Raw genomic sequence first — 50,738 nt, 5'->3', positions numbered from 1 at the left:
GTCCGGTAGTTCAGTTGGTTAGAATGCCTGCCTGTCACGCAGGAGGTCGCGGGTTCGAGTCCCGTCCGGACCGCCATACATAAGATCATTCAAAAGCTTTAGGATTACTCCTAAAGCTTTTTTTATATGTGTATTTCCCAGCCAATCAGTGTTATGCTTTCCGCTGCACCGGCAGCTTGCGCATTACTTAGCAATGACTGGACGAAATGCGGCATGCTTTCGCTCTTGTTGAAAGCACGTTGCAAACTGGATGCGTTTTTATATGGAGAAACAGGGAAGCATTGCAGCCCTATTGTAGACAATAAGATGTGATTGCTTCCGATTGCCAGAGGTATTATGCCCATGTTATAAGCAGGTACCTTCTGATCAAAGGTATTATCAGCTCCGATTCGACTGGAGCGAGACTGTTGATTCAGCTGGATGGAGCTGGAATGATCCGAAATAGATGATAAATGAAAAAGCGCATTCTCACCGATGGAAAGCCAATATAAGTAGCCTGCTTTTCGTACGGTAATCAAACAAGAGCTATTACCATTCACCTTGGCTGCCGTTGAACGGAAACGCACACTGTTGAACATACTCATGAGAAAGCTGTCGATTTTTTTGATTGCACTGGAAACATCTTCATCTAGTGTTTCGATGATTTTCCTCTGTCTAAGGATAAGTGAGTCCGCGATGAAGGCAGCACTTTCCACTGTATGCTCTGCTCCCATGATGACTGCAAGTTCCCAGTCGGTTCCTGTAAAGATGAGGCAAGCATTCTCGTTCTTATAAGCGCCGTGCGCAATGCTTCCGCCGAAACGACCAATCCATATGTGTTGGTATCTATGCAGATCCGCTTGATCCAGATAGGATTTTATTTCACCATTCCAGCTATAGCTGTACATTTGCTCCAATGCTTCCATATGCATGCTCCTTTATTAGCTGATAGTATAACTATTCTCCAAAAATTCACGAAAGCCTTTTTGTTTCTGGTGCTTTTGCTTTTAGGTTATACTTTGCTATGATAAATAGATGAACAAAGAATGAAAGCGAGTCAGGTGATGGTAATGACCCATTTAATGAAGACGATGCATACAATAGAAGAAACCAATTCGTTTGGTAGGCAGCTTGCTGAACTGCTGCAGCCAGGAGATATCATTACGATGGAAGGCGATCTTGGTGCAGGTAAGACGACACTGACAAAAGCGATTGGTGCTGGTCTAGGTGTGAAACGGACGATCAACAGTCCCACCTTCACCATCATTAAAGAATATGAAGGACGTCTGCCGTTATATCATATGGATGTATATCGGCTGGAGGACAGTGATGAAGATATTGGTTTCGAAGAGTATTTTTCAGGTGAAGGTGTTTCCATTGTGGAATGGGCACAATTCATAGAAGATTACTTGCCGAAGGAGCGTTTGGAGCTTACGCTTAAGCATGATGGAGAAGGAAGAACGATTATGCTCAAGCCCATCGGTGAACGTTATGAAAAGCTTTGTGAGGAGTTAATGGAATGAATATATTAGCCATGGACACATCCAATCAGCTGCTGGGAGTAGCGATTGTGAAGGATGGTGTAACTTTAGGTGAACATGTCATGCATGGTCACAGAGATCATTCTGTTCGATTGCTGCCGGCAATCGAACAATTGATGAAGGAAACAAAGACGGCACCAGCCGATTTGGATCGGATTGTTGTAGGGCAGGGGCCAGGCTCCTACACAGGGGTAAGAATAAGTATGGCAACTGCCAAGACAATGGCATGGGCTCTTGGCATCGAGGTCATTGGTGTTTCCAGTCTTGAGGGGCTTGCTCATCAAGGAGAATTATTCTCAGGGTATGTCTGTCCTTTCTTTGATGCGCGCAGGGGGCAGGTGTATACAGCCCTTTACGCCAGCAATAATGGATCATTCGAGCAGGTGGAAGAAGCAGTTAATCCTCTTTTCTCGGATTGGCTTGAACAACTGCGAACAAGAGAGGAAAAAATTCTATTCCTAAGCCCGGATATCGAGATGTACCGCAGTATGATCACCGAAATGCTAGGTGAGCAAGCAGTTATTCCGGAAGGAGCTGTGCATTATGCGCGTCCTTCCGTACTAGCCCAAATCGGTGCTGTGAGGAAAACGGATGATATACATCAAATCGTACCGAACTATGTTCGTATGACGGAGGCGGAATCAAATTGGCTGAAGCAGCAGGAGCAGCACAAGTGAGTGCGCAAGTAAAAGTCCGTCCGATGCGATTAGCCGATGTGTCGGCTGTTTATGCAATCGAGACCGCATCATTTACTGTACCATGGTCCATTGATATTTTTGAACGTGAAATCACGGAGAATACCTTTGCAAACTATTTTGTCATCGAAAGCGATGGTGTGATTGCAGGTTATTGCGGAATGTGGCTTGTCATCGATGAGGCACAGATAACGAACATCGCCATTCTGCCAGAATACAGGGGACAAAAACTGGGTGAGAAGCTATTTGCGCATGTCGTGGAACAGGCAATCTTTGCAGGTGCTTACCGTTTATCTCTTGAAGTACGTGTGTCCAATCTCACAGCACAGCATTTATATCGAAAATTCGGGTTGGTGCCGGGTGGTATACGGAAAAACTATTATACAGACAATCAAGAAGATGCGATTGTAATGTGGGTGAATTTATGAAAACATCAGAACTTATCTTAGCAATTGAAACAAGCTGTGACGAAACAGCAGCTGCCGTTATTGAAGGAGGCCGGGTGATCAGATCCAATGTTGTTGCTTCCCAGATCGAAAGTCATAAGCGTTTTGGCGGTGTAGTACCGGAAATAGCATCCAGGCATCATGTGGAACAGATTACGCTCGTCATAGAAGAGGCAATTCAGCAAGCTGGCATTCAAAAAGAGGATTTGGACGCTATTGCTGTGACACAGGGACCTGGTCTTATCGGTGCATTGCTTGTCGGGGTGAATGCTGCCAAAGCGCTGGCTTTTTCCCTTGGTAAGCCTTTGATCGGTGTTCATCACATTGCTGGTCACATTTATGCCAATCGCCTGGAGCAGGAGTTTGCATTTCCTTTGCTTGCTTTAGTCGTTTCCGGCGGTCATACAGAGCTTGTCCTCATGAGAGAGCACGGTAGTTTCGAGGTTATCGGAGAAACACGGGATGATGCAGCTGGAGAGGCATACGACAAAGTAGCCAGGACATTGCAGCTTCCTTATCCCGGTGGTCCACGGATTGATAAGCTGGCCGCTGAAGGTGAACAGTCGATTGATTTCCCTAGAGCATGGCTGGAGCCCGGGAGCTACGACTTCAGTTTTTCGGGTTTGAAATCAGCAGTGATCAATACGCTGCATAATGCCAAGCAAAAAGGAGAAACGCTGCCGCCGGCCGATGTAGCGGCGAGCTTCCAAGCAAGCGTCGTGGATGTGCTGGTAGGCAAAACAATTCGTGCGGCAGAAGAATTCGGTGCGAAGCAAATCATCGTTGCCGGTGGTGTTGCTGCAAATAGAGGACTGCGTGCCTCACTTGAAGAAGCATTTGCGGACAAGCAGGCAGATCTGCTTATTCCGCCGTTGGCTTTATGTACAGATAATGCAGCAATGATTGGTGCTGCTGCTTCCATCCTTTATCAGCAAGAGAAATTTGCCGATATGTCAATGAATGCACGGGCTTCTATGCCGTTATAATAAAAAGCATCGTTTTCTTGGTTGAAAACGATGCTTTTTTATTCACAATATAAGTAGTTGATTGTGTATAACTTCTTAAAACCCGCTATTAGTACCTGGTATAGAAGTGGATAAATCAGACCGAAATCGATGTGAATATTGTGGATAATGTGCATAAAATTGTGCATATCCCATTATATCAACAATGTAACCCCATTCAGTCCTGTGTATAACTTTCCTGTTCTTCACTGAGTGTTTCCCATTCTTCCATCACTTCCAGTAATGTTGCCTGCAGCTGCTCATTCTTCTCGGTTATCTCCTGTGCTTTCTGATAATCCTGAAAGATATCCGGATCTGTGAGCAATGTTTCATTGCTTTCGATTTCTGTCTCCAGCTCGGCGATCTTCTCTTCCAGTTCGGCAATGCGTCTTTCCCGTTTTCGGATTTCTCGCTTCAGTACCTTATCTTGATGATAAGTGGATTTATTCTCCTGTCTGACAGCTTTCTGTTTCGTTTCTGCAGCAAGAGCCTCCAATTCTGCAATTTCCTGCTGCTCCTGTTTCTTCTCCAGAAAATAATCATAGTTCCCCAAATAGGATTTAATTTGTTTATCAGCCATTTCAAGCACCTGTGTGGCAACCTTATTCATGAAGTAACGGTCATGAGAGACAAATAGGATCGTGCCCGGGTAGTCGGCCAATGCACTCTCCAATACTTCCTTGCTATCTAAATCCAAATGGTTGGTAGGCTCATCCATGATCAAGAGGTTCGATTTTTGCATCATTAGCTTCGCTAGCGCAAGTCGAGCCTTTTCGCCGCCGCTCAATGTGTTGACTACCTTCAGTACGTCATCACCAGTGAACAGGAAATTACCGAGGATCGTTCGGATATCTTTCTCATCCATTAGCGGATAATCATCCCAAAGTTCGGCAAGAACGCTTTTTGAGGAGTGCAGTTCCGTTTGCTCCTGGTCGTAATAACCGATGCTGACGCCAGTACCCAGCTCTACTTGTCCAGAATTGGCTGGCAGCTTTCCGATGATCGTCTTAAGCAATGTTGTTTTTCCGGTTCCGTTTGGACCAGTAAGGGCGATGCGGTCCTGACGATTCATATGGAAGCTGACATGCTCAAAGACTGGGGTAGTGCTCGCAGGATATTGATAGGACAAGTCGCTCACTTTCAATACATCATTTCCACTGCGTCGATCGATATCGAATGAGAGTCTTGCAGACGATGCATCATGCAGCGGGCGGTCGATCCGTTCCATTTTTTCAAGCTGCTTGCGTCTGCTTTGTGCCCGTTTTGTCGTTGTGGCACGGGCAATATTCTTTTGGACGAATTCTTCCATCTTTTTGATTTCTGCTTGCTGCTTCTCGTATTGCTTCATCTCGCGTTCAAAATTGGCAGCTTTTTGTTCCAGATAACTGCTGTAATTTCCTTTGTAACGAACAGAGTGATTATGAGCTATTTCAATGACGGTATTGACTGTTTTGTCGAGAAAATAGCGGTCATGCGATACGACTACGACAGCCCCCTGGTAGCTGCTCAAGTAACCTTCCAGCCAGTCCAGTGTAGATATGTCCAGGTGGTTGGTCGGCTCATCCAGTATCAGTACGTCCGGTTTTTGCAGCAGCAGTTTCCCCAAGGCAAGCCGAGTCTTCTGCCCGCCGCTCAATGAACCGACAGGAGTGGATAAGTCTTTGTCCCCGAAATTAAGTCCGTTCAATACAGAATGGATATCTGCTTCATATTGATAGCCTCCATTCAAACGGAAAGCCTGCTGTTTTGTATCATAATTTGTTAAAAGCTGCTGGTAAGCCGATTCGTCAGAAATGAGATCGGGATCGCCCATTTTTGCTTCCAGACGGCGCAATTCATCTTCTTGCTGGATGAGATCGGCGAAGACGGTCTTCATTTCCTCCAAGATGCTCTTTTCCGACTCTAAGCCTGTGTGCTGTTCCAAATATCCTAGTGTGGCATCCTTCGACAGAAATACATTACCCTCGTCATAGCTCAATTCTCCTGCCAGGATCTTCAGCAAAGTCGATTTACCAGCACCGTTGCGTCCGACGATGGCCAAGCGATCCTGTGTTTGTACTTCCAGTTTTATATTTGATAAAATGACGTCTGCGCCAAATAGTTTTGTAATATTGTTCGCTTGCAATAAAATCATCTTGTTCACCTCATACTATCAGTGTATCCTATGTGACAAAATAGTAGCAAGCGCCGAATTCCCGCGCTTTTATGCTTTTATTCGGATGGACATCGTAAATGAATTTGTTAAAATGGAGATAAGGTACCCCACCCTCATTTTCTTTGTGAATCTGTACAAGACTTTCCTATTCATATCTGTTAGAATAAGGTGTTAACTATAATCGTACTTTGTGAAAGTATCATATCGTAACAATTCAAGGATGAAGCCGCAGCCAGCATCTGCAACTCCTTACAGATGCCGGAAGGGAACCTGTCTGCAACCCATTATTCCGTCTAGTCGGAGTAGAGCTGGCCATATTTGAGAAAAGGTAACAGAACCATACTGTTCTAGTCCGAGAGGCCTTTTTGACCAGCTGCATGGCTGCACGAAGTTCGCTTTTGGAAACTGCAGGCTTTAGGAGGATAAATGAGCATGTATATGGATCAAAATAAAATACCAAAAGCTACGGCAAAGCGGCTGCCCCTTTATTATCGATTCCTCAACAGCCTGCATCTGCAAGGCAAAACGAGAGTATCCTCGAAGGAACTCAGTGAATCGGTGAAAGTCGACTCAGCTACAATCCGTCGTGACTTTTCTTATTTCGGAGCACTTGGCAAAAAGGGCTATGGCTATAATGTAGAGTACTTGCTGAACTTCTTCCGGAAGACACTGGACCAAGACGAGATCACGAAAGTGGCACTTATCGGTGTCGGTAATCTTGGAACGGCATTCTTGCATTATAACTTCACGAAAAATAACAATACAAAAATCGAGATGGCATTCGATACCGACCCAGGGAAAGTGGATCATAATATTGGCGGCGTACCTGTCTATCATATCGATGATTTGGAGAAATATATCGGCAATGTAAGTGCGGCAATCCTGACGGTGCCAGCGCATGCTGCCCAAGCAATCACTGACCGCCTTGTCGAGTGCGGAATTGCTGGCATCCTGAATTTCACCCCAGCGCGTATTGCCGTGCCTAGCAATATTCGGGTGCACCATATCGATCTGGCAATCGAATTGCAGTCATTAGTTTATTTTCTGAAGCATTATTAATTCCAGCACCTCTTATCTAGAGGTGTTTTTTTCTTACATAAAGGAATGTAGTGAGTAAGTAAGAATGATGTTTTAAACATGGCTGAAATTCAGTCGGGAAGAGACACTAGGAAATAGAGGAGAAAGGGAAGTGGAGACATGGTGCAAGCAGCAATTTCGCTAAAGGAAGTTACATATGAAACGGATAAGGCACAAATCATCCAAGGTATAACCGGTATGTTCACAAAGGGGAAGATCACAGCAGTCATCGGTCCATCAGGTGCGGGAAAAACAACGCTTTTTCGGCTGTGTAATGGGTTACTGTCACCAACAGGCGGAAACATCCTGATCGATGGGAAGGAAATCATAACGTATGATCCGGTAAGCTTGCGCCGCCATGTCGGAATCGTCCTCCAGCAGGCAATCATGATGGAAGGTACTGTTCGGGATAATTTGCATTTGCCGCTTCAGCTAGCTGGCAAGGAGCTATCGGATGATAAAGCAGAACAGATTATACAGTTAGTAGGTTTGGAAACAAATATATTGAATCAAAACAGCAGAGATTTATCAGGCGGACAGAAGCAAAAAGTCTCCATTGCCAGAACATTGCTGAACCAACCCGAGATTCTGCTGCTGGATGAAATCACGTCATCTTTGGATCGGGTTTCCAAGCAGGATATTGAGAAGCTAATCAACCAAATCAATCGAAAGCATGGCACAACGATCATTTGGATAACACATAATTTGGAGCAGGCAAAGTCGGTTGCTGATGAGGTTTGGGTCATGATGAACGGTGGAATTGCGGAAGCGGGTCCAATTGCATTACTTGATTCTACGTCGAATGCTGCTGTCAGACGTTTTGTTATGGAGGAAGAAGTATGAGCTTAATCGCTTTGCTGCTCACTTTGATATTTGTCCTTATTCCGCTTATCCTATCCAAGACGCTGCGACTTGGTCTGGAAAAAGACACACTAATTGCCACCATTCGTTCCATCATCCAGCTGTTTGCAGTCGGATATGTATTGCAGTTCATCTTCGACGCAGCAAATATCATTTATATCATCTTGATGGTGGCGCTGATGATTGGGGCAGCAACGCAAAATGCCAGAAAGAAAGGGGCATCCATCAAAGGCATCACATGGAAGCTTGTGCTTACGTTCATTGTAATTGAAATACTGACTCAAGGGATTTTATTGGGGCTTGGAATCACACCGCCGACAGCACAGTACATCATCCCGTTGAGCGGGATGGTAATAGGAAACTCCATGGTACTGGGTATTTTGTTCCTGAATCGATTCACTGCGGAAGTGGAAGCCAGAAGAGAGGAGATGGAGCTCATCCTTTCTTTGGGCGGTACACCGAAACAAGCGATTCAGCGATCATTGCTAGCGTCCATCAAGGCGAGCACCATCCCCACTATCGAAAGCCAAAAAACGATTGGCCTTGTCCAGCTGCCTGGTATGATGAGCGGACAAATCATTGCCGGAGCAGATCCGCTCCAGGCCGTCATGTTCCAGCTGCTCATTCTATTTCTTTTGCTGACAACTGCCATTGTGACGAGCATCATGCTTGGTTTCTTATCTTATCCGACGAAGTTTAATGAGCGAATGCAAATAATGGATTAGAGGTACGCGCATTTTGTGTCCCTCCTAAAGATAACGATGCTTTGTGTTGAATTGCAATCCAGTATAAATAGTAAGTTTCTAGGGAAAAATGAGCCGACAGTACTGTCGGCTCATTTTTGTTTCATTAAGAGAGAGCGCAATAAATTCAGGTTCTCCAAATGGGTGATCCAGTCGGTGAAGAAAAAGGGGGCATCCCTTGCTGGTGCATTGTTCTAAGGTAAGCCCTTAATCTTCATAGTTACTCAATACTATGCTATAATAGTATTAAGTAACATGGATCAAGGAGAATGGCTAATGGAATGTGTAGAAGCCCTAAGAAGCATCGAGCAAATTAATTCTATGAAAAGATATTTAAAGGAACATTCAGAACGGGATTATCTTCTCTTTGTTTTCGGTATAAATACCGGCTTGAAGCTCAAAGAAATATTGGATATTAAAGTGGAGGATGTTTTGGAAAGAGAGGGTTCCATCAAGGATTTCTTTTTGCTCCCTCATGAAGAATCTGAAAACCCTAAAGAAATTTATCTCAACCCCAAGTTAAGACAGGATCTTTTGCATTATATCCGGAGTGAGCAATTAAAAAGCAGTGATTATTTGATCAAATCAGCTAAAACCCAAAAGCCAATTAGCCGACAACAAGCATACCGTATCATTCATCATGCTGCCGAAGCTGTAGGCATCGAAGGGAAAATAGGCACAAATTCCTTAAGGAAAACTTTTGGTTATCATGCTTTTAAACGCGGAGTGGCCATATCTTTGCTGCAGAAACATTTTAATCATGCGACACCTTCTGAAACACTTAAATATCTTGGGATTCCTAAAGGTGAAAAATTCAGGACAGAAATTGATGTAAACCTTTGAAAGGACCTGACCTTCATCCATTGTTAACAATTGTTTAAAGGAGGATTAATAATGAATATTCGAGAAAGTGAACTCCCTGGCATCGGGTATAAGGTGGAAATTGTCACAAAAAACCAGGATAAACTGGTTATTGTCGTCCATGATGACGGCCGCAGGGAAATCTATCATTTTGATGCGGATGATCATGAAGAGGTTATGAGCTGCGCAACCTTTAACGACGCGGAAGCCAGACAGATTGCAGGTATTTTAGGTGGAATGGTGTATAAGCCTAAAGCTTTGGAAACGATGGACTTTGCCTTTGACGATATCATAATCGAATGGTTTCAAATAGAAAGGAATGCGCCAGCTGTCAATAAAATGATCGGCGAGATTGACATTCGAAATAATTTTGGAGTAAATGTCATCGCAATCAAGAAAAAGAAAACGAACAAGTCAAATAATCCTGGTCCGGACACAGTTCTTGAAGCTGGTGACACCTTGGTTGTATCAGGGGAAAGACAGCAAATAAAGGAGTTAATCAAAAAACTACTATCAGCATGAAAGGGGAGAATAATTGATGGATCATTTAGTGTTTGAAGTCGGAACTGCACTTGTCCTTGTAGCGCTTGGAGCTATTATTGCAAATAAACTCAAATTTTCAATCATTCCCTTCCTTATCGTACTAGGAATGGTTGTCGGCCCTCACGCCCCTACATTCGGCATTATAGATTTGACCTTTATTGAGAGTAATGAGATCATCCAATTTTTAGGAAGGATCGGCGTCCTGTTTTTACTTTTCTACCTAGGTCTTGAATTTTCTGTAGGAAAACTAGTTAAATCCGGACGGAACATCGTCGTCGGCGGCAGTGTCTATGTAGCCATCAACTTTGTCCTTGGTTTGCTATATGGATTTCTTGCAGGCATGCCTTGGGCGGAGACACTTATCATCGCAGGACTTGTGAGCGTGTCTTCCAGTGCAATTGTGGCCAAGGTTCTGGTTGATTTAAGAAGAACAGCGAACCCGGAAACCGAGCTTATCCTTGGTATTATATTGTTTGACGATATTTTTCTAGCTTTATTTTTAACCACAATGTCAGGTGTCCTCCTTGCAGGATCTACTTCTTTCCTCGGCATCCTCACTTCAGTACTCATTTCGATCGGCTACATGTTGCTATTTTTTATTATTGCAAGAAAAGGCGCTCCATTATTGAACAAATGGTTGAATATTAAATCCGATGAGATTTTCATCATTGTCATATTTGCTATTCTATTTTTTGTGGCTGGATTTTCCGAGACGCTTCATGTTGCAGAAGCAATAGGTGCTCTATTGCTGGGGCTGGTCTTTTCAGAAACAAAACATAGGGATCGCATCGAACATTTGGTTGTTCCATTTCGAGACTTCTTTGGAGCTATTTTCTTCTTCAGTTTTGGATTGACTATCGATCCATCCACATTGGCAGATGCAATTTGGCTGGCATTGGGAGCAGCTTTGCTGACTATCATAGCCAATTTTGTTGCGGGTATGATTGCCGGAAGGAATGCCGGTCTCTCCCATAAAGCATCCAGTAGTATCGGATTGACTATCATGGCCAGAGGGGAATTCTCCATTATAGTCGCTAACCTTGGTATCACGGCAGGATTAAGTCCCATTTTAACTCCCTTTACTGCTCTCTATGTTCTTATTCTGGCTATACTGGGTCCACTCATGGCGAAGGAAAGCAAGAATATTTACAAATATTTAAACAAAGTCTTCAAATGGAGTAAAGAAACAGAGCATAGAAGAAGTAAAACATCGTGACTTTGCAAGAACAAACAAAAAGTACAAGAGGTACGTCGTTTGGTTTCATGAGTATTGGAAAATCCGTCCTTTGATGGCGGGTTTTTCGTCTTATAAGGGAAATGATTCGAGGTTGCTGATAATGATCATTTCACCATATACGAAGCTGACCGCACCGCCTCCCTGCCATATGCCGACTTCATATTCGTTTTCATTCCCATAAAGAATAAGTGTAGCATCAAAACCTGCATAGGAAGCTGTTTCGTGCATTTTCTTACGTTCGCATTCATTGATGCATTCCAATATATCCTTCACCTGATTCTTGTCAGTGATTGTGACCGATGGTTCTGCCGCATTGGCATCGTATACCTCGATCCGACCTATCTTATCATCCATGATTGCCTCTTGATTAAAGGAAGCAAGTATCCAGACAACCAGCCCGGTGATCAAAAGGAAAATAATAATGAAACTGATGGGTTTGGCAAGCATGTATAATCCTCCGATTTTTTCTCCATTATCTCATACTTTTCCAAAAGGCTATTTAATGTTATTGTTAATTTTATACAGAAAAAAGTTTCGGGTGACGAAGTTTTTTTGCCTTTCCGTTTGTGCGGGTCATTTTAGGGGAAATGGCTACTATCATGGTTGAGGAGGCGCTATTATGTACCAAAAGATACTATTGGCTGTCGATGGCTCCGAGAACTCGATCCGGGCGACTGAAGAAGTAATAAAAATCTGCCAGGAGAGCAATCATCTAGTACAACTTGAAGTAGTCAATGCATTGCAAGAGGTAAGGAATAGTGAAATCGTTCTGCAGCAGGTGAAGCCTGATGATGTACATCGTGATGGGGAGCTGCGCATCCAGCCGAATGAAGAGAAGCTCCGGAATGCGAGTATCCCTTATACTCGTACGATAGAACGGGGCGATGCCGGAAAAATGATTGCCAATAAGGCGAATAATGATGCGTTCGACTTGGTCGTCATTGGTACGCGTGGCTTGAATGGTTTCCAGAAGCTTGTAGTGGGAAGTGTGAGTACAGAAGTGATTAAAAGAGCGAATTGCCCAGTTTTGGTCGTAAAATAGGAAGCGTTGCCAACTGGAGCAAAGCGTGAGAGCAGTTGGGAGCATGCATGTGAGTAAACTAGAGTCTAAATGGTTGGTCGTCGTTGCTGTCCTATTCGGGACATTCACTGTCATTTTGAATAATAGTATGCTTAATCCGGCGTTGCCATCGCTTATTTCAACCTTCGATGCCAATGCTGTCAGTGTCGGCTGGATCCTGACGATTTTCATGGTTGCAATGGGTATGACCATGCCCGTCACAGGTTATCTGGGAGATCGATTCGGTAAGAAGTCCATTTACCTGCTGGGTCTTGTCGTATTCCTGGTGGGCTCTGTCTTTGGGATTTTGTCCGGCAGTCTGCCACTGGTCATCGCGGCACGCTTCATCCAAGGAATCGGCGGCGGATTGATGATGCCAATTTCGATGGCACTTATTTTCCAAGCCTTCCCGAAGCAAGAACGCGGGCTTGCTGTTGGGGTTTATGGTGTAGCTGCGATGGTGGCACCTGCGGTTGGTCCGACAATCGGCGGTGTGCTGATTGCTTACTTGCCATGGCCTTTCCTGTTTGCCTTTAATCTACCGTTCGGTCTCCTTGGTTTAGTGCTTGCCAGCCGTTATCTGAAATCGACAGCAGCAGACCCACATCGCCGATTCGACAAAGGCGGCTTTGTATTTATTACGTTAGGAATCGGTTTGGTTCTGTATGCGCTGGGTCGCGGGCAGACACTGGATGTGCTGTTATCGGCTTCTAATCTGGCACTTATCATTGCAGGTATATCAGCAATAGCAGTTTTTGTTTATTATGAACGACGTAAGGAACAGCCATTATTGGAGTTGTCGGTATTCCGTAATCCAACCTATGCGGTTTCGATCGCGGTGACCGCGACAGCTTCCATAGGGCTATTCTCAGGAATTTTCCTGCTGCCATTATTGATTCAAAATGTCTATGGCCTGAGTGAAATCCAGACTGGCCTGCTCTTTCTCCCGGCAGCATTGCTTAGCGGCGCCATGATGTCATTGGGCGGCCGGCTTTTGGATAAGAAGGGACCGCGCTGGGTCGTCCCGCCCGGTCTTTTGATTTTGGCGATATCGACATTCCTGATCGGGAACTTGAGTTTATCGACTCCTTTCTGGCTGATTCTTGTCATCAATATGATCAGGGGCGCTGGTTTGGGTTTAAGCAATATGCCTGCCACGACAGCGGGGATGAATGATATTCCAGAGCACCTTGTCTCGCAAGGATCTGCTATGAATAATGTCTTGCGGCAAATATTTTCAGCATTCGGAATCGTGTTTTTCAGCATCTATTTCGAGGTTCGGCGAGCGCATCTGACGGCAGCAGGGGAAGCTGCCCAGCAGGCGAGTCTGCAAACGATCAATGAGGCGTTTGTCATTTCCGGTATCTTGATGCTGATCATGGTTCCGATATCTTTCATCATGCGGTACAAAACGGAAAAGCAGCAGGTGCAGAAAGCAAAAGGAGTTTCTACTGGCTGACTGGTAGAGGGATTGATAAAAGTAACACCTGGGGCATCGATGACCTCCAGGTGTTATTTTTGGTTTGGAAATCGCCCTTCAAACACCGCAACACACAACTGATCATGGATGGCAGCGAAAACCACCAGGAGAGAATGGGAAAAGGAAAAAATAATCCATCAACTAACGCTTAAGTTTGATTCTAATGGGGAAAGATTCTGTTGTAAGTGAATTATTTGCATAGTATTGTCTCATAATTTAAACTAGAGGTAATTTTATGATAATTAATATCAGTTAATATTAGTTATCATAAATGATACTTATTGTGGTTTGAAATGATATTTCTCAGGAAAGATAAGACTGAATTATTTTAAGGAGGTTTTTATTTTGGCAGAGAACAAAGATACGAATTCCTCAAATGAACAAGACGTAAAACGTGAAACCCTGACAACGCGCCAAGGGCACCCTGTCATGGATAACCAAAATATCCGTACAATAGGTGATCGTGGTCCAGCAACACTTGAAAATTACCACTTCATTGAAAAAATTTCCCACTTTGACCGGGAGGAAGTACCAGAGCGTGTAGTACATGCGCGAGGAGCGGGAGCATTTGGCTATTTCGAAACTTACGGAAAAGTAGGGGATGAACCGGTAGAAAAGTATACACGCGCAAAAGTATTTTCCGGTGCCGGTAAAAAAACACCATTAATGGTTCGCTTTTCTACCGTGGCGGGGTCGAAGGATTCACCTGAAACCGATCGAGACCCACGGGGCTTTGCTGTGAAAATGTATACAGAAGATGGAAACTGGGATCTGGTCGGGAACAATCTCAAGATTTTCTTTATCCGTGATGCTATGAAGTTCCCTGATATGATTCATGCGTTCAAAGCAGATCCAGCTTCAAATGTCCCAAATCCTGCACGGATGTTTGACTTTGTTTCCCGTTCACCTGAAGCAACTCATATGATTACCTTCCTGTTCTCCCCATGGGGTATTCCAGCCACATATCGCCATATGCAAGGTTCTGGTGTAAACACGTATAAATGGGTCAATGAAAAAGGCGAGGCTGTATTGGTTAAGTATCACTGGGAGCCGAAACAAGGTATTCGTAATTTAACAACAGATGAAGCAAGAACCATTCAAGCGAAAACCGTCGGGCATGCAACACAGGATCTGTATGAAGCAATTGAACGTGGAGAATACCCGGAATGGGAACTTTATGTGCAGATCATGGAGGACGATTACCATCCGGAATTGGATTTTGATCCGCTCGACGATACGAAACTATGGCCAGAGGATAAGTTCCCTTGGCTCCCAGTAGGGAAAATGGTTCTTGATCGCAATCCGGTTGATTACCACGCGGAAATTGAGCAAGCGGCCTTTGGTACAGGAGTTCTTGTGGATGGAATGGACTTCTCCGATGACAAAATGCTCCAAGGCCGTACTTTCTCTTATTCTGATACACAGCGCTACCGTGTAGGCGCGAACTATCTGAAATTGCCTGTGAACGCACCCAAAGTTCCTGTGCGCACGAATCAGCACCGCGGTCAAATGGATATTCGCGATCCGAAAGAGTCCGGCGAAGATCCGTCCATTAACTATGAGCCATCCATGGTCGGAGGATATAAGGAAGAAGGTAAAGGAAATCGTCAGCCGCATCAACCGACATATAATGCTGCAGCGATGACTGCACCAATTGATCGACCTAACAATTATGGCCAAGCTGGTCACACATACCGGAGCTTTGAAGATTGGGAGCGTGACGAATTGATCAAGAACCTATCCGATGCGCTTTCGATTTGTGACAAACGAATCCAGGATGCGATGGTTCATCACTTTACACAAGCCGATGAAGAATATGGCCGCCGTGTGAAGGAAGGCATCGAAAAAGTAATGAAAGAAATGCAAGAAGCAAAAATGGACAATCAAGTTCCAGGTCGTGAATCAGGAAAATCCAAATATGGTCAGGGCACCGGTCAAGGTACAATAGCAGCCAACGAAGCAACAGATGAAGCTGTGAAGAAAAGCCATGAAACGGATCCTTACTGATCAAAAAATGAGGGGCGTGCTGAGAAGCCGGGATTACTGGCTTCCCAGCACTACTCCTTTTTTTTGGCGAAAAACACCTTGGAGAGAATGCTTCAAGGTGTTCTTTTGTTCTTTATAGGATGGAGATAGCTGAAACTACAAGCAGTAAGCACATGACAACATTGATGGGCTTTGTATAGCTATTGAAGAACTTCTTGAATGCTGAGCCGAAAGCAGCCCAAAGGAGCAGTCCCAAACTGCCGATGAAAATGGTTACCGCAGCGTACAAAATGATAGAACCAATGGAGTTCTTATAAGGTAATATGAATGTCGCCAATGCCGTAATAAAATAGAGGATGCTTTTGATATTTATCAGCTGAAAGAGGAAGCCAGAAAGGAAAGAGGGACGCTCGATTGCTTCGTCCTTTTTCACACTTTTATCAAACATGATTTTGTAGGCAATGAAAAGTAAATATACAGCTCCCAAAACTTTAAAGGAAGGCTCCATGACCGGAATCCAGTCATACACCGTCTTCGTCAATACTGTTCCGATAACTCCCAATAAAATAAAGCCTGCAATGATACCGCAATTAAATCTCCAAGCCCCCTTTAACCCATGTTTCCGTGATTCATTCATGAGAAGGAGATTACTCGGACCAGGAGTTATGCTAGTGATGATGATATAGGAAAAAAATGCTGTCAGACTCAATGATGATACAACTCCTTTAAGTAATTGCCAATTGACATAATCCATTGTAAGATGAAATGTGGTATCGGTAAAATTGAAATTATAGATGATCGATATTGATATTTTCGATGGAGGAGTGGAAGTACTATGGAGATAAGGCAATTCATTACTTTCCGCACCATTGTTGACGTTGGAAGTTATACCAATGCGGCTAATAAACTTGGGTACACGCAATCTACCATCACTGCCCACATCCAAGCTTTGGAACAGCAGCTGGGAGGTCCGTTATTCTCGTATGTAAAAAGAGAGCTGCACCTGACAGACTTAGGCCGTGAATTAGTGAATATGGTAGATGAATTACTGGATTCTTATCATCGCATCGAAAAGCTGAATGACAGCAAGGTAAACGGAGAGCTGAAAATCGCTGCCCCGGAATCCCTGACCATCTCCAGACTTGGTCCTATCTTAAAAACATACTCCGCACGTTATCCGGAAGTGAAAATCAAACTAAGCAATGGTACATGCAGTGATAATCAGAGAGAACTGATGAATGGCAACGTGGATGTGGCATTCATGCTGTGGCCGGAGCTGGATACAGATAAGTACGCTTTTCATAAATTGCATCATGAAGAAATTGTGTTGGTGGCAAGTCCGGAGCAGGAGGACCATTTTGACGATTACAAGGGTACGGATATTTGTTTTGTAACAAATGAGGAAGGCTGCAGCTACCGGGTGATGTTCGAGGAGCATTTGATAAAGCATGATATTCCCAAATTCCAGACGATGGAGCTCTGGAGCCTGGAAGCAATCAAGCAGGTTGTGGCCAGCGGGCTGGGGATTGCGGCACTGCCGCTTATTACGGTGGAAAAGGAATTGGAAAAAGGCACATTAAAGCAATTGAAGCATACAGAGCGTTTCAAGCCGATATATTCTTATATGATGGTCAGGTCAAAAAACTGGCATTCTCCTGCAGTCGATAAGTTTCTGGGGCTGACTGTTGAACTTTCCAAGGATAAAGCAGAAAATCCATGGCTCAGATCATAATAGATGATTTGGGCTTTCTTAATAACAAATTAGCTGCTGGTAAGAATCCTGGTCATAGATAAATACTATAAGGAATGCACTGGAAAATATTATATAATTTATATGTAGTTCACTAAACTTTAGTGGGCTATTTTTAATGGAGTAGGGTTCTTGTATCAATCGTTAATACAAAAGGATCGTATCAGAGAGGGCAGAGCAATGAAAAAGTTACTAACTACTATTTTGAAAACAATCATCTTTTTTATAGGATGGGCAATTTTAATTTCTTTTACGCCGGATATACAAACAAATGAGCCAGCATTCTTGAGATTATGGTGGGAGTTTTCTCCCTTTGCTGTAGTCGCTTTATTTTCTATCTTCTTTGTTTTTATCATCGAAAAGGGAAAAATCAAGATCCCCATTACAACCAGCTTCTTTAAAAATTCGCTGATCGGCGTTGTAACGGGTGCCTTATGGTTGGGGAGTGTGGCAGCTGTCCTTATCCTTACAAAAACAATGAATATACAAGGTCACAACCAGATTGATTTTATCTGGATTTGGATTTTGGCTTCACTGTTGAATGCTGCCATGCAAGAATTGTTGATGAGAGGTTATTTATATCAGTTATGGAAGCAAAAATACAATGTGGCAGCGGCGACTGTTTTTACGACTATTTTATTTACTGCAATGCACGGCGGTGCTTTTGAAGCAGGTATTATCCCAGTGTTGAATGTTGTATCGATGAGTGTATTTGTTACCATCCTATTAGAATACACAGGGACAATCATAGCTCCGATAATTGCCCATTTTATATGGAATACGATAGGAGCAATTATAATCGGCGGTGTGTCATTGGCGAATGATTATCCAAATCTCTTAAATAGTTCATTCCAAGGAAATCAAATAGTATCAGGCGGCCTATATAAAATGGAAGGCAGTATTATTGTATCAGTCGTTAATCTCATCCTGATTACCTGTTTGTTGGTAGTAAATAAACGCAAATCATATGAATCAAGGTTTAGTAGAAATAATAACAAGGAGCTTGGGTAAATCAAGCTCCTTGTTGCATTTTAAGCCTTCTTGTTATGCGGCATTCACTTCAGGAACTGCTCTTTGAAGAAGTCCAGCTGATAATCCAAAGTCAATGCATCATTGAACAGGAATGCATTCGCATCTGCAGTCAGGACATGACCTTCTTTGACAGCAGGTATTTCTTTGAATAGTTCTGTGTCTTGGTAGGAATTATCTTGGTCGCTGTACTCACTTATGACAAGATAGTCACCGACATACTCAGGCAGCACTTCCGAGGAAATCATCGTATAGCCTTCTTTTTCAGTCATTTCCTTTACTTTATCAGGCATGGCAAGTCCCATCTCTTGGTAAAGGATTTCCGTGCCCCGTCCCCAGCTGTCGCCAAGCACACCCATTCCTTTATCATAGCTTTCCATTACTGTTACAGTGGCATCTTCACCGATTTTGGCTTTGATGTCATCACCTGCAGTCTTTGCACGTTCTTTGAAGTCATCGACCCATTGCTGTGCTTCATCACCTTTATTCAGCAGTTTTCCAATTTCGACATGCTGCGTCAGGTAATCGACCTTGTTATACGTATATGTGACAGTAGGTGCAATTTCTTTGAATTTGTCCAGGTTCTTGGTAGTATCGGCTGCAATGATTAGATCCGGTTTCAGCTCAAGGATCTTTTCTACATCATCTTCAGATACAGTTTCAGCGTCCTGTAATTTATCGGCAAGCACAGGACTGCTCTTGGCCCATTCATCGACACCGACAATATTGACACCAAGTGATAGTACATCACCAGCATATGAGGCCAAGACGACGACTCTTTGCGGATCAGACGGAACTTCAACAGGACCGGTTTCAGATTCGTATGTAAAAGTATCTTTTGTCTCTTTTTCGCTGCCGTCGGCTGTGGATTTTTCTGAAGTTCCGCATGCGCTCAGGATAAGTAAAAAGAGTCCAATTAATGTGATTGCTGCTTTTTTCATTCAATTTACCTGCTTTCTTTGTAATGGATTGGATCATCTACATTTTTTGATAATGATAATCAGTATCAATTAGGTAAATAGTAGAATGAAATCAACGCAATGTCAATGCATTTTAAGAGTAAATGATTAATTTGTGGCGTTAAGTCCCAGGGAATGCAGCTATGCATTACTGAGTATTTATTTTGTCTTACAAACTTTACCTTATGTAAAGATCGATAGTTGGCATGTACTGGAGGTCAGAGCCTGTTTCCGGATATCGTTTATTTGCACCTATTTTCCATATGTTAAGATAAGGAGGTTAATAAATTTTATAAGAGGAAAGGGCAGGAAGTACTTATGCACATGGAATTGGACACAATATTAATTATCATTCTATTCGGATTTCTTGCTGCATTCATTGATTCTGTTGTAGGAGGGGGAGGGTTGATCACTATCCCTGCGCTTCTGTTTGCGGGTTTGAATCCGGCAGCGGCAGTGGCAACGAATAAATTGGCCGGGACGATGGGGTCGTTTACAAGCACGCTTATGTTCTATCGGTCAGGTAATCTTGAGTTGAAATCGGTTATGAAGTACTTTCCGCTATCCTTCATTGGCTCTTTATTCGGTGCCTGGACCGTTCATGTCATCGACCCAGCACTGTTCAAGCCGCTTATGCTGGTCATGCTGATTGCCGTGGCCATTTATACCATCATAAAAAAAGATTGGGGCAGCGTGTCTACCTACAAGCGGTTGACGGCCAAAAGATTGCTTATCTTTGCAGCTGTGCTGGCTCTTATTGGTTTTTATGATGGATTTCTCGGACCAGGGACAGGATCATTCCTCATGTTCGCCTTCCTATTCATCGGTTATGATTTCTTGCATGCAGCCGGTAATGCGAAGTTGTTGAACTTCGGCAGTAATATTTCTGCACTGATTCTTTTTATGATCTTAGGGCAAGTACATTATAGTATCGGGCTGATCATGGGGTTATCAGGAATTTTTGGTTCCATCGTCGGTTCACGTTTTGCCATCAAGCGCGGGAGTGGATATGTACGGATTCTGTTTATCGTCGTAACGACAGTGTTGATTGTGAAGAATGTATATGATTACATAAGGGACCTGATGTAATCATAAAAAAGGCCGTTGTGGCCTTTTTTGTTAAGTACCGGTACCAGGTCACGCTCCGCCAAAACGGATTACGCTCCGATGTCCAGTACCTATACTCATAGGTTACTTGCTGAAAACGATATCAGGTCAAGTTTTTTTTGAAACGGGGAAGCGTTATACTGTTATCATGAATAAAGCTGCAGAAATAAAGGAGAGCGTATGGCGACGATTAAGGATTTGGCCAAATTGGCTGGCGTTTCGGTCACAACTGTATCCCGTGTGCTCAATGATCATCCTTATGTGAGTGAGGAGAAACGGAAACTGGTGCTGGAAGCAATCGAGCAAACCAAGTATGAGAAAAATGTGAATGCGGTTCATCTGAAAACAGGTAGAACGCAGCTGGTTGGTGTCGTACTGCCTTTTTCTGATCACCCTTATTTTGCGCAGCTATTGAAAGGAATAGCAAAGCAGGCATTCAAGCATAACTACAAGCTCGTATTGATTCAGACAGATTACCAAGAAAAGAGAGAAAAGGAAGCATTGCAGATGCTGCGCCAAAAGCAAATCGATGCGCTGATCATCTGTTCGCGAAGTTGTGATTTGGATTTGATCACATCTTACACACTGTATGGACAAATAGTTGTATGCGAAAAAGTGCATGGAGATAAGCTTTCTTCCGCTTATATAGATCATTATCAGGCTTTTCAAGAGGCGCTTCGCTATTTGTATGAGACAGGACATCGGAAAATAGGCTATTCTGTCAGCAGACTTGATGGGACGAGCAGTAAGGAGCGCGCTGCTGCTTACCGGGATTTCCTTACAGCAAAGGAACTGCCCTGCCGACTGGATTATGTGTTTGATAAGATGTTATATTTCGAGGATGGCGAAACGATGGTGAACCAGCTCAAGCGAATGGAAGATCCGCCATCAGCGCTCATCATAACGAATGATCAAGTTGCTGCCGGCGTGATGACTTGTGCCGGCAGAGTTGGCATACACATACCGGAAAAGCTAGCCATCATCGGGTTCGATGACCATCCGATGGCACAAATGATGGGTATTTCAAGCATGCATATACCTCTTGAAGAGATGGGGGAGCATTTATTCAAGCAGGCACTGGGGAAGGAATCAAAAGATAAAGTATTCCACGCTACACTGATAAAACGTGAGACAGTGTAGGAAAGGGATGGCAGAGGCTGCGGGTTTGGAGGAATTTTTATGTTTGGGACATTATTCAATGTAGCAATGATCATCATAGGCAGTACATTAGGGACTGTATTCAAAAAGGGGATGAAGGATAAATATCAAACCATCCTGCTGCAAGCTATGGGATTGGCAGCCTTGGCATTAGGGGCAAATGCAATCGTGGAGCATTTGCCAGCTAGTAAATATTCCGTTCTCTTTATTGTCAGTTTGGCAATTGGAGCAATTATAGGAGAAAGTCTGGATTTGGATGCAAGATTCAACAATCTCGTGAAGAAATTTTCCAAGTCAAATTTGGCAGAGGGACTATCCACTGCCATCCTTTTGTTCTGTATCGGATCTCTTTCCATATTGGGACCGGTTGAAGCAGCACTGCATAAAGATTATTCGTATTTAATGGCGAATGGTATGCTGGATTTCGTCACCTCACTTGTTCTGGCTTCCACCTTTGGATTCGGAATAGCAATATCCGCTGGTGTTCTCTTTGTTTGGCAGGGATCGATTTATCTGGTGGCAAAAGCATTGGAAAGCACAGTCAATATCGATTTGCTGAATGAAGTGAGCATCGTGGGGGGCGTGCTGATCATGGCTTCCGGATTGAGCATTCTGGGGATAAAGAAGTTCAATACTATGAATTTCCTGCCAGCGTTGCTTGTACCACCCGTCTTCTTTTTGATATTGAAGATTTTTTAATCAGGGTTATGGAGGGATAGCATGGATAGAGAATTGAGAGAGGCATTTGCAAAATCAAAATCCAAGGACAAGCAAGAAAGCTATGAAGCATATCTACACATCCTCCAAGCAACAGAAAAGCCAGTAGACTGGGCATACGAAGTTTGGGACAACTTGCTGGACGGCTTGACGGATACAGACAATCATCAGCGCTCCAGATCAGCTCAATATTTAGCTAATCTGGCAAAGAGTGATCCGCAAAATAGAATGCTTGAAGATTTGCCGCGGCTCTGGGCAGTGACCAAAGATGAGAAGTTCGTTACTGCCAGACATAGCCTGCAATCATTTTGGAAAGTAGGCCTTGGCGGTGGAGAACAAAAAGACTTGGTTATGAAATATATGGCCAATCGATTCAAAAATGCTGCAGATGAAAAGAATTATACATTGATTCGTTTTGATATCCTGCAGAATATGAAACATCTGTATGACCAGTTAGGTGAGGAAGAAATCAAGCAAACAGCGATGGATTTGATTGAGACTGTCGAGGACGACAAGTATAAGAAGAAGTATAAGAGTGTGTGGAGATGACGGAATACTAGCAGCCATGCATGGTTTTTTCGAAGGAGTGGAGAAATACGATGTATGAAACGCGACTGGCAAAGCGAGAAGAACTGCCTTTGATCGGGAACTACTGGTTTCGTATGGCGAGTGAAATGGGGGAGGTAGATGATATACCTGTGCCTGGTTCACAAAGAGTCTTGGAAGTCATAGCTATATTCGAGAAGGAATTCGACGCGGGAAATATAATGTTCAAGATTGCTACAGACGAGAAAAATGAAATAGTAGCTTGTGCTGGCGGTCTGATTCGAGAAGAATATTCATTTCCATTGAGTGAGGAGAAGTCGATTTTTGGATGGGTTATAGCAGTCTATACACTACCTGCGCATCGAAAACTTGGATTGTCTTCTCGTTTAGTAGAGGAAGTATGTAACTGGCTAAAAGACCAAGGGGCAGTACGGGCGAGATTATGGTCCAGCTCCAGTGCGAGAGGGATGTACGAAAATCTGGGTTTCAGGAACATGGTGGATATGGAGAAGACTTTAAAATAGTTTAGGTTACGAGCGATGCCGCTTAAGTTGCCGTTAATCCAATAAGTACAACGCTGTCCGGGTAAGGCCTTGGACAGCGTTAGCTCAAAGATAGTCTACTGTATAATAAACCAAAACCAAACCTGCCAGACAAAGAATCCACGACAAAGTTGAGCCTGTGGATTGCTCTAGTTTCTGCACAAGGGTCCCTGCCTTTTCTTTTACAGATCCTCCTGCAAAATGAAACAGTATATAAAGCATTACGCAAGGCAGAATCATGAGGAGATTATATCCTCCAAGAAGGGCAAGGTTTTGTCCCCAGGTACCATCGGCTGCAGCGATAACCCCTGTAGCCGCTATATATGGGAGGGCTGTTCCGGCCTCTAATAGAAATGTGAATATGCCTAATAGCATCGCATGGTTCCTGCGCCCACGCTTTGATGGATCCAGAGTGGATATTTTTTTGGGTACATAGAAACTGATGACAAACAATGTTACACCAAAGAGAAATAAAAACCAGCTTATACCCTTTGTTTGCAGAAGTTCAACAACTTTATCCAATAAGAAGTCGAGTCCTAATAATAACAATAGACCTAAGCTAAAATATAATACTGCTATGGTAGCTAGGTATATGAACAGCTTTTTGACGACATCAGAACGCTTTTCTGTTATCCAATAAAATGTAACGCCTAAAGCGACAGGGCTGATCATATCTAATAATGCTAATCCGCCTACGATTAGAAGTAGTTCCATTTGCATGTTAATCCTGTTCCTTCTGCTTAGACTGCAAAAATACTACGTAGGCATCTTCCATAAAATGCAACAACTCCTGATCAATCGGGTATAGCCCCATTTTCTCCGAGTTTTCTGGCGATAGACGGATTTCCCACAGTTTATCCAAAAACACATCTTCTCCTTCAAACTGTTCCAAGCGTTTCTCATCCATCCGCCTGATGATCTGCTGCACTCGATCATCAGATAACCCTCTGTCCATATACGCTTTGAGCTGTCCGATTAATCCAATCCATTCCAATGAATCCGAATCATATCCTGCCATTCGCGGCACTCTATCCAATAACTGCATTTGCTGCTGATCAAACACTTTTTCCTTGTATCTGTCCTGCATCGTTTTCTCTCCGTCCGAAAGCAGCATCAGTTTCCGGATTGCTTCCAGATGGTCTTGGCCTTCCAATGCAATGCTATTCAATAATTCCCGCAGCAGTATCTCTGTCTGATGCAGATGCTGCTGTTCTTCAACCACATAAATTAGCTGTTTTTTTATGCTATCAGTCCATTCCCAATTCGTCTCTTGCAGCATGCTCTTAATGTCTCCCAGTGAGAAACCGATCTGTTTCAGGAACTGTATTTGCTGAAGCTTTTTGAGCTCGGATTCTCCATACAGACGATGCCCGCCCTCCGTTTTTGCCGCGGGTTTCAGCAAATCAAGCTGATCGTAGTGTCGGAGTGTTCGTACTGTTACGCCTGTCAGTTTCTTCACATCGTGAATATGCAGCATCCTCTTTCCTCCTTACTTTTCTTCATCATCAAATGCCTGCTTAAGAAGATAACCAATACCCAACCCAATCAAGACACCAGGAAATGCATGATCAATAAGCAGTCCCACACCAGCTCCGACAATGACACATCCATAAATGACTGCATCTCCTCTCTTCACTATTTAACCTCCTGCCTCTTTTGTCCTCTATTTTTAGTTTACAAAATGACGTTACGTCAATTTCAAGGGGATTTTTTTAATTGAAGCTGACGCAAGGTCATTTTTTATAATGAAAAAGTAAAGGGGGGCACCTTATGAAGATTAGATACTTGATAAGCTTGATCCTTGTCATTTTTTTATGCGGTTGCCAATCTGCTCCGACAGAAGATTATCGGCAGTTACCTGTGGAGGGCGTGGAGCGAATTGACGTAGATTTTGGCAGTACGCATACAACTGTTGTTCAGACTGATGTGGAGGAGATGGAAATGATCCTGCATCTGGACGACAATGGACCTGGTTTGCAGGTTGACGCAGTGCAGAAGAGCATTTCTGTATCATTAGGCAGTGATATAAGAAGGTTATTTTCGCGTGACAAACCAAGGCTTGAAATACGGCTACCAGCATCCTATGAGGGGAGATTGGTAATGAAAGGGTCGTCTGGGGATTTGGAAGTCGATGAACTACACACAAAAGGTTTAGAAATTGATAGCAGCAGTGGAAATCTGACGCTTACTGCTTTAACAGTTCAAGGGGATGTTTCCATTAAAACGACAAGCGGCGCAGTCAAGCTGGGCTTGCAAACCGAGCCAAATGCAATGTTCCAGCTTTCATCAAACAGTGGCAGAAGATCGATTGCTTATCCGCTCAAGGAAAGGAACGAGACCAGAAAAGAAACGGCAGGAAAGAGCGGAAGTGGTGATCACCATGTCATAATTGACACGGCCTCCGGAAATATCTCAATAAAGTGAAATTATCAAGACTGCTTAAGTAACTTCATCCAGATGGAAAGCCCAATCATCAAGTGAGAAGTAATTGGACACTGGTTAAGAAAATAAAAAATGATAAAGAGCGAGGACATCAAACGACGTCCTCGCTAAAAAAGTGATCATACAAATGTCTGAAAGGCAGATTCCACGGTATTTCGGAGGACATCGGCACTATGCTTGAACTGTTCCTTTTCCTTCTCGTTCAAAGGCAGCTCCAATACCTGCTGTGCACCTTTACGACCGATAATTGTCGGAACACCGATGTAGACATCTTTCTCCCCATATTCACCATCGAGATATGCTGTTACTGGCAGGATGGCTTTTTCATCACCCAGGATAGCTTGTGTGACGCGGACAAGACTCATCGCGATACCATAGTAAGTTGCGCCTTTTTTCTCAATAACCTGGTAAGCAGCATCTCGTACATTCACGTAAATCTCATCCAAGTCTTCTATTTTATATTTACTGTCTGTCTGCATCATTGTCGCAAGCGGAATACCGCCGATTGTTGCTTGGCTCCAGACTGGCAGCTCTGTATCGCCATGCTCTCCGATCATGTGCGCCTGTACATCATGCGGAGCAACCCCGAAGTATTCGCCAAGCGTATAGCGAAGGCGGCTGGAATCCAAGGTCGTCCCGCTGCCGATGACACGTTCTTTGGGAAGGCCGCTGAATTTCCAAACCGCATGTGTCAAAACATCAACCGGGTTCGTTGCGATCAGGAAGATGCCATCGAAGCCGCTAGCCATGACTTCGTCTACAATGCCTTTGAAGATTTTGACGTTTTTGCTGACCAAATCAAGTCTTGTTTCCCCAGGCTTTTGATTGGCACCGGCTGTGATGCAGACGATATCGGCATCTTGGCAGTCAGCGTACGTGCCATAGCTGATTTTTGTCGGACGAGGGGCGAATGCTTGACCGTGATTCAGATCCATTGCATCGCCCATCGCCTTATTTTCATTTAAATCAATAATCACCAGTTCATCCACGATATTCTGATTAAGCAGTGCGAACGCATAACTGCTTCCTACGAATCCCGCACCGATTAAAGCTACTTTATTGATTCTTTCCATGTAGATCATCACCTTTGTTATGATTAATAATATGTGAATAACTTCACATTCTTTATGTTTATATTGTGCAATACTTCACAAACTTTATCAAGTCCTTTGCTTTGAATAATTTGTGAACGATTGGAATATTCTTCGTTGAGGGGGGTTCGCATGTTCACGATACTGTTTGCTTTCGGTATCTTCATCTTGATCGTCTTCTTTGCAGCAATACGCACAATGATAGAGAGAAGGAAGGGAGATTAACAGCACTAGTATTTGCGTGGGAAGAACAGGTTATCCATTTGGGGTAACAAAATGTCGGGGGTGGAAATGCATGTCTGTAAGAACTGGAGAGGCTTATCTTGCTGGTATTGATGCAATGGGTAATAAAGTACTTAGCGGCAAAACAATCATTAAAAAACCTCTTTCCAAGCATGCTGCATTCCGGGGCGTAATGCGTACGCAAGCGGGATTGTATGATTTGCAGCATGATGCTGCATATATGGATGTACTGACCTATACCGATCGTGATTCAGGGGAGCGTTACGGGCTTTCTTTCCTGAAACCGGAAACAAGGGAGGATTTGACACGACGGAGCGGTATGATCAAATGCTGGGCGGAGCAGACACATGGGATGATCGGCCGCAGCCCGGATTATATGAATACAGTACTGATGGCGCTGGCTGCTTCTGCTGATTTATTGGAAGGGAAAGAAAATTGCTTTCCCGATCATCTGCGAAGCTATTATGAATATGTGAAGACGCATGATTTGACAATGACTCATACATTCATCGATCCTCAAGTGAACAGAGGGGACTTTTATTTTGAACAGAAAGACGAGCCGATTGCTGCAAAAATCGTCGAGCGTAATGCCGAAGGGATCATTATTCATGGGGCGAAGCTGTTAGCTACACAAGGCGGCATTACGGATGAACTCGTCGTGATGTCATCAGCTGGTTTCGAGCAAGATAGAGGCTTTGGGTTTGCTATTCCGAGCAATGCAGATGGTCTGACCTTCGTAGCACGGGAGTCATTCGCTGGCGGGAAAAGTAAAACTGATTACCCGCTCAGTGCACGGTATGAAGAAATGGATACGATAGTGTTGTTTGACAAAGTCCTTATTCCTTGGGAGCGGATTTTCTACTATGATAATGTCGCAGTGGCAAACACCTTTAAAAATGAGAGCAGTTTCGCAGCGTTCGGTTTACATCAGGTGCTGATCCGCCGGATAGCAAAGCTGGATTTCACCATTGGCATGGTTCAGTCTTTAATAGAAGAAATAAATATCGCGGAATACCAGCATGTACGAAAGAAGGCAGCAAAACTGGTTATCTTGTCAGAAGTTCTTCAATCGCTGCTGCAACAGGCAGAAGCTGGGGCAGCACCTGATCGGTTGGGGACATTTTGTCCAGACTTGAAACCGCTCCAGGTTGCGTCTACTATATTTGCCCGTAAATATATTGAGATTGCACCGATGATCCAGCAGCTGGGGGCGAGCGGGCTGATGAGCATCCCGCCGGTTCAGGCGTTCAAATCGGAAAAAGGAGGGAAATTGAACCATTACCTGCAGGGTGCAACGAAACAAGGGGAGGATCGCGTCAAGCTGTTCCGGCTGGCTTGGGACTTTGCTATGTCATCCTTCGGCGCGAGGGAGTCTTTATATGAATATTTCTTTTTTGGAGATCCAGTTCGGCTGATCAGCCAATTTTACGGTTCGATTGACTTCAAGCCATATAAAGAGAAGGTAGTCGATTTACTGTCATGAAAAGGCCTTTATCCTTAGGATGAAGCCTTTTTGAATTAAAGCAGATTCCGGTACATTGCCATCAGCAATACGCCTATGATAACTGTCATGGAGAGGCTGCGAGTCTTACCTGCGATAAAGGCAGTCGGCAGCAGGATCAACAGTACCGGCCAATCGAAGGAGAGCTTATCTTCTTGTTGAATGAGGACATTTTCGATTACCAATGCCGTCAAAATACAGACAGGTACAAAGGATAGCCATTTCATCACCACATCGGGCAGTCGTATGCTGCGTACCAGCATGAACGGCATGATCCTTGGAATAACCGTGACAAGGGCGGAAAGAACAATGACTGCAAACACCATGATGTCCATACTCATTTATCCAGCACCACTCCAAGTGAAGCACCGATGACAGTGGCAATGATGACAGCGACATATGCAGGGAACAAGAGTGATAATCCAATCATGGTAATAATCATGCAGATGATCAAGATAACATAAAGCATCCATTTCGATGCGGACACGTGCTCGAGCTGTAAGAATAGCAGACCAAGGAACATAGCGGGCAAAGCAAAATCCAATCCCAAAGTTTCCGGATTTGCAATCCACTTTCCGCTTAGTGCCCCGAGTATACAGGATAGGTTCCAGCAAATATATGCCGTCAGATTCAGGCCGTGCATCCATTCAGCGGTTAAACTTCCTGACTGTTTCAGCTTGGTGGTGGCAACACCAAAGGATTCATCCGTCATGAATATGCCGATTCCTATGTTATGCAGAAACGATTCTCTGGTAAAATGAGGTGCAAGGGCAGCACTCAATAAAAAATTACGCAAATTGATGATGAAAGCGGAAAAGACGATAGCAGATATAGGGCTGCCTGCCAAAAGCAAAGCACAGATGGCGAATTGTGCGGCACCTGCATAAACAAATGCGGAAAGCAGTGTGATTTCCAGTATCGTTAATTGAGAAGCTGTACCGACAATGCCGAATGCAATGCCGACACTGATATAACCGAATAATGTAGGCAGACAATCTCTGAAACCTTGGACAAACGTCAGTGATGTTTTTTTGCCGACTGAAGCTGAAATCATGTCTCTCCTCCTTTTTTCGTTATATTATACATATGTATGTTATATTGAACAATCATTTTTCTGAAAAAAGGAGTGATTCAATGGAAGAACTGAATAAGATCATAGCTGACAACCTTGCCAGCTTACGTAAGAATCGCAATCTTAGCCTTGATAAGACGGCAGAGCTGACAGGAGTCAGCAAAGCAATGCTGGCGCAAATCGAAAAAGGAAAATCCAATCCAACCGTCTCTACACTGTGGAAAATCGCCAATGGCCTGCAAGTATCCTTTTCCTATTTCATGAAGGAAGAGACAGCCACCTTCGTTAAGATACAAAAGGAAGACGTCTCCCCGATCGAAGATGAAGCAGGAGGCTATCGGGTATTTCCTTATTTCAACTTTCAGCCGGATACGAAATTCGAGATTTATACGGTGGAATTGGAGCCGGGCTGTATACACGGAGCAAAAACCCATCTGGGCAAGGAATATCTGCTTGTACGGGAAGGAGATCTGACGGTTTCCTTGGATGGACAAAAACATCAGCTGAAAACCGGTGATGCACTGCAATTCTCTGGAAGCATGCTGCACAGCTATGAAAATAAAGCAGCAGATACGGTCAGCTTTTTCTTGCTTATGTATTATCCTGAACCAGAACTGTAAGGGGGAATCACTATGATCATGGTAAGTGCATGCCTGGCAGGTAAACCTGTCCGTTATAATGGATCACCAGCGACAGATACAATGGTGGAACAGCTGATTGCACAGAAAAAAGCGATCAGCGTATGCCCTGAATTGCTTGGCGGTTTTATGACGCCAAGGGAACCAGCTGAAATCATCGGCGGGAATGGGTATGATGTCTTGGATGGAAAAGCAAAAGTCGTCGAGCTCTCGGGTACAGATGTTACCAGTATGTACATAGAAGGTGCAGCGAACGCCTTAGCCATCGCTAAAGAGCAAAATGTGGAGTTGGTTGTATTAAAGGAAAACAGTCCGTCATGCGGCAGCTCTGTCATTTATGACGGTACTTTTCAAGGGCAGAAGCAGACTGGTGTAGGAGTGACGACAGCTATGTTCAGGAGGGCAGGCATCCGTGTCATTTCCGAAGCAGAGCTGGAGCAGGAAATAGAAAGATGAAGAAAATTGCCATAGTCGGTTCCGGCGGTTCGGGGAAGTCTACTTTGGCTAGGAAGCTCGGTCAGATTGTACATATGGAAGTATGGCATTTGGACGCGATACTTTGGAAGCCGGGCTGGACACTCACTCCGAGAAAAGAACAAGAGCAGATTCAGTCACAATTAGTAAGCAGGGATACGTGGATCATCGATGGCAACTATAATGGCACCTTGGATATACGGCTGAAGGCAGCTGATACGATCATTTTTCTGGATATGCCGCGAATTCTATGTTTGTACCGTGTGCTGAAAAGAAGGATGATGCATCATAATCGTTCCCGGCCCGATATGCAGGAGGGATGCAAGGAAAAAATCGATATGGAATTCCTGAAATGGGTTTGGCAATTTCCAGCGGACAAACGCCAAAACCTGCTGGATAAGCTTGCGCAACTAGAACAGGACAAGCACATTATCATATTGAAAAGCCGTCGGGAAGTGAAGAGATTTTTAGAAAAAATAAAAGACCAGGTGTAAAGTAACCTTTACACCTGGTCTCTTTTGGTATATGTTGTATGTAAAGGTACCTTTACATATGGATGGAGCAGTTACAGATGAAAGTAATTAATCGAGTAAGGGAGTTACGGCAACAACGTTCGATTACCCAAGTGAAAATGGCAGAAGATTTGGCTATTACACGCCAGACAATCAATGCGATCGAGAAAGGAAAGTACAATCCCAGTTTGGAGCTTGCTCTTCGGATGCTTGCATATTTTGATGTGCCGATGGAACAGCTCTTTTATTTGAAGGAGGAATAAAATGCGAAAGATGAAGAAGCGTTACGAATTGCTGATCTATGTTTTTATCACGCTCTGCTGTTTTGTGGGTTTAGGACTGGGAGTAGAGCTTGCTGGGGGACAGCTGCCATTGGGTAGTGACTTGCTTTTCATTATCCTGGCCGGGATTATCGGGGGGATTGGATTTCCGATGCTGCTCAGTTGGTTCAAGCGTAAGCAACGGGAGCCGGATATGGATGAACGCACCTTCCGGATGATGAAAGATTATCTGCTGGGTGCTTTCGTAGTTGTATCGCTTCTTTCAGGGGTTTTATTACTTGTGCTTGCCGGAATCGGCTACAATACGATTGAGCTCGGATTGATTGCGGTTTATGGAGGGGCCATCGTCATCCTTATGACAGCAGGGTTATTTGTTGTGAAACGGTTCTAATCATCTAGGAAGAAAGGAAGGCAATCCATGGAATACAAAACCAATGTCATGCGCCTGCTTGACCAAAAGAAAATACCATACGAATCATACAGCTATGCGGATACCGATGCTATCAGCGGAACAGAAGTGGCTGAGGTACTGGGTGAGAATCCGGCTCAGGTGTTCAAAACACTTGTCACGGTCAGTAAATCGAATCAGCACTATGTATTTGTCATTCCGGTCGGGAAAGAACTCGATTTGAAGCGAGCTGCAGCGAGTGTAGGGGAGAAATCGGTTCGGATGCTGCCGGCAAAGGAATTACTGCCGCTTACGGGCTACGTACACGGAGGCTGTTCACCTATAGGCATGAAAAAGGTTTTCCGCACCGTTGTGGATGAAAGTGCTTCGGAATTTGAGACCATCATCTTCAGTGCTGGTAAAATCGGCTATCAGGTAGAGATCACCTTGCCTGATCTGAGCAGGATTTTACCTCATACAATAACTTCACTAAGCGAATAGCAAAAAGGTTCCAGCTTCATCAAGAAGCCGGAGCTTTTTAATTTTCCCTTTTCCTAAAACGGTGTATAGTTAGCACAAGACACTGGTATCTTTTTTACACTAAATCACCTATATGTGCCTACTTCTAAGATGCTGTCTGTCATACTATGATGGATGAAGTCATAAGGATATGGGCGAAACTGGGCCTACATAAATTCAGTGGTTTTACGCACACTGATAAAAAAGGAGAAAGATGGATGACAGAAATGAAATTAGAGTCGAAAGCCGTTTCGATTTTGAAAGATAAGATTGCACTTATCCCGAGTGCAGAAGGAGCTATTTATCTTGTCGGACCAATCAAACTGCCTGTGAACCTTTATGGGGAAACGGTCACGTTCCAATGGTACTGCTGGTTGAATTGCGATGAAGTAGCCAAGGACTATGAAAAAATCATTGATAAGCTGTCTGACATGAACCTGGCGGAAATGCAGCAATCCAGTGTATTGGTATATGGTGATTTTGCCGAAGCTGAGGATGCTTTGATACGGATGCATTCGATTTGCCATACAGGCGATATTTTCGGCAGCAAACGCTGTGACTGCGGTTTCCAGCTAAAGCAATCCATGCAAAGGATCGTGGAGCACGGTACAGGCGCATTATTCTACTTGGCAAACCATGAAGGACGCGGAATAGGTTTGTTCAGCAAAGCAATGGCTTATATCTTACAGGAAAATGGCTACGATACGGTAGAGGCGAATGAAAGCCTCGGTTTTGTGGATGATTCCCGTGACTATAGCGATGCCATTCAAGTGCTGAAGACGCTCCGTACGAAGCCTGTTACACTCATGACGAATAACCCTAAAAAACTTGCAGCGATGGAGCAGGCAGGAATGCAGCTGTCCGGTCGATCAGCACTATGGGGTGATGTATCGGAATTCAACGAGAAATACCTTAAGACAAAAATTGTCCGATCAGGTCATCTCGGGGATGAGGAGATCTGCAGCAATGACTGATCACAACTTCTATATGGACTTGGCCTTGCAAAACGCCAAGGCGATGAAAGGGCAGACCGATCCGAATCCGTTGGTAGGCTCTGTGATTGTGAATGACAATCATATCGTCGGCATCGGCACGCATCTGAAAGCCGGGGAACCGCATGCCGAGATTCATGCTATCCGGATGGCGGGAGAGAAAGCGAAGGGCGGGACGATTTATGTCACGCTCGAGCCTTGTTCCCATCATGGTCGGACCGGACCTTGTGCAGTGGCAATCAAAGAGGCAGGATTAAAAAGAGTGGTCATTGCCACGCTGGATCCGAATCCAGTGGTTGCTGGCAATGGGGTGAAAATTCTTGAAGAAGCTGGAATTGAAGTGATCATCGGCGTGCGCGAGGAAGAGTCCCGTAAGATGAACGAGGTTTTCAATAAGTTCATCGTCGAGAAAAAGCCGTTTATGACCTTGAAAGCAGGCACAACATTAGACGGAAAAATTGCTACCCACACACTTGATAGTAAGTGGATCACATCTGCTGATTCCAGACAGGACGTCCATCAGCTGCGCAATGAGCATATGGCAATCCTGGTCGGTGTGAATACGGTTATAGAAGATGATCCGGAACTGACAGCCAGAATTCCGAATGGACGGAATCCAATCCGTATCATCCTGGACTCCAGTTTGCGAATCCCAATGGACGCCAAGGTGATCACCGATAAGCTGGCAGACACTTGGGTTTTCGCAAGTCAGCAAGCGGACGATGAAAAAGAGAAGGTGCTTTTGTCACTAGGCATAAAAGTCTTTCGGACAAGCGGATCAAGCCGCGTGGATGTGAAGGAAGTGGTCGAGATATTGGGCGAGCAGCTAGTCTCTTCCGTTTTGATTGAAGGGGGCGGCAGCATCCATGCCTCATTCTTGGAAAACCACTTGGTTGATAAAGCAGTTCTTTACTTCGCGCCGAAATTAATCGGCGGAAAGGATGCACCAACCTTCCTGGAAGGTACTGGTTTTGCTAAAATGGCTGATGCAGTGGAATTGACCGATACAGATATTATCAAAATCGGACAAGACTTCAAGTTTATCGGCTACCCGCGCTATGATAGAGGGGAAAAGAAACAATGAAATTCGGCTTCGACATTGACGATACACTGATTAATTTGCGTGAGCATGCCTTTCATATTTATAACAGGAAATTGAATCAAAAGATTCCAATCGAAGCGTTTCATAAACTTCAACGTGTCGAAATCCACGAACCATTCGGGCTGACAGAAGAACAAGGGTCCCAAATGTGGAATTCCACTTTGGAAGAAATCTATTATACTACGTGCCCGCCATTTCCAGATGCTGTCGAGCTATTGCAAGAACTGGAAGAGGACGGTCATGAAATCTATTATATTACTTCAAGACCGAAGGAGCATGGAGAAAGAACAATGGAGTGGCTACGTGCCCTCGGCTTTCCCATCAAGGAAAATCAGTTCTTCTACGGTATGCAGGATCATGAAAAGGTGCATATCATCAAAGAATTGGCACTTGATTATTACTTCGATGATAAGCCAGACGTATTAAACACGCTGCTTGAAGAATCTACAACCAGAGTGTTTGTAAAAGATCAATCGTATAATCGACTTGTCGAGCTGCCTAGAATAGTCGATTTATCGGAAATAAAGGAAATTATACACAGTAAATAAAAGATTGACGGTGAGAATCCGTCAATCTTTTTTTGCTTTCTGCAAAACAGGAGGAAATTCCCAGTTGATGGAGAAGTATAGTATATAGAAAATTTTGATAAAATGATGCTTGAAAATTATGGTAAAATAAAGATGCATAAGTAATGAGGGAGGAGTGACTATGGGCCTGGTTTTATCGGTTGATGATAAGACATTTTGGGAGCTGCTTCATGACTTCTATAATGTGATGAAACTGGAAAAACAAAGTGAGGCTGCCATTCTGGCAGAGACAATTGGTACGATGAGAAATGATATTGAATCGGAGGAAGTCCTGGCTGCAGCCGATTTGCTGATTATACGCTATCAGGTAATGTTGGGTGAAGTGGGAACTGCGATGGAGCTTTTGGAGCAGTTCGAAGCACGCAGTCATGATTTGTCTCGGCAGAATGCATACTTTTATCATTACTTCAAAGGACAGATACTTTTCAAAAAGAAAAGATGGAAAGAAGCAATCCGCTATTATGAACATGCAGAGAATTACATAACAGATGATGATGAGAAAGCGGATTTCTACTATAAGCTGGCCAATGCATATTATCGAACCTATATTCCGGCCCTTTCAGCACTGAATACAACAAAAGCACTGGCCTTTGCAACACATCACAAACAGCAGCTGCATCTGGCCAAGTGTAAACTGCTGCTCGGATTGAACCATTTGGAAATCCGGAATTTCGATCAGGCGGAGAATTATTTGCGTGAGGCGCTCGATTGTCAGCCTGGACCACATGAAACGTCCCTCGATTTAACGTCAATGGTGCACCACAATCTAGGCTTGCTTTGTTTAGTGCAGCATTTATTCGATGAAGCAGTCAACTACTTCGAAAAAGCTGTCTACGCTGATCCTTGCACGCATTATATGAAAAGCCTTTACTATCTGTCAGAATCGCTTTTCCGCGCGAATCGCATTCAGGATGCCATGTACTACTACCATCTGGGGTTTGCCAAGAGTAAAAAAAATCAAGACATGCATTATCAATGGGCATTCGCTATGCTGCATAAGCAATTTGTCGACTGTGAAAGTTTCGAAGCAGTTTGGACGCAGGGCATAGCCTATTATGAATCAAGTGGTGAGAGAAGCAGTGTACAATATTATAGTTTGCGCATGGCAGAATATTATACACATAGAGGAGAAGACGAGAAGGCAAATCATTATTATCGGCTTGCCGTGCAGTAAACCTATTTTATCTGACAGGATATATCGCCTGTTACCTAAGAATCATAAAAAACCAGCATCTGTATATATAGTGTCAAACTAGGTAATATACTAAAAAACTTTCAAAATTATTACTATTCTATTAAGTTTCGTATATAAATATTCCGTCTTTGGTTTTTCCTCTTATACTAGAGCTGTGGAGGTGCCGATCCACATCGGTTTACAACTTTGGCAGCGATGGGAGAGGAAAGAATTATGATCGGCAATTTACGGCAAAGCAAGGGAGCAGCAGTCGTTTTCTTCGTGATCAGATTGTATCTTGGGTACACATTCCTGTCAGCGGGCATAGGTAAGCTGATGAGCGGAAACTTTGATGCAAGTGGATTCGTCCAAGGAGCCATGGCACGCTCGGAGGCAGGTGTCATCCAGGGATGGTGGGGAGATTTCCTCGAAACTATCGTCCTTCCGAATGCAGGGATATTCAGCTTCCTTGTCATGTGGGGGGAAACACTGGTCGGATTGGCGCTGCTACTTGGTGCTTTCACAGGATTTGCAGCTTTAATGGGGATTTTGATGAATATCTCATTCCTATTGAGCGGAGCCTTCACCCAGAATCTGATAATGATCATCCTGGCGATAGTGCTGCTAGTTGGCGGTGCAAATGCTGGCCGGATTGGCATTGATAACTGGATCATGCCATCCCTGCGCAACAAAGGTCACAACGGGAATGCCAGCAACAGCAAGAGACAGCTTATATGATAAAGGAAAACACGCGTCTAGGCGCGTGTTTTTCAAGATGTCATAATTTCTTGTTGAAATATACGGATGTGTGTAGTACAGTTAAATGAGTTTTTCAATTGCATACAAATCCTCATCATTTGATGAGGTAGAGGTTGCGGCTGTTAAAAGTACAGACTGGGAGATCGGGAGAGATCGTCGATCAGGCTGGAAAGGAATAGCTGCCGAAGCCAAATGGATTCTCCAATCCTTCTGGCTGGGCCTGTACTCGAATAGGGGCAGGACTGTCACGTCAGTAGCAAAGCTGGCGTGTTGCGCTATCTTTGTGAGAATGATGCTGTTTATAAGTAAAGGCCGTTCGGATAGAGCAAGCTATCCGGGACGGTCTTTTTTCGTATCTATAGCGCAACTGTGCAAGAACAGAGAGGGGAAAAGAAAGTGGGCAACCGAAACAACAAGAAACAAACGGGCTTACGCAGGGAACTGAAAGCCCGTCATCTAGGGATGATCTCCCTTGGCGGTACCATTGGAACAGGATTATTCCTGGCCAGCGGAGGTGCTATTAGTGAGGCAGGACCAGGGGGCGCTTTACTTGCATACGCGCTGATTGGCTGCATGGTGTTCTTCTTGATGACAAGCTTGGCGGAAATGGCAGCATTCATGCCGGTATCCGGAAGCTTCAGCACATATGGATCACGTTTTGTCGATGAATCATTTGGATTCGCACTCGGCTGGAACTATTGGTTCAACTGGGCCATCACAATTGCAGCTGAGCTCGTCGCCGTAACATTGATCATGGGATTCTGGTTCCCTGATACACCATCGTGGATCTGGAGTGCCATTAGTCTTATCATCATGTTCTTATTGAATTATATTTCTGTTAAAGGCTTCGGTGAATCCGAATATTGGTTCGCTTTGATTAAAGTCGTTACCGTCATCGTCTTCATCATTATCGGTGTACTGATGATTTTTGGCATCCTTGGTGGTGATTCACCTGGATTCTCCAACTTCAAGGTCGAAGACGCGCCATTCAATGGCGGCTTTCTTGCCTTGCTTGGTGTGTTCATGGCAGCGGGCTTTTCCTTCCAAGGAACAGAATTGCTTGGTGCAGCAGCCGGTGAAGCGGATAATCCTAGACAATCCATTCCGAAGGCGATACGTTCTGTCTTCTGGCGGATTCTTTTGTTTTACATTTTGGCTATCTTCGTTATCGGGATGCTCATTCCTTACACAACGGAAAGCCTGGCAAGTGATGATGTCCGTCTGAGCCCGTTCACACTCGTGTTCGAGAAAGCTGGAATCGCTTTTGCAGCATCAGTCATGAACGCAGTCATCCTGACTGCTGTCCTGTCTGCCGGTAACTCTGGCATGTACGCAAGCACACGGATGCTTTGGAACTTGGCGAAAGAAGGGAAAGCACCTGCATTCCTTGGTAAGCTGAACAAAAACGGCGTACCAGTAAACGCGTTGATCGCTACGACAGCAGTAGGATGCGTAGCCTTCCTGACATCCTTCTTCGGAAATGGTGTCGTGTACACCTGGCTTTTGAACGTATCCGGTATGGCCGGCTTCATCGTCTGGGTCGGTATTGCTGTCAGCCATTACCGATTCCGTAAAGCATACATTGCCCAAGGAAACGATGTCAAAGACCTGCCATACACAGCTAAATTCTACCCGGTAGCGCCGATACTTGCCTTTGTGCTATGTATCATTGTCATCATCGGTCAAAGTTTCTCTGCTTTCACAGCAGATGGTGTTGATTGGGGCAGCTTGATTGCGTCCTACATCGGTATTCCAGTCTTCCTGCTTTGCTGGATTATCTTTAAAGTGAAAAAGAAAACGAAGGTGTACAAGTTGGAGGAAGTCGATTTGACGACTCCATCACATGAAACTGCACCTGAATAAGTAAAGCTGCCGAGAGATCGGCAGCTTTTTTTATAAAACCTTTTCAAAGAATCGAACAGCTGGACATTTATTTCGTTTGATTGCTTCATTTTATGACTTATTTCCTAATCTTTTTGTATCTTTATTTCATATAGCCGTTATACTGGAACTAGAGGTGAATAAATGAAAATTGCAATTGTGACAGACAGTCTTACGAATCTGCGAGAAGAGGATTTACAGCGATATCCTTTTATATATTACGCGCATTTGAATGTCATCATAAACGACACGTCCTATGTTGATTTAAAAGAGATTACAAATGATCAGCTGTTTCGGTTCATTGATGAGGGAGCGTCCTATTCTTCTTCCCTGCCTTCACCGGAGTCATTTGTCGCTTTATATGAAGATTTGCTGACTGAATATGATGTTATTATCAGCTTGCACTGCACGGAAAATGTAAGCGGTACCGTCAATTCGGCCCGTATTGCAAGAGATACAATCGAGGATGCTGGAAACAGGATCCTCGTGATTGATACCAATACGGCTTCCATCGGAGCAGAAAATATTGTCCTAAAAGTTTGTCAGCTCATGGAACAAGGTAAAACAATCGATGAAATATTGAAAGCCATCGAATTTTACCGTTCTCACAGTCAGCTGTACCTTACGATAAATGATCTGACAACGCTGGTGCGTACTGGTCGAATTTCAAAAACTGCGTCTAGGATCGGCAACTTATTGCATATAAAACCAATTGTCGGATTGGAAAACGCGAAGCTGGAAGTTATGGGAAAGGTCCGCACGAAGAAACGTTTGCTAAAATGGATGCTGGATAGATTAAAAAGCGATATAGAACAGTCTGGAAAACAGATTGTCCGAATCACACATGTGAATTCCATTGACCTTGCCACTGAGCTAAAGGATGCAATGAAAACATATGGTAATAAAGCAGAAGTATTCATCAGCAATGAAATAAGTTCTGTCATGGCCATCCACTTTGGACGAGGCGGTGTTGGCGCCAGTTGGATGCCAGCTGAATATTCGATCTAGAAATCATCAACACAGTTAATCAAGTAGATAAAAACCTCGGCAACAGTTTAGCTGTCCGAGGTTTGTTTTGCTTAGTCGTTTATTTTTTGAAGCGTGATAATTGTGAGTCTAAAACTACTTCTTTTCCGTACTTTTAAACAAGACAAATCCAATCTTTGTGAATAGATACAGTGTGAATATGATTATTAAAGTCCGGGACATTACATATCCATCACTGATACTCCATCCTTCCGAGATTAATAGATTGCTGTTAAAGCACAGCCAAAGCGCAAATAAAAGGGGGATTGCAATAAATAAGACAGCGATGGTGCGTTTTGCTTCCCAACTCATTCAGATCATCCTTTTCAAATATAATTGAAAAATGTGTTACTATCCATGTGGATATGATATTATACCATAAAATACCAACTCACTTTGTGACGGAAAGATATACTTATTGAGGAAAACCAATCCAGGAGGCAAATATGAGTAAACCGGAGTTTGTTGTCACCCTTGTTATTGGACCTGATTGCGATACTGAATCTTTAGCTATGAGATTAGCTTTGGAGTACTTTGGAGCCAGGGTTTATGTACACTATGTAGGAAGGCCGAATGATCTTGTGGAAGTGTTGTCCGGTGAGGATAGGGTTTTGGATACAAATTATCTCATACTTAATTTTCATGGAGAAGAAGGGAAATTTTGTGTTCCTGAATTAGAAAATTCGATCTATGAAGTTAATGAACCAAAAGGAAGATTCTTTGACGATGAACATGTCCGTAAATACGCAGTTGTCGAAGGGTTAAATGTGATTGGGTGTGGTTGTACTCTGGGAAAGGATTCTTTAGCCAAAGCTTTTCTAAAGAAAGGATGTAAAGCGTATATCGCCCCTGATGATTACATAGATGGAAATGCAAATTTGATGTTCGTGTTAACGTTCTTTTATGAGCTTATAAGTAACAGGAGAAGTCAAGAAGATGCATTCCAAATTGCAAGATCCATTGATTCTGAAACTAATATGTATAATAATTTTACTAACTGACAAGAAAAGCCGAAATATGAGAAGTTTAAGGCTATTTCCTAAGATATAGCTGTAACGATTGTATTACATTCTCTGGAGTAAGGTCCATTTTTGCATCCTTATTCCGAGTAATCAGATAAGGTATATTGACAATCCTTGAACAGAATGATAAACTTTCTGAAAACTGTATATGTTTCTTATCCAGAGAGGTGGAGGGATATGGCCCTGCGAAGCCTCAGCAGCAGATCTGACTACAGACACTGTGCTAATTCCATCGGTTCATAACCGGCAGATAAGATGAATAGAGGAAGCCTCTCGACGCATCTTTGTCCGAGAGGCTTTTGTATTTGTCCCGCTGCCCATTAGAAAGGGGAAGGCAACATGTTCGAATTGATTCGGGAATTGTCAAAGTACAAAGGGTACAATCAATCGTTTGTTTCACAAATCGTCGATAAAATCACACCGTTTGCGGATAAGATGCACTTCGACAGCAGGGGGAATCTTATTGTCCGTAAACATGGAGAAAAGTATACGCCCAAAATCACCTTGCTGGCAGAGGTGAAAGAAGAGATCTATGTGGTGACATCCATTACAGAATCAGGATCGCTCGTAGCAGACGCAAATTATTTCTCCTTAACATATGTCCAAGGTCAGGCGGTTCAAGTGGAGACAAAAAATGGACTGCTGGGCGGTGTGGTTATGGCAGGTGAAGCAGAGCAACACGCCGCTGTCATCGATATCGGAGCCAACTCAGCGAATGATGCACGTGAAATGGGTGTGGAACCAGGCGACCACGTGACTTTATTCGATGACTTCTTGTATCTGGGTGATGAAGTGAGCGGCCGGGTGGTCGGGAAAGGGCTGGATAATAAGATAGCTCCGGCGATTGCCATTAAGCTTTTGCAGCAATGGGACACATCTGAAGGGGAAATCACCATCATCTTCTTTCCATTCCATAACAAAAAATATCTTGCCAGTCAGCTCGAAGGCGAAGCAGCTTTCTACATCGGGTCCGTGCCCCGTCAAAGAATCGCGCATAAGAACCGAGGGGCAATCGAACTGGGCAGTGGTGTTGCAATCAAAGTGGCAGACAAGACGATACCAATCAATCAGACGCTGAAAAATCAGCTGGTCGATTTGGCTATTGCGCATGATATCCCGTTTCAATTGGAATTCCTGTTCCGACATCGCTATAAGAAACTGTCCACTAAGATTCCGGTAAGCATCCTGAACATCCCGATCGAGCATCTGGACAAGACAACACAGGTAGTCTCGGTGAAGGATTTGGAGGATACCCATCAGCTGATCCAGACCTATCTCTGGCGGAGCAAGGAATTACAGTTCTAAGGAATATTCCCCCATTCCCGTTTGTTTTACTTTATACTGAAGTTATCAGATAAAGGAGGCGGTTCGGTATGAAACAGAGAAAACAAGCATACAAGACGCAAAGCGGGAAGGTATTAGCGAAAAACTAAGGAGAGATGTTCTTGAAGCAAGCACTACTGATTATTGACGCACAACAGGCACTGATTGACGGTGGATCGGGAGAAAGACCTGTCTATCGCAAAGAGAACCTGATTGAGCAAATCAATCTCGTAATCGGCAAAGCGCAAATGGCAGAAGCCGCTATCCTATTCGTCCGTGATACAGACGTCGCGGGAGGAGAAGGAGAGGGTTTCCAGATACATGCAGGGATTCAAGTACCGGAAGAAGCGCCGGTATTCGATAAGCAAGCAACAAATGCTTTTTACGGAACAGGTTTGCTGGAGTTTGTGAAAAAAGAAGGATTCTCCCATCTGGTCATCATGGGCTGTGAAACACAACACTGTATTGACACGGCAGTTCGTACCGCCACTGTACAAGGCATGGATGTAACCCTGGTGGCAGATGGACACTCCACGGCTGGATCGGATATTCTGCCAGCAGAGCAGATCATCCAGCATCATAATCAGATATTGCATGGACATTATAATGTGGATCATTTCTCTGTCGTACGGCAAGCTGCAGAGGATTTGTTTGCACCGATTCATGATATGTATCGTTAAGCTAAAAAGATAGCTGGGATTTTCTGATACCCCAAGCCCATAACAGGAGGGCTTGGGGTATTTTAATGTGATCATTTAAGGATAGGCTGGAACCTCTTAATTTTCCGAATAGTCAAATTTTAACGTTATATAACCTTACAACTTCCATGCATCACACCAAACGTTTCGCCATAATAAACACATATTCCATCTCAAATACATCTTTTCAGGAGGTATTCTATTGGGCTTTGAAGCTTTATTGACGAAGATCAGCGGGTATTTATGGAGTGTGCCGATGTTGATCTTCATAGCTGTTGTTGCTGGTGTTTACACGATTGCTTCCGGGTTGCTGCAGGTCAGATATTTGAAGGACATGATTGTGCATACTTTCACCGGGAAAAGTTCTGAAGCGGGTGTTTCCCCCTTTCAATCGCTTGTTATCGCACTCTCAGGCAGAGTCGGTACAGGGAATATAGCTGGTGTTGCGACAGCCATCGCAGCAGGTGGTCCGGGAGCTGTATTTTGGATGTGGTTCATTGCTTTCTTCGGTTCTGCAGCTGCTTTTGCTGAGTCGACGCTTGCCCAGATTTATAAAAAGAAAGTGGATGGAGAGTATCGTGGCGGACCAGCTTATTATGCGGAGAAAGGGCTCGGATGGAAATGGTACGGCTATATTTTCGCGGTGGTTGCAGCTGTATCAACCTGTTTATTGACTCCAGGTGTGCAGGCGAATGCAATCGCTGACAGCATGAATAATGCTTTCGGCATCGGACCAGTGATTACTGGAATTGCGCTGGTTGCTATCACAGGATACGTCATCTTTGGCGGTGTCCGCAGAATTGCCTTCTTAGCATCCTATGTTGTCCCGATCATGGCATTATTTTATTTAATTGTTGCTGCCATTGTTATCTTCGCGAATATCGAACAGGTTCCAAGTACGTTTGCGCTTATTTTCAGCAGTGCTTTCGGTGTTGATTCTGCGTTTGGCGGTATGATCGGTGCTGCCATAAGCTGGGGAGTAAAACGTGGTTTGTATTCCAATGAAGCGGGGCAGGGAACAGGAGCACAGGCAGCAGCAGCGGCTGAAGTATCCCATCCGGTAAAGCAGGGCTTGGTCCAGACGTTCTCCGTTTATATCGATACACTGCTTATCTGTACTGCGACTGCACTGATGATATTGATGACAGGCAATTACAGTGTCACAGATCCAGATGGCGGTTATATCGTCGACTATACGGATGGAATGGAAGCAGGTGCTGGATATACGCAGGTTGCTGTAGATGAGGTGCTTGGCGGATTCGGATCGCCATTTGTAGCAATTTCTTTGTTTTTCTTTGCCTTTACCACATTGGTTGCTTACTTCTACATTGCGGAAACGAATCTATTTTATATTGTCAGAGGGGAAACGAGGAAAATCTTCTCAAATATTTTGAAAGTGTTATTCCTGGCGGCGATATTCTTCGGTACTGTCCGCTCGGCAACATTAGCTTGGACATTGGCGGATATCGGACTTGGATTGATGGTCTGGGTAAACTTAATCGCTGTCATCCTGCTGTATAAACCGACAATGGCAGCGCTCAAAGACTATCAGGCACAAAGGAAGCAAGGACTTGATCCCGTGTTCCGTCCTTCGCAGGTCAATATCGAGAACGCCGAATATTGGGTGGAACGTGAACAGGAAGATGAGAAGCATAGAAAGACAATGTAGGAAGTAGAGTGTGAAATCACTGGGAAAGAGTACCCCGATCCTCAGGTTGCGGATGCCATTCATTTGAAATTAGTAGGGGAGGGAGTACGGCGCATTTGCCAGTTTGTCCATCAGTACCGAAAAGCATTGCCGGGCATATAAGCAAAAGAGAGTGGAGAGAATCAATATCTCACCACTCCTTTTTATTTCTATGCTTTTGTAAAGGAAATGTGCAGTTGATCAGAGCCTGGTTCGCTAGAGTCCCCAGTACAGACAATCAATTTCGTGCATTTTTCTTCTCAACAAACCGCTCATACAAATCCTTTTCGTCCTTGCCATCTATATACTGCGTGTACATGGCTATCTTCTCGTTCATAAGATCCAGATTGTGCTGAAACTCTGCAATCTTTGCTTCCACATTTTCTTTATGGCGGATCAATATAGCGACTAATGCCTCGTAATTATCGCTTTCTGATTCCCGAAGATTTTTGTATTTCTTCAAATCCTCCAGTGACATACCTGTCCCTTTCATATGCACGATGAATTCGGCCCATAGCCGATCATCCTCGGAGTAGACACGAATATTGCTGCCATTCCGTTTTGGCACAAGCAAGCCTTCTTTTTCATAGAAACGCAAGGTATGCTCGCTTAAATCCGTGAGTTTCGCCAATTCACCGATACGATATGTCATCGTTCATTCTCCTTATTCACAGCTTGCTGTACCACTCATCGTCGACAGGTTCCAGCCATTCTGTCTGACCAGGGGAAATAGCTAAGTGTACGAACCAGCTATCCTTTGTTGCACCATGCCAATGTTTCACATTCGCCGGTATATTCACCACGTCACCTTTTTTAAGCAGCTGGGCAGCTTTACCTTTTTCTTGGTACCAGCCTTCCCCACCGGTAACAAGAAGAACCTGACCGATTTGGTGGGAGTGCCAGTTGTTACGTGCTCCAGGTGCAAAAGTGACATTACCGATTGGGGCATCGATAGGATCTCTATCCATATAAATCATGTTTAAGTACGCATCACCAATGAAATTATCTTCCACTTTGTTTCCTAATTCGAAGATAGTGCTGTTGCTTAAATTTTCTTTTGTCATATTTTTATCCTTCTTTCTTATTTTCATCAAAGATTTTCTTGGCGAGGTTAAATGCTGACCAAGCTTTCGGCCATCCAGCATAAAAGGCTAGATGCGTGATCACTTCCGCAACCTCTTCTTTTGTTAAGCCATTTACTTTTGCTCTCTGGAGATGAGGAGTCAGCTGTTCCATATTTCCGCCTGCAAGCAGGGCAGAAACAGTAATCAAACTGCGATCACGCGGTGATAACTCCTGTTCCCTCGACCAGACCTCACCAAAAAGAACATCATCATTCAGTTCGGCGAATTTCGGAGCAAAATTCCCTAACAAATCCCGTCCAGCTGTTTGTTTTTCTGCCATTTCCATTCTCCTTTCCGCGATTCAATTAAGTATCTTCTTTTTTACGCTACACCTTAGAGTCGACTCTAGGTCAAGTGCACATTGCTTACATCGTTAAAACTGCATTTCATGCTGTGTCACAAATTTGTTAAAGAGTTATTGCTATTTTGTGAAAACGTTCACAAAATTAAGCGCAATCTCCTATTTTCGCTTATACTACAAGTGTAGAAGGAAAAGCGCTAATCCCTCTCAATCTTATATGTGAAATGTTTAACAAACTATTCTCATGGATGGAGTGTGGAAGAAAATGATCATACAGTGGATTCGAAACAGTAAAACTGCGGCTGGGCTTTGGACAATTATCCGGATTTATCTTGGGTATGCGTGGCTTACTGGCGGACTCGGTAAACTGACCGGCGGTGGATTTGATGCTAGCGGCTTCCTGCAAGGAGCAGTGGCACAAGCAGGCGGGGAGCATCCAGCAGTACAAGGCTGGTGGGCGGTCTTCCTGGAACAAGTAGCTTTGCCGAATGCCGGACTGTTCAGCTTCCTTGTCATGTGGGGAGAGATACTTGTCGGAATTGCACTCATTCTCGGAGTCTTTACCAACTTCGCCGCTCTCATGGGCATTACGATGAATTTTGCCTTCCTCTTCAGCGGCACTGTCAGTACAAATGCACAGATGGTCTTGCTTACGATCTTCTTGCTAGTCGCTGGAGCCAATGCCGGACGCTATGGACTCGACCGCTGGGTGCTGCCATATTTAAGAAATCACTATCCAAAACATACACCGAGAACACCGACGAAGCCGGTTGCTTCTTAAAGATTTTATGACCTACTGCCATCAAGCAGTAGGTTTTTTGCTGAATAATGCAACTTCATGCGTTGTTTTTCGTACAATTAGTATACTTTCCTTTATGAGGAAAAGAATGGAGGATATATGATGGTCTTACTTTTAGATGTATTCAATCTTATGCTGCTGTCTTCTTTGACAGGTACTTATGAAGAAGACGATATCCAGCACAATATCGAACAACTGCGAAAAACAGAATGGTTCCAGCAATATCTGAAACAGCAGCCATACCGTGATTTGCTCATCTATGATAAAGATGTCCGAAAGGTGATAGGGAAGCTGAATGGTAAAAAGCTTGCCAAGAATCCTCAACGACAAGCTTATCAGCGTATCGTCACAAGAGCATTGCAACGGAAAATCATCGTTTCTTAAGAAAGCAGGTACTTATGACAAATCTACAGGTGACAGGCATAGCATCATGTGGCAACTCTCCTAAAAGCGAGCTTATCCGTCAGCTGACGATTGCCGCATTCCAACAACAGTACCAACAGTTAGAGAAACTACTTGCTCCTGATTGCAAATTGGAAATAGCCGGGGCGGAAGCATATATTGGAAGTGCCACCATCGTGCCAATGCTTTCTTCTTTAGAGGGTGTCACAGCAGTACATATTGCCAATGCTTTCACCCACGGTAAGCAAGGAGCCGTGAATGGCTTTTTCAAGATGGATACACAGTCGTATGCATTTGCAGTTATTTTTACTTTTGCAAGTGCAGGAAAGAATGCGAAGGTGCAGTCCATTTCTTGCTATGTGACAAAAACGAGGAACCAATCGTAGAGGCTGGTTCCTCGCTTTATTTGGTACCTAAGCTATCGGGTGCTGAAAGTATTGTAATGCATTGGTTCTCATACAAAGGAGTTTTATATGTTTGGCTTACTTGACTTGATTCTTACTTACATCGAAATTATTTTGTACCTTGTCGCCCTCCCCGCCATTTACTACGTGATAAAATTATTGCGCCAGATCGAGGAGAATACGAGGAATAAATAGTACATACCAACCTATTGCGCATCAGCAATAGGTTTCTTTTATAACGTCAACTGTTGCAGTCATGCTCTTTCTTGGATATTCTGGGAGTGGAGGTGATACCTGATGGCAATTGAGACGAATGCTCATGCGTCAGAATTTGTAACAGCTCATGCAAAGCCTATTGGGAAAGGCGATACTTTGTGTGAGGAGACTGTCTACTAATCGCCAATGTATCCTTTTCTGTCCGGGCTTTGCACTTATCTAAAGCATATTGAAAAAGATAAGGGAGCGAACAGGAAATGGATAAACAAAAAAACAATGAACAAGCATTTATTCGGAATGACCAATATAATTTCATCGCAAAACAGGTATCTCATATCATCAATGCCCATGCCACGGTGAACCATGCAGATACACTGGATGGAGTGAAGCTCCATGCCTTCTCGAAAGTAGAGGAGATGCTGCCAGAAATGACGGAGGCACAAGAAACGCTTTTGAACCGTCTGCTGGAGATAGAGGAGGAAATGGAAGCACAAGCCTTTCTATCAGAGCTGAAGCAGTATGTCATCCCATTTCGAAAAGTGTCTAAAAAGACAGTGGAGAAGCTATTCCCGAAAGCGAAGAAGCTGCAGATGCCGGATTTGGATGCGCTGGATTTCCAAAGGCTGTCGTACATCGGCTGGTTCGACACACGGGCGCATAAGCAGCACTTGATCGTCGAGTATCAAGGCAAGCTGAAAGGCATTTCCGGCGTCTTCGATGACAGCAGCACACAAGGCATTTGTTCTTTGTGTAACAGCCTTGGTGATGTCGGCTTGTTCGTCACACGGGTCAAGAGCGGGAAAGAGACCTATGTGAATAGGGGAAACTATATATGCAAGGACAGCCAAAGCTGTAATGAACACCTGATGGATCTAGGGAAAGTGGAGACATTCCTGAACCATCTGTTTCAGTAACGGACAAAGAGCAGACAACTTTAGTCTGCTCTTTGTTTATGTGCATTGATTTCCACTTGTGAAAAGATGAAATGCGTCACAGTCGTTGCAAAAGACGCAATCGAATCAATAAACTCTTCCACTTGGGCAAAGCTCCCGAATCGCATCTTCATCATGAAACAGGCATTGCCCGCAATGCGATAACAGAAATCGACATTATCCAAAGTGGCGATATGGGCTTTGAACGCTTTGTAATTACCATTCTTCATCGTCGCTTCAATGATGCACTGAACCGGCTGACCTAGTCCTTCGTAATCAATTTCCAGCGTATACTTTTTTATAACCCCGAATGCCTCCATCTGCCGTACACGTTCCGTGACAGATGGGGGAGACAGATTCACCCGCCTGCTGAGTTCACTCATCGACAGCCGGCTATTCGCCTTCAACTCAGCCAAAATTCTCCTATCGGTATCGTCTATTTTCATTTTTAAGACATCCTCGCTAAAGTAGTTAAGAAGCAAAAGTTATAGTCGCCAAACTCCTTTAAATCTATATGTAATCGAGCAAAATGATTATTTATATTAAATATATCCAAGGAGGAGACAACATGACAAGAATAAGTAAATCGAAATTTGGGAAAACAAGCTTTCAAAAATTATTAGGCCATAATCTCAGCATCATGACAGCATGGTCTGAGCTATCCGACATTTTAGAGAAAAACGTCAGGTTATCAGCAAGCTTGAAGGAACAAGTAAGGCGCACACTTGCTCAATCCAACGAATGCGCCTACTGCAAAGCGAAGGGCAAGCCGGATGAAGCTATCTTTGATGAGAAAACATCTGTTGCTGTCGGGTTCGCGACCGTCTTCCAACATCATGCCAAAGGCAATATTCCGGATTCGGCTTTTGACATTCTGGAGGAATATTTCACGGAAGCAGAAATCAGTGAATTATGTGCTTTTATTTGCTTTACAACGGCGCAGCAGTATTTTGGGGCGATGATGAAGCTGGAAGCTGACGAGAAAGATGCAGAAACCCATGCCTGATCATCGTCATATTGCTATAATCTAATTGTTAAAACCTGTCATTTCGAAAGGGGAGGCAATCATGATCCATATAGCATTGGCAATTCCAGAACATGTTGCAGGCATAGCCAAAGTTTGCACAGATGGCTATTGGGCCACGTACAGGGAAACACACTCCGAGAGATACATCCTAGGGATAATAGAAGAATTTTACAATCACGACCGAATTCTAAAAGAAGTAACCGAGACAAGCAGACACTGGGGAGGATACTTTGTTGCGCTGGAAGAAGGGTACGTGATTGGCGCAATCGGCGGCGGAATGATCGAGGAAGGCGCCGGGGAAGTGTTCGTGCTGTATCTGGATCCTGATCGACGAAATGAAGGGATAGGCACGAAATTATTGGATGCCCTTACCAAACAGCAAAAGGAACAGTTTGACGCTTTGGAACAATGGGTATCTGTAGCAAGGGGAAATCAAAAAGGCATTCCTTTTTATGAAGCAAAAGGGTTTACCGCCCAGCATGAACAAGCTGGCTATCATGAAGTGGATGGAGAACGGTATACATCTGTGAGATATAAACGGCATATATAAGTGAAAGACCAGCCTAAAGTGAACTGCACCCCAAAAGTTAGAGTAACACTAACTTTTGGGGTGCTTTATTATGGTTAAATATAGTCAAGAATTTA

60 protein-coding genes and 2 riboswitches are annotated in these 50,738 nt (G+C 43.9%); of the genes, 45 read left to right on the top strand and 15 right to left on the bottom strand.

Annotated elements, in window-relative coordinates; translation table 11 throughout:
- Positions 1-122: 122 nt before the first annotated feature.
- Positions 123-905: a hypothetical protein gene (locus tag AB1K91_RS19550; protein WP_413092327.1), complete on the bottom strand. Its 783-nt coding sequence runs from the start codon at positions 903-905 to the stop codon at positions 123-125.
- Between the two features lie 144 nt (positions 906-1,049).
- Here AB1K91_RS19550 and tsaE point away from each other — a divergent pair, with 144 nt between their 5' ends.
- From tsaE to tsaD, 4 genes are read left to right on the top strand one after another with little or no spacing between them, the layout of a single operon-like run.
- Positions 1,050-1,502, top strand: coding sequence for a tRNA (adenosine(37)-N6)-threonylcarbamoyltransferase complex ATPase subunit type 1 TsaE (gene tsaE / locus AB1K91_RS19545; RefSeq protein ID WP_413092337.1), 453 nt, complete (start codon positions 1,050-1,052; stop codon positions 1,500-1,502).
- Positions 1,499-2,197, top strand: a complete 699-nt coding sequence (gene tsaB / locus AB1K91_RS19540; protein ID WP_413092326.1) for a tRNA (adenosine(37)-N6)-threonylcarbamoyltransferase complex dimerization subunit type 1 TsaB — start codon at positions 1,499-1,501, stop codon at positions 2,195-2,197. The genes tsaE and tsaB overlap by 4 nt, the downstream gene beginning before the upstream one ends.
- Positions 2,194-2,643: a ribosomal protein S18-alanine N-acetyltransferase gene (gene rimI / locus AB1K91_RS19535; protein WP_413092335.1), complete on the top strand. Its 450-nt coding sequence runs from the start codon at positions 2,194-2,196 to the stop codon at positions 2,641-2,643. Before tsaB ends, rimI begins: the two co-directional genes overlap by 4 nt.
- On the top strand, positions 2,640-3,647 hold the full coding sequence (tsaD, locus tag AB1K91_RS19530) for a tRNA (adenosine(37)-N6)-threonylcarbamoyltransferase complex transferase subunit TsaD (protein ID WP_413092325.1): 1,008 nt from the start codon (positions 2,640-2,642) through the stop codon (positions 3,645-3,647). Before rimI ends, tsaD begins: the two co-directional genes overlap by 4 nt.
- Before the next feature lie 196 nt (positions 3,648-3,843).
- Here tsaD and abc-f read toward each other — a convergent pair whose 3' ends face one another.
- Entirely contained in the window at positions 3,844-5,799 is a 1,956-nt protein-coding gene (gene abc-f / locus AB1K91_RS19525) for a ribosomal protection-like ABC-F family protein (protein ID WP_413092324.1), read from the bottom strand.
- 453 nt (positions 5,800-6,252) lie between these two features.
- Between abc-f and AB1K91_RS19520 the strand changes: the two genes are divergently transcribed.
- The 6 genes from AB1K91_RS19520 (at position 6,253) to AB1K91_RS19495 (ending at position 11,121) form a co-directional block, all read left to right on the top strand.
- On the top strand, positions 6,253-6,879 hold the full coding sequence (locus AB1K91_RS19520; RefSeq protein WP_093727117.1) for a redox-sensing transcriptional repressor Rex: 627 nt from the start codon (positions 6,253-6,255) through the stop codon (positions 6,877-6,879).
- Between the two features lie 138 nt (positions 6,880-7,017).
- Positions 7,018-7,740, top strand: coding sequence for an ABC transporter ATP-binding protein (locus tag AB1K91_RS19515; protein WP_413092322.1), 723 nt, complete (start codon positions 7,018-7,020; stop codon positions 7,738-7,740).
- Positions 7,737-8,483, top strand: coding sequence for an ABC transporter permease (locus AB1K91_RS19510; RefSeq protein ID WP_413092321.1), 747 nt, complete (start codon positions 7,737-7,739; stop codon positions 8,481-8,483). Before AB1K91_RS19515 ends, AB1K91_RS19510 begins: the two co-directional genes overlap by 4 nt.
- A 294-nt stretch (positions 8,484-8,777) precedes the next feature.
- Positions 8,778-9,344 carry a tyrosine-type recombinase/integrase gene (locus AB1K91_RS19505; protein ID WP_413092319.1) on the top strand — a complete coding sequence of 189 codons (567 nt, stop codon included), beginning with the start codon at positions 8,778-8,780 and terminating at the stop codon, positions 9,342-9,344.
- A gap of 51 nt (positions 9,345-9,395) precedes the next feature.
- Positions 9,396-9,884: a cation:proton antiporter regulatory subunit gene (locus AB1K91_RS19500; protein WP_413092317.1), complete on the top strand. Its 489-nt coding sequence runs from the start codon at positions 9,396-9,398 to the stop codon at positions 9,882-9,884.
- A gap of 16 nt (positions 9,885-9,900) precedes the next feature.
- Entirely contained in the window at positions 9,901-11,121 is a 1,221-nt protein-coding gene (locus AB1K91_RS19495) for a cation:proton antiporter (RefSeq protein ID WP_413092316.1), read from the top strand.
- Between the two features lie 90 nt (positions 11,122-11,211).
- Here AB1K91_RS19495 and AB1K91_RS19490 read toward each other — a convergent pair whose 3' ends face one another.
- On the bottom strand, positions 11,212-11,589 hold the full coding sequence (locus tag AB1K91_RS19490; protein WP_413092314.1) for a hypothetical protein: 378 nt from the start codon (positions 11,587-11,589) through the stop codon (positions 11,212-11,214).
- Between the two features lie 172 nt (positions 11,590-11,761).
- Between AB1K91_RS19490 and AB1K91_RS19485 the strand changes: the two genes are divergently transcribed.
- The 3 genes from AB1K91_RS19485 (at position 11,762) to AB1K91_RS19475 (ending at position 15,689) form a co-directional block, all read left to right on the top strand.
- Positions 11,762-12,184 carry a universal stress protein gene (locus tag AB1K91_RS19485; RefSeq protein WP_413092312.1) on the top strand — a complete coding sequence of 141 codons (423 nt, stop codon included), beginning with the start codon at positions 11,762-11,764 and terminating at the stop codon, positions 12,182-12,184.
- Positions 12,185-12,227: 43 nt separating this feature from the next.
- On the top strand, positions 12,228-13,661 hold the full coding sequence (locus AB1K91_RS19480; protein ID WP_413092333.1) for an MDR family MFS transporter: 1,434 nt from the start codon (positions 12,228-12,230) through the stop codon (positions 13,659-13,661).
- A 366-nt stretch (positions 13,662-14,027) separates the two neighbouring features.
- On the top strand, positions 14,028-15,689 hold the full coding sequence (locus AB1K91_RS19475) for a catalase (protein WP_413092311.1): 1,662 nt from the start codon (positions 14,028-14,030) through the stop codon (positions 15,687-15,689).
- 112 nt (positions 15,690-15,801) lie between these two features.
- Here the strand turns inward: AB1K91_RS19475 and AB1K91_RS19470 are convergent, their stop codons facing one another.
- Positions 15,802-16,377 (bottom strand): LysE family translocator, encoded by a 576-nt coding sequence (locus AB1K91_RS19470; protein ID WP_413092310.1) that lies wholly within the window; start codon positions 16,375-16,377, stop codon positions 15,802-15,804.
- A gap of 126 nt (positions 16,378-16,503) precedes the next feature.
- Between AB1K91_RS19470 and AB1K91_RS19465 the strand changes: the two genes are divergently transcribed.
- Together AB1K91_RS19465 and AB1K91_RS19460 are read left to right on the top strand one after the other, a co-directional pair.
- Positions 16,504-17,400: a LysR family transcriptional regulator gene (locus AB1K91_RS19465; RefSeq protein ID WP_413092308.1), complete on the top strand. Its 897-nt coding sequence runs from the start codon at positions 16,504-16,506 to the stop codon at positions 17,398-17,400.
- Between the two features lie 198 nt (positions 17,401-17,598).
- The gene (locus AB1K91_RS19460; protein ID WP_413092306.1) at positions 17,599-18,429 is read left to right on the top strand and encodes a CPBP family intramembrane glutamic endopeptidase; all 831 of its coding nucleotides are present in this window, start codon (positions 17,599-17,601) and stop codon (positions 18,427-18,429) included.
- 44 nt (positions 18,430-18,473) lie between these two features.
- Here the strand turns inward: AB1K91_RS19460 and AB1K91_RS19455 are convergent, their stop codons facing one another.
- Positions 18,474-19,388, bottom strand: a complete 915-nt coding sequence (locus AB1K91_RS19455; RefSeq protein ID WP_413092304.1) for an iron-hydroxamate ABC transporter substrate-binding protein — start codon at positions 19,386-19,388, stop codon at positions 18,474-18,476.
- Between the two features lie 336 nt (positions 19,389-19,724).
- Here AB1K91_RS19455 and AB1K91_RS19450 point away from each other — a divergent pair, with 336 nt between their 5' ends.
- From AB1K91_RS19450 to AB1K91_RS19430, 5 genes are all read left to right on the top strand, one after another.
- Positions 19,725-20,495 carry a TSUP family transporter gene (locus tag AB1K91_RS19450; RefSeq protein WP_413092302.1) on the top strand — a complete coding sequence of 257 codons (771 nt, stop codon included), beginning with the start codon at positions 19,725-19,727 and terminating at the stop codon, positions 20,493-20,495.
- A gap of 198 nt (positions 20,496-20,693) precedes the next feature.
- Positions 20,694-21,653: a LacI family DNA-binding transcriptional regulator gene (locus tag AB1K91_RS19445; RefSeq protein WP_413092301.1), complete on the top strand. Its 960-nt coding sequence runs from the start codon at positions 20,694-20,696 to the stop codon at positions 21,651-21,653.
- Between the two features lie 39 nt (positions 21,654-21,692).
- Positions 21,693-22,370 carry a DUF554 domain-containing protein gene (locus AB1K91_RS19440; RefSeq protein WP_413092299.1) on the top strand — a complete coding sequence of 226 codons (678 nt, stop codon included), beginning with the start codon at positions 21,693-21,695 and terminating at the stop codon, positions 22,368-22,370.
- A 21-nt stretch (positions 22,371-22,391) separates the two neighbouring features.
- Complete coding sequence (locus tag AB1K91_RS19435) at positions 22,392-22,937, top strand: hypothetical protein (RefSeq protein ID WP_413092297.1); 546 nt, start codon at positions 22,392-22,394, stop codon at positions 22,935-22,937.
- Positions 22,938-22,987: 50 nt separating this feature from the next.
- Entirely contained in the window at positions 22,988-23,458 is a 471-nt protein-coding gene (locus AB1K91_RS19430) for a GNAT family N-acetyltransferase (RefSeq protein ID WP_413092295.1), read from the top strand.
- An 84-nt stretch (positions 23,459-23,542) separates the two neighbouring features.
- On the opposite strand, the gene AB1K91_RS19425 is transcribed toward AB1K91_RS19430, so the two are convergent.
- From AB1K91_RS19425 to AB1K91_RS19415, 3 genes are read right to left on the bottom strand one after another with little or no spacing between them, the layout of a single operon-like run.
- Complete coding sequence (locus AB1K91_RS19425; protein ID WP_413092293.1) at positions 23,543-24,196, bottom strand: GAP family protein; 654 nt, start codon at positions 24,194-24,196, stop codon at positions 23,543-23,545.
- 1 nt (position 24,197) lies between these two features.
- Entirely contained in the window at positions 24,198-24,953 is a 756-nt protein-coding gene (locus AB1K91_RS19420; protein WP_413092292.1) for a MerR family transcriptional regulator, read from the bottom strand.
- 12 nt (positions 24,954-24,965) lie between these two features.
- Complete coding sequence (locus tag AB1K91_RS19415) at positions 24,966-25,112, bottom strand: hypothetical protein (protein WP_413092290.1); 147 nt, start codon at positions 25,110-25,112, stop codon at positions 24,966-24,968.
- 134 nt (positions 25,113-25,246) lie between these two features.
- On the opposite strand from AB1K91_RS19415, the gene AB1K91_RS19410 reads away from it, so the two are divergent.
- Positions 25,247-25,900, top strand: coding sequence for a DUF4097 family beta strand repeat-containing protein (locus AB1K91_RS19410; protein ID WP_413092288.1), 654 nt, complete (start codon positions 25,247-25,249; stop codon positions 25,898-25,900).
- Positions 25,901-26,037: 137 nt separating this feature from the next.
- Here the strand turns inward: AB1K91_RS19410 and AB1K91_RS19405 are convergent, their stop codons facing one another.
- Entirely contained in the window at positions 26,038-26,991 is a 954-nt protein-coding gene (locus AB1K91_RS19405; RefSeq protein ID WP_413092286.1) for an L-lactate dehydrogenase, read from the bottom strand.
- 313 nt (positions 26,992-27,304) lie between these two features.
- Between AB1K91_RS19405 and hpaB the strand changes: the two genes are divergently transcribed.
- On the top strand, positions 27,305-28,735 hold the full coding sequence (hpaB, locus tag AB1K91_RS19400; RefSeq protein ID WP_413092284.1) for a 4-hydroxyphenylacetate 3-monooxygenase, oxygenase component: 1,431 nt from the start codon (positions 27,305-27,307) through the stop codon (positions 28,733-28,735).
- 35 nt (positions 28,736-28,770) lie between these two features.
- Here hpaB and AB1K91_RS19395 read toward each other — a convergent pair whose 3' ends face one another.
- Positions 28,771-29,094, bottom strand: a complete 324-nt coding sequence (locus AB1K91_RS19395) for an AzlD domain-containing protein (RefSeq protein WP_413092282.1) — start codon at positions 29,092-29,094, stop codon at positions 28,771-28,773.
- Positions 29,091-29,807, bottom strand: coding sequence for an AzlC family ABC transporter permease (locus AB1K91_RS19390; protein WP_413092281.1), 717 nt, complete (start codon positions 29,805-29,807; stop codon positions 29,091-29,093). The genes AB1K91_RS19395 and AB1K91_RS19390 overlap by 4 nt, the downstream gene beginning before the upstream one ends.
- A gap of 80 nt (positions 29,808-29,887) precedes the next feature.
- Between AB1K91_RS19390 and AB1K91_RS19385 the strand changes: the two genes are divergently transcribed.
- From AB1K91_RS19385 to AB1K91_RS19305, 17 genes are all read left to right on the top strand, one after another.
- The gene (locus tag AB1K91_RS19385; RefSeq protein WP_413092279.1) at positions 29,888-30,445 is read left to right on the top strand and encodes a helix-turn-helix domain-containing protein; all 558 of its coding nucleotides are present in this window, start codon (positions 29,888-29,890) and stop codon (positions 30,443-30,445) included.
- 12 nt (positions 30,446-30,457) lie between these two features.
- Positions 30,458-30,919, top strand: a complete 462-nt coding sequence (locus AB1K91_RS19380) for a 2-thiouracil desulfurase family protein (RefSeq protein WP_413092278.1) — start codon at positions 30,458-30,460, stop codon at positions 30,917-30,919.
- Entirely contained in the window at positions 30,916-31,431 is a 516-nt protein-coding gene (locus AB1K91_RS19375; protein ID WP_413092276.1) for a DNA topology modulation protein, read from the top strand. The genes AB1K91_RS19380 and AB1K91_RS19375 overlap by 4 nt, the downstream gene beginning before the upstream one ends.
- 77 nt (positions 31,432-31,508) lie before the next feature.
- On the top strand, positions 31,509-31,712 hold the full coding sequence (locus tag AB1K91_RS19370) for a helix-turn-helix transcriptional regulator (RefSeq protein WP_413092274.1): 204 nt from the start codon (positions 31,509-31,511) through the stop codon (positions 31,710-31,712).
- A gap of 1 nt (position 31,713) precedes the next feature.
- Entirely contained in the window at positions 31,714-32,121 is a 408-nt protein-coding gene (locus tag AB1K91_RS19365; RefSeq protein ID WP_413092272.1) for a hypothetical protein, read from the top strand.
- Positions 32,122-32,148: 27 nt separating this feature from the next.
- The gene (gene ybaK, locus AB1K91_RS19360) at positions 32,149-32,619 is read left to right on the top strand and encodes a Cys-tRNA(Pro) deacylase (RefSeq protein WP_413092270.1); all 471 of its coding nucleotides are present in this window, start codon (positions 32,149-32,151) and stop codon (positions 32,617-32,619) included.
- Between the two features lie 236 nt (positions 32,620-32,855).
- Positions 32,856-33,611 (top strand): GTP cyclohydrolase II, encoded by a 756-nt coding sequence (locus AB1K91_RS19355; protein ID WP_413092268.1) that lies wholly within the window; start codon positions 32,856-32,858, stop codon positions 33,609-33,611.
- Complete coding sequence (gene ribD, locus AB1K91_RS19350; RefSeq protein ID WP_413092266.1) at positions 33,604-34,713, top strand: bifunctional diaminohydroxyphosphoribosylaminopyrimidine deaminase/5-amino-6-(5-phosphoribosylamino)uracil reductase RibD; 1,110 nt, start codon at positions 33,604-33,606, stop codon at positions 34,711-34,713. The genes AB1K91_RS19355 and ribD overlap by 8 nt, the downstream gene beginning before the upstream one ends.
- On the top strand, positions 34,710-35,279 hold the full coding sequence (locus AB1K91_RS19345) for a 5' nucleotidase, NT5C type (RefSeq protein WP_413092264.1): 570 nt from the start codon (positions 34,710-34,712) through the stop codon (positions 35,277-35,279). The genes ribD and AB1K91_RS19345 overlap by 4 nt, the downstream gene beginning before the upstream one ends.
- Positions 35,280-35,439: 160 nt before the next feature.
- Positions 35,440-36,492: a tetratricopeptide repeat protein gene (locus AB1K91_RS19340; protein ID WP_413092262.1), complete on the top strand. Its 1,053-nt coding sequence runs from the start codon at positions 35,440-35,442 to the stop codon at positions 36,490-36,492.
- A gap of 231 nt (positions 36,493-36,723) precedes the next feature.
- Complete coding sequence (locus tag AB1K91_RS19335) at positions 36,724-37,230, top strand: TQO small subunit DoxD (RefSeq protein WP_413092331.1); 507 nt, start codon at positions 36,724-36,726, stop codon at positions 37,228-37,230.
- Between the two features lie 120 nt (positions 37,231-37,350).
- A riboswitch (Lysine riboswitch) is annotated at positions 37,351-37,537 on the top strand.
- Positions 37,538-37,620: 83 nt separating this feature from the next.
- On the top strand, positions 37,621-39,114 hold the full coding sequence (locus AB1K91_RS19330; protein ID WP_413092261.1) for an amino acid permease: 1,494 nt from the start codon (positions 37,621-37,623) through the stop codon (positions 39,112-39,114).
- Positions 39,115-39,276: 162 nt separating this feature from the next.
- On the top strand, positions 39,277-40,140 hold the full coding sequence (locus tag AB1K91_RS19325; protein ID WP_413092260.1) for a DegV family protein: 864 nt from the start codon (positions 39,277-39,279) through the stop codon (positions 40,138-40,140).
- A 464-nt stretch (positions 40,141-40,604) separates the two neighbouring features.
- Positions 40,605-41,159, top strand: coding sequence for a delta-aminolevulinic acid dehydratase (locus AB1K91_RS19320; RefSeq protein ID WP_413092259.1), 555 nt, complete (start codon positions 40,605-40,607; stop codon positions 41,157-41,159).
- 173 nt (positions 41,160-41,332) lie between these two features.
- Positions 41,333-41,437: riboswitch (SAM riboswitch) on the top strand.
- An 82-nt stretch (positions 41,438-41,519) separates the two neighbouring features.
- A complete protein-coding gene (locus AB1K91_RS19315) occupies positions 41,520-42,485 on the top strand; it encodes a hypothetical protein (RefSeq protein ID WP_413092258.1) in 966 nt (321 codons plus the stop codon).
- 140 nt (positions 42,486-42,625) lie between these two features.
- A complete protein-coding gene (locus AB1K91_RS19310) occupies positions 42,626-43,183 on the top strand; it encodes a cysteine hydrolase family protein (RefSeq protein ID WP_413092256.1) in 558 nt (185 codons plus the stop codon).
- Between the two features lie 220 nt (positions 43,184-43,403).
- A complete protein-coding gene (locus AB1K91_RS19305) occupies positions 43,404-44,870 on the top strand; it encodes an alanine/glycine:cation symporter family protein (protein WP_489686339.1) in 1,467 nt (488 codons plus the stop codon).
- Positions 44,871-45,126: 256 nt separating this feature from the next.
- On the opposite strand, the gene AB1K91_RS19300 is transcribed toward AB1K91_RS19305, so the two are convergent.
- The 3 genes from AB1K91_RS19300 to AB1K91_RS19290 are packed head-to-tail and all read right to left on the bottom strand — an operon-like array spanning position 45,127 to position 46,292.
- Positions 45,127-45,540, bottom strand: coding sequence for a MerR family transcriptional regulator (locus AB1K91_RS19300; protein WP_413092254.1), 414 nt, complete (start codon positions 45,538-45,540; stop codon positions 45,127-45,129).
- 16 nt (positions 45,541-45,556) lie between these two features.
- The gene (locus AB1K91_RS19295; protein WP_413092252.1) at positions 45,557-45,952 is read right to left on the bottom strand and encodes a cupin domain-containing protein; all 396 of its coding nucleotides are present in this window, start codon (positions 45,950-45,952) and stop codon (positions 45,557-45,559) included.
- 4 nt (positions 45,953-45,956) lie between these two features.
- Entirely contained in the window at positions 45,957-46,292 is a 336-nt protein-coding gene (locus tag AB1K91_RS19290; RefSeq protein ID WP_413092250.1) for a carboxymuconolactone decarboxylase family protein, read from the bottom strand.
- 286 nt (positions 46,293-46,578) lie between these two features.
- Between AB1K91_RS19290 and AB1K91_RS19285 the strand changes: the two genes are divergently transcribed.
- The 4 genes from AB1K91_RS19285 to AB1K91_RS19270 all read left to right on the top strand — a co-directional run bounded on the left by AB1K91_RS19285 (position 46,579) and on the right by AB1K91_RS19270 (position 49,048).
- Positions 46,579-47,094: a DoxX family protein gene (locus tag AB1K91_RS19285; RefSeq protein WP_413092248.1), complete on the top strand. Its 516-nt coding sequence runs from the start codon at positions 46,579-46,581 to the stop codon at positions 47,092-47,094.
- A gap of 117 nt (positions 47,095-47,211) precedes the next feature.
- Positions 47,212-47,496 (top strand): hypothetical protein, encoded by a 285-nt coding sequence (locus tag AB1K91_RS19280; protein ID WP_340082585.1) that lies wholly within the window; start codon positions 47,212-47,214, stop codon positions 47,494-47,496.
- Between the two features lie 14 nt (positions 47,497-47,510).
- Positions 47,511-47,900: a hypothetical protein gene (locus AB1K91_RS19275; RefSeq protein ID WP_413092246.1), complete on the top strand. Its 390-nt coding sequence runs from the start codon at positions 47,511-47,513 to the stop codon at positions 47,898-47,900.
- Positions 47,901-48,391: 491 nt separating this feature from the next.
- A complete protein-coding gene (locus AB1K91_RS19270) occupies positions 48,392-49,048 on the top strand; it encodes a FusB/FusC family EF-G-binding protein (protein ID WP_413092244.1) in 657 nt (218 codons plus the stop codon).
- A gap of 20 nt (positions 49,049-49,068) precedes the next feature.
- Here the strand turns inward: AB1K91_RS19270 and AB1K91_RS19265 are convergent, their stop codons facing one another.
- Positions 49,069-49,512: an Lrp/AsnC family transcriptional regulator gene (locus tag AB1K91_RS19265; protein WP_413092242.1), complete on the bottom strand. Its 444-nt coding sequence runs from the start codon at positions 49,510-49,512 to the stop codon at positions 49,069-49,071.
- 122 nt (positions 49,513-49,634) lie between these two features.
- Here AB1K91_RS19265 and AB1K91_RS19260 point away from each other — a divergent pair, with 122 nt between their 5' ends.
- Together AB1K91_RS19260 and AB1K91_RS19255 are read left to right on the top strand one after the other, a co-directional pair.
- Positions 49,635-50,072: a carboxymuconolactone decarboxylase family protein gene (locus AB1K91_RS19260; protein ID WP_413092241.1), complete on the top strand. Its 438-nt coding sequence runs from the start codon at positions 49,635-49,637 to the stop codon at positions 50,070-50,072.
- A 61-nt stretch (positions 50,073-50,133) separates the two neighbouring features.
- Positions 50,134-50,643: a GNAT family N-acetyltransferase gene (locus AB1K91_RS19255; RefSeq protein ID WP_413092239.1), complete on the top strand. Its 510-nt coding sequence runs from the start codon at positions 50,134-50,136 to the stop codon at positions 50,641-50,643.
- The last annotated feature ends 95 nt before the right edge of the window (positions 50,644-50,738 follow it).

The organism is Terribacillus jepli (genome assembly GCF_047228925.1).
In the GTDB taxonomy this organism is placed as follows: domain Bacteria; phylum Bacillota; class Bacilli; order Bacillales; family Amphibacillaceae; genus Terribacillus.
The sequence above is the reverse complement of the archived record's forward strand: the minus strand, read 5'-3'. Positions and strand labels throughout refer to the sequence as shown.

Bases quoted from the DNA above. Each gene is read 5' to 3' on its own strand.
- AB1K91_RS19550 (WP_413092327.1), bottom strand. From the start codon at position 905: ATGGAAGCATTGGAGCAAATGTACAGCTATAGCTGGAATGGTGAAATA.
- tsaE (WP_413092337.1), top strand. From the start codon at position 1,050: ATGACCCATTTAATGAAGACGATGCATACAATAGAAGAAACCAATTCG.
- tsaB (WP_413092326.1), top strand. From the start codon at position 1,499: ATGAATATATTAGCCATGGACACATCCAATCAGCTGCTGGGAGTAGCG.
- tsaD (WP_413092325.1), top strand. From the start codon at position 2,640: ATGAAAACATCAGAACTTATCTTAGCAATTGAAACAAGCTGTGACGAA.
- abc-f (WP_413092324.1), bottom strand. From the start codon at position 5,799: ATGATTTTATTGCAAGCGAACAATATTACAAAACTATTTGGCGCAGAC.
- AB1K91_RS19520 (WP_093727117.1), top strand. From the start codon at position 6,253: ATGTATATGGATCAAAATAAAATACCAAAAGCTACGGCAAAGCGGCTG.
- AB1K91_RS19515 (WP_413092322.1), top strand. From the start codon at position 7,018: ATGGTGCAAGCAGCAATTTCGCTAAAGGAAGTTACATATGAAACGGAT.
- AB1K91_RS19510 (WP_413092321.1), top strand. From the start codon at position 7,737: ATGAGCTTAATCGCTTTGCTGCTCACTTTGATATTTGTCCTTATTCCG.
- AB1K91_RS19505 (WP_413092319.1), top strand. From the start codon at position 8,778: ATGGAATGTGTAGAAGCCCTAAGAAGCATCGAGCAAATTAATTCTATG.
- AB1K91_RS19500 (WP_413092317.1), top strand. From the start codon at position 9,396: ATGAATATTCGAGAAAGTGAACTCCCTGGCATCGGGTATAAGGTGGAA.
- AB1K91_RS19495 (WP_413092316.1), top strand. From the start codon at position 9,901: ATGGATCATTTAGTGTTTGAAGTCGGAACTGCACTTGTCCTTGTAGCG.
- AB1K91_RS19490 (WP_413092314.1), bottom strand. From the start codon at position 11,589: ATGCTTGCCAAACCCATCAGTTTCATTATTATTTTCCTTTTGATCACC.
- AB1K91_RS19485 (WP_413092312.1), top strand. From the start codon at position 11,762: ATGTACCAAAAGATACTATTGGCTGTCGATGGCTCCGAGAACTCGATC.
- AB1K91_RS19480 (WP_413092333.1), top strand. From the start codon at position 12,228: ATGCATGTGAGTAAACTAGAGTCTAAATGGTTGGTCGTCGTTGCTGTC.
- AB1K91_RS19465 (WP_413092308.1), top strand. From the start codon at position 16,504: ATGGAGATAAGGCAATTCATTACTTTCCGCACCATTGTTGACGTTGGA.
- AB1K91_RS19460 (WP_413092306.1), top strand. From the start codon at position 17,599: ATGAAAAAGTTACTAACTACTATTTTGAAAACAATCATCTTTTTTATA.
- AB1K91_RS19455 (WP_413092304.1), bottom strand. From the start codon at position 19,388: ATGAAAAAAGCAGCAATCACATTAATTGGACTCTTTTTACTTATCCTG.
- AB1K91_RS19450 (WP_413092302.1), top strand. From the start codon at position 19,725: ATGCACATGGAATTGGACACAATATTAATTATCATTCTATTCGGATTT.
- AB1K91_RS19445 (WP_413092301.1), top strand. From the start codon at position 20,694: ATGGCGACGATTAAGGATTTGGCCAAATTGGCTGGCGTTTCGGTCACA.
- AB1K91_RS19440 (WP_413092299.1), top strand. From the start codon at position 21,693: ATGTTTGGGACATTATTCAATGTAGCAATGATCATCATAGGCAGTACA.
- AB1K91_RS19435 (WP_413092297.1), top strand. From the start codon at position 22,392: ATGGATAGAGAATTGAGAGAGGCATTTGCAAAATCAAAATCCAAGGAC.
- AB1K91_RS19430 (WP_413092295.1), top strand. From the start codon at position 22,988: ATGTATGAAACGCGACTGGCAAAGCGAGAAGAACTGCCTTTGATCGGG.
- AB1K91_RS19425 (WP_413092293.1), bottom strand. From the start codon at position 24,196: ATGCAAATGGAACTACTTCTAATCGTAGGCGGATTAGCATTATTAGAT.
- AB1K91_RS19420 (WP_413092292.1), bottom strand. From the start codon at position 24,953: ATGCTGCATATTCACGATGTGAAGAAACTGACAGGCGTAACAGTACGA.
- AB1K91_RS19410 (WP_413092288.1), top strand. From the start codon at position 25,247: ATGAAGATTAGATACTTGATAAGCTTGATCCTTGTCATTTTTTTATGC.
- AB1K91_RS19405 (WP_413092286.1), bottom strand. From the start codon at position 26,991: ATGGAAAGAATCAATAAAGTAGCTTTAATCGGTGCGGGATTCGTAGGA.
- hpaB (WP_413092284.1), top strand. From the start codon at position 27,305: ATGTCTGTAAGAACTGGAGAGGCTTATCTTGCTGGTATTGATGCAATG.
- AB1K91_RS19395 (WP_413092282.1), bottom strand. From the start codon at position 29,094: ATGAGTATGGACATCATGGTGTTTGCAGTCATTGTTCTTTCCGCCCTT.
- AB1K91_RS19390 (WP_413092281.1), bottom strand. From the start codon at position 29,807: ATGATTTCAGCTTCAGTCGGCAAAAAAACATCACTGACGTTTGTCCAA.
- AB1K91_RS19385 (WP_413092279.1), top strand. From the start codon at position 29,888: ATGGAAGAACTGAATAAGATCATAGCTGACAACCTTGCCAGCTTACGT.
- AB1K91_RS19380 (WP_413092278.1), top strand. From the start codon at position 30,458: ATGATCATGGTAAGTGCATGCCTGGCAGGTAAACCTGTCCGTTATAAT.
- AB1K91_RS19375 (WP_413092276.1), top strand. From the start codon at position 30,916: ATGAAGAAAATTGCCATAGTCGGTTCCGGCGGTTCGGGGAAGTCTACT.
- AB1K91_RS19370 (WP_413092274.1), top strand. From the start codon at position 31,509: ATGAAAGTAATTAATCGAGTAAGGGAGTTACGGCAACAACGTTCGATT.
- AB1K91_RS19365 (WP_413092272.1), top strand. From the start codon at position 31,714: ATGCGAAAGATGAAGAAGCGTTACGAATTGCTGATCTATGTTTTTATC.
- ybaK (WP_413092270.1), top strand. From the start codon at position 32,149: ATGGAATACAAAACCAATGTCATGCGCCTGCTTGACCAAAAGAAAATA.
- AB1K91_RS19355 (WP_413092268.1), top strand. From the start codon at position 32,856: ATGACAGAAATGAAATTAGAGTCGAAAGCCGTTTCGATTTTGAAAGAT.
- ribD (WP_413092266.1), top strand. From the start codon at position 33,604: ATGACTGATCACAACTTCTATATGGACTTGGCCTTGCAAAACGCCAAG.
- AB1K91_RS19345 (WP_413092264.1), top strand. From the start codon at position 34,710: ATGAAATTCGGCTTCGACATTGACGATACACTGATTAATTTGCGTGAG.
- AB1K91_RS19340 (WP_413092262.1), top strand. From the start codon at position 35,440: ATGGGCCTGGTTTTATCGGTTGATGATAAGACATTTTGGGAGCTGCTT.
- AB1K91_RS19325 (WP_413092260.1), top strand. From the start codon at position 39,277: ATGAAAATTGCAATTGTGACAGACAGTCTTACGAATCTGCGAGAAGAG.
- AB1K91_RS19320 (WP_413092259.1), top strand. From the start codon at position 40,605: ATGAGTAAACCGGAGTTTGTTGTCACCCTTGTTATTGGACCTGATTGC.
- AB1K91_RS19315 (WP_413092258.1), top strand. From the start codon at position 41,520: ATGTTCGAATTGATTCGGGAATTGTCAAAGTACAAAGGGTACAATCAA.
- AB1K91_RS19300 (WP_413092254.1), bottom strand. From the start codon at position 45,540: ATGACATATCGTATCGGTGAATTGGCGAAACTCACGGATTTAAGCGAG.
- AB1K91_RS19295 (WP_413092252.1), bottom strand. From the start codon at position 45,952: ATGACAAAAGAAAATTTAAGCAACAGCACTATCTTCGAATTAGGAAAC.
- AB1K91_RS19290 (WP_413092250.1), bottom strand. From the start codon at position 46,292: ATGGCAGAAAAACAAACAGCTGGACGGGATTTGTTAGGGAATTTTGCT.
- AB1K91_RS19285 (WP_413092248.1), top strand. From the start codon at position 46,579: ATGATCATACAGTGGATTCGAAACAGTAAAACTGCGGCTGGGCTTTGG.
- AB1K91_RS19280 (WP_340082585.1), top strand. From the start codon at position 47,212: ATGATGGTCTTACTTTTAGATGTATTCAATCTTATGCTGCTGTCTTCT.
- AB1K91_RS19275 (WP_413092246.1), top strand. From the start codon at position 47,511: ATGACAAATCTACAGGTGACAGGCATAGCATCATGTGGCAACTCTCCT.
- AB1K91_RS19270 (WP_413092244.1), top strand. From the start codon at position 48,392: ATGGATAAACAAAAAAACAATGAACAAGCATTTATTCGGAATGACCAA.
- AB1K91_RS19265 (WP_413092242.1), bottom strand. From the start codon at position 49,512: ATGAAAATAGACGATACCGATAGGAGAATTTTGGCTGAGTTGAAGGCG.
- AB1K91_RS19260 (WP_413092241.1), top strand. From the start codon at position 49,635: ATGACAAGAATAAGTAAATCGAAATTTGGGAAAACAAGCTTTCAAAAA.
- AB1K91_RS19255 (WP_413092239.1), top strand. From the start codon at position 50,134: ATGATCCATATAGCATTGGCAATTCCAGAACATGTTGCAGGCATAGCC.